The organism is Bacteroides sp. An279 (assembly GCF_002159615.1).
Classification (GTDB): Bacteria; Bacteroidota; Bacteroidia; order Bacteroidales; family Bacteroidaceae; genus Phocaeicola; species Phocaeicola intestinalis.
The window spans coordinates 1-49,517 of the sequence record NZ_NFJA01000018.1 but is presented as its reverse complement, the minus strand read 5'-3'; the positions used below and the strand labels follow the sequence as shown (position 1 = coordinate 49,517).

Sequence of the window (49,517 nt, the reverse complement as noted above, 5' to 3'; positions counted from 1 at the left end):
CTGACGAAGAACAGGAGCGAAAAGAACCAAAAAATCGCCCAAAGCACACACGAAAACGGATACATCAAGCCAAGAAATACTTTTTGGAGAAATTCAAAACAGCTTCTTAATAAGAGCCCGATTTCTGCCCCTACTGCCAAACAAAAAATGCGGAAGCACTCCGACACCCGATTAACGATAATCTTTGTGTCACCGTGCTTCCGCATTCTATTTATTGCGTATAAAGCTGCAGCTTATTTGCAATTACCGGCACAACGTGGTTTGATTTGTTTAAAGAAATCATTTCCCTTGTTATCCACCAGAATAAATGCCGGGAAGTCTTCTACTTCAATCTTCCAAATAGCTTCCATACCCAGTTCTGGATATTCCACACACTCGATGCTCTTGATGTTGTTCTGTGCCAGGATAGCAGCAGGACCACCGATAGAACCCAAATAAAAACCTCCGTGTTTCTTGCAGGCATCGGTTACAGCCTGGCTACGGTTTCCTTTAGCAAGCATAATCATACTACCTCCATGACTCTGGAACAAATCCACATACGGGTCCATACGTCCTGCTGTAGTCGGTCCCATTGAGCCACAAGCCATTCCTTTCGGGGTCTTTGCCGGACCAGCATAATAAATCGGATGGTCTTTGATGTATTGCGGAAGGTCTTCACCTCTATCCAGACGCTCTTTCAACTTGGCATGAGCGATATCACGTCCTACGATAATCGTACCGTTCAATGACAGGCGGGTGGCTACCGGATATTTGTCAAGTTCGGCAAGAATTTCTTTCATCGGACGGTTCAAATCTATTTTAACCGCATTTCCTTCTCCTGCCTGACGCAATTCTTCCGGAATCAGTTCGCCCGGATTCGAATCCAGCTTTTCAATCCAGATACCGTCTTTGTTGATTTTACACTTGATGTTACGGTCGGCCGAACAAGACACTCCCAAGCCTACCGGACAAGAAGCACCATGACGAGGCAAACGGATAATGCGTATATCGTGTGCATAATACTTACCACCGAACTGTGCACCTAATCCAATATTATGAGCTTCTTCCAATACTTTCTTTTCCAACTCCACGTCGCGGAAAGCGCGTCCGTATTCATTGCCCGTAGTAGGCAGGTTGTCGTAATAATGGGTAGAAGCCAATTTCACCGTAAGCAAATTCTTTTCGGCAGAAGTACCGCCAATGACAAAAGCGATATGATAAGGAGGACAAGCCGCAGTACCCAGCGTTTTCATCTTTTCTACCAGGAACGGAACCAACGTAGCAGGATTCAGAATTGCCTTGGTTTCCTGATACAAATAGGTTTTATTGGCAGAACCTCCACCTTTGGTTACGCACAAGAATTCATATTCCATACCTTCGGTAGCCTCAATATCGATTTGCGCCGGAAGATTGCAACGGGTATTCACTTCTTCGTACATGCTGAGTGGCGCATTTTGCGAATAACGCAAGTTGTTTTCGGTATAAGTCTTATACACTCCCAGTGACAATGCTTCTTCGTCGCAATAACCGGTCCATACCTGCTGGCCTTTTTCTCCGTGAATGATTGCCGTACCGGTATCCTGGCAGAAAGGCAATACACCTTTGGCTGCCACTTCGGCATTGCGCAAGAATGTCAGTGCTACATACTTGTCGTTTTCGCTTGCCTCGGGGTCGTGCAAGATTTTTGCCACTTGCTCGTTGTGTGAACGGCGCAACATAAATGAAACATCGTGGAAAGCGGCATTTGCCATAGCTGTCAGACCTTCCTTTTCCACTTTCAGAACAGGTTTTCCCTCAAACTCGCTTACAGAAACATAATCTTTTGTAAGCAGATAGTATTCAGTAGTATCCTTACCTTTTTCGAACATCGGCTGATACTTGAATTCTGGAGTTGTTGCCATAATCGATAAGATATTAATTGTTAGTTATTACGTGTGAGCAAAGTTACAAAGTATTATTGAAATATTTCCTTAAATAAACGAGTTTTTCAAGTTTCTACAAAAAGTTTTTCTCGTCTTGATGTTTCCGTTTTCAAAAGAGTTTCTGAAATTCACTCGCTTGCCCGAAGCAAGTCTTTCATCAGCACATCGGTTCCTGGGAAACCGGTGTATTGGTCTTGCAGCTTGCCATCATAGCTGATTACCAGATAACCCGGTATGGCTTTTATGCCATACGTCTGACACAGGTAATCCCATTGTTCTTTTTTCAGGCGATAATGTACTCCTTTGATATCCGTAATAGCCGTCTTCCACTCAGCTTCAGGTGAAGAAGGTCCGGTCAGATAGATATACACGATATCTTTCGATGCCAGTTTTTTCTTTAAATCGCGAATGGCAAACATGCTCTTCCGGCACGGTCCGCACCATGTTGCCCAAAAGTCTATCAAGACAGCTTGTCCCCGGTAAGAAGAAATGATAGACGGCAGAATATCCGCCCCCGATACATTCTTGTCCAGTTCGGCTATCACAAAACTCTTGTTCGATTGTGCCAAAACAGCTTGCGCTTCAAGAGCCTCAGCCCTTTCCTTGACATATTTCTGAATTTCAGGCTGAGTTATGGTTTTCATCAGCTTCTTGTCATCGGAAGAGAACCTATGTTCTTTCACAAAGTTCTGATATACCTCACGTGCTTTCTTCACGTCTTCCCACAAGTCTACCACCTGTCCTTTATCGCGCTCCATATATTCCAGGTATGTGGTATAGTCGTATCCGTAACGGAAATAGGGCGACTTCACGATACCCGGCATCGCTCCTTTTTTCCCCAGTACTACCAGTTCATTCATTTTCAAGTTCAACAAGACATACTGACGATAAGCTTCTCCCACTTTTTTATCATCCTGTAAATTACGCTCATACCTGTCGTAATGTCCTTTTACGAATTCATTGAACTTGTCTGCCGACTGCTCAGAAGCCATGAACTTAAAATCCGGGTCTTCTTCCATTGATAACGGATAGCCCCACGTAGCCAACTCATCATTCAGGTTCGCCATACTTCCATCGAACCATGCCTTTTGCTGTTGTCCGTACTTTTCCTTCAACAGGTGGGAAGCCGACATGCTCAACCGAGGCAGATGGATATATACCGTAGTTTCTTCGCCCGGCACAAGGAACATATCCAGTTGTGCTTTGTTTATCTGCAATTTGGCTCCCCCTGCCAACAACAAGTCGGTTTCAATATGGAAAGAACCATCCTGACGTATACGCACGGTTTGCCCCCACTCATTATAAAACAACCAGTCGGAATGCCGAAAGACAACTTCCAATTCCATCGAGGGGTTGTAACCCAAGATATAACCGTTGATAACCGCCTTGCCCGATTTCAATTGAGGTTGAGGCAAAGTGCGGCTTTGTTCGAAACGTCGAGTCTGTAAGAAACTGGGTACGTATACATACGGCTCTATTCCCGTCAGCTGTACTCCATAAATGGTCCATCCCTCGTCTTTTTCCACAAAATCTACTGTATGTATACCCTGGGGTATCGGAGCAAACGACAAGATAATATCCATTTTTCCAGAATCCGGAATCCGTTCGGGAACCGTTTTCCCATCGATAGACACATGAGCAGCCTCGCGCAAAGGAAACTCTTGCTTGCCACTCCGCAAACAGGTATTCGATGAAATGACCGCCACTTCACCCGGCCTGCCATACAAAACAGCATCTACCTGTGTCTGTTCATCGGTCTGAATGATTTTCTTGATTTCTATCTTCGACGTGGTAGCAGTCACAAAACAGGGATTGGTAACATCTCTTTTCCGATAATTTTCAGCCTGTGCCGTCAAGGCAATACAGCCCAACAAACACAATATCCAGACATACTTTTTCATAATACACTCCTCCTTATCTTTATTCATACATCACGCTTCATTTTCATTCAACAGTCCCTTGAGCCTGTCAATCAATTCATTGCCCAAGGCTGTCTTAACCTTGATGTGTTCCAGAACCGCCGTTACAAACGGATTGCTTTCGAACACCCCCCTCACTTGTTCAAAGTCGAGCTGTTGTTCCGTCTTGCTTCCATCGGCACCGAAGCCTGTCATCGAAGTCAATGAAAACTCCTTTTGGGCATCTTCGTATACCATCCGGTCCAGCCACACCACAGACTCTTGCCATTGCCGTACGATAGCCACAATATCCCGGGCAGTCACCTTGTCGGCCTCCAGATGATAAAAGTCCAACATTTTCTCGTAAGCCCATGTCCATTCATACGTATAATAACAGGCATGCATTTCGGCAAAACGCTCGTGCATCTGCTTCACCGTGCACAATGTTCCAGTCTCGATTTCACTCATCACCCGTTCTATCTCGCTCTTAGGTGCTATCAGTCCCGAGACGTCCACCCATTCGCCCTTTCCTATGGATGTATCGGGCACAAGACGTTGACGGATTTCCTCGTCGCTCCGGAAACGAATGTTTTCAAGCCGCTTGATGACCGAATTTCCCAAGAACTTATGAATGGCAGTTTCGTAAAACCTGATTCCCTTGTTCAAGGCCGAGTTCTTGATTTTGGCACTTTGGTATGCATAAGTTTCCGATGTTTCGCCCGATACTCTTTCCAGTTCTTTCAGGATTTCACGCCCCTTCATCATTTTCTGAATGGTGTACGGGCTGAGCAAGTTGTAATTAATCTGGTCCAGCTTCATCGGGTCTTTGCGCAAATCACGTTTCGGCCACTTCTGCGCATCGCGAATGGTTCCTACACTCCGTAAGTTAACTCCAGGAACCAGATAAGTCGTATTCTTGTCCTCTATCAGATAAGAGAAAGGAAGATTGGACGTATCCGGATGATTGACATGGCGACCCATTACCAAAGAAAAGGCTCCGATGCGTGCCGGCCACAAGACATACGAATCGGAAGTAGTTTTTGCACCACGCTCCAAAGCACCTTGGTGAATCGGTCCCAGCTTATACATGTGATTGCTCTGGTTAGACCCAGAGCCTGCATTCATAAACGAAAACATTCCTGCTATCAACAGAGTCGACTTATGATGTGTCACCGTAAACGGTCCGGCAAAAATGGCACATGCTTCGCCGTTTTCTTCTTGACAATTGCTGAAGAAAAGTGAGTCGGATGCCGAATAGTTGTGCCCCATCCGGCAGGCTTGCCCCACAAAACAACGGGTTATCATCGTACCGTCTTCGATGTGGGCACCGCTCGACACGATGAAATCATCACATACCACACCATATCCGATATGTACCGGGTCAGCAGCATTGCTATTGATGGAACCATTTTTCAACCGACCGGCCCCTTCTATTTCACAACAATCACCGATACGTACATTCTTAATGTACCCAGCATTGACAATTGTCACATGGTTTCCGATGGTTCCCCGCTCGGAGGCATGTTCTTCGGCGTATCCCTCTATTACCGCTTTCATACGCTCTATCAACAACGGCCGGTGCCGGTACAATGCCATAATATATGCCTGATGTGCGGAAAGATGGTCGTGTATCACCACCTCACGCCCTCCAGTTTCATTCAGTACAGAAACCTCCACGCCATTGCCGAAGCGCGATTTCTTGTCCACCAAAATGATGTCGACATTCTCGATAAACGTCGATTCTCCGATATCATAATTGGCTATATAATTCTTTACGTTCTCTATCAGGCAATTGTCGCCTACCGTTACATTGTGCAATACCACGTACGACAGTCCGGCATGCTTGCGTACCCCTCCAGCCAACTGGAACTCACCCTCGAACACTCCCAGGCGTATCTTCCCCGAGAAACGGGCGTGATGTACATGTGCGGTAGTAAATCTTTCCGCCACCTGCACCTCGTTCCAGTCAGCAGCTGTACAAGCCTGTGCTTCCAGCCTGCCGATTTCTTCTTTTGTCAGCGAACGATAGGTATTCATAAGCTGCTCTCCTCATCGTAAGTCTGGTAAAGAAAATCATTGTACGGATACTTCTGCACATGCAGTTCCCTTACCTTGTTATATAATATTTTCTTCAACTCCTCCAGATTGGTCTTGTTTCTGGCAGAAATGAAAATACAGTTATCATTCAGTTTTGCCATCCAGGTATGCATCAGTTCATCCAGTGTAATATTCTCCTTGGTTTTCGGGGTCAGGTCGTCTTCGGCTTTCTGTACATACGTATAGGCATCTATCTTGTTGAACACAATCATCGTAGGCTTACCGCCTGCCCCCAGTTCGGCTATCGTCTTGTCCACCACCTGTATCTGTTCCTCGAAGTCGGGATGCGAGATATCCACCACATGTACCAGCAAGTCGGCTTCGCGCACTTCATCCAGCGTCGACTTGAACGAATCGACCAAATCGGTAGGCAATTTACGGATAAACCCTACGGTATCCGAAAGCAAGAAAGGCAAATTATCAATAATCACTTTGCGCACAGTCGTGTCCAGCGTTGCAAAAAGTTTGTTTTCGGCAAACACTTCACTCTTGGCAAGCAGGTTCATCAGCGTAGATTTACCCACGTTGGTATATCCTACCAACGCGACCCGAATCAGCCTGCCGCGGTTCTTGCGCTGGGTAGACTTCTGTGTATCAATCTCCGCCAGACGCTGTTTCAGCAGCGACATACGGTTCAAGATGATACGGCGGTCCATTTCCAGCTGCGTTTCACCCGGTCCGCGCAGCCCTACCGAGCCTTTACCTCCTCCTGCACCGGAACCACCCCCCTGGCGTTCCAAGTGTGTCCATAACCGTTGCAGGCGTGGAAGCATATATTTGTATTGTGCCAGTTCCACCTGTGTCTTGGCATTGGCTGTCTGCGCCCGCATAGCAAAGATATCCAGAATCAGCGAAGTGCGGTCCAAGATTTTCACTTTCAATTCATTCTCGATATTCCTTATCTGTTTGGCAGACAACTCGTCATCGAATATGACCATCCCGATTTCGGTCTCTTCGTTTTCGTTCTGTTCTTGCAAATACGCCTGTATTTCCTGTAGTTTTCCTTTTCCAACGTAAGTTACCGAATTGGGCGTGTCTAGCTTCTGCGTGAAACGTTTTACCACTTCCGCACCTGCCGTTTCGGCAAGAAAAGCCAGTTCGTCCAGGTATTCATTGGTTTTTCGCTCGTCTTGCGACTGGGTTATCAACCCCACCAGCACAGCCTTTTCGGTCTGTGCTTCAGATATTACAAATTCTTTCATCCAGCTTCTTATTTCAATCAACGCAAATATAAAGAGATTTTCTATATAAACAAAGTACTGACGGCACCTTATCAAGACAAAATTCTTTTATTTTAGAAACTGTTTTGAATTTCTACAAAAAGTTTTTCTTGGCTTGATGTGTTCGTTTCGTGTGTGCACGATAAATTCAAAACAGTTTATTGCCTGACGAAATTTCGTAAATATTCGAACCAATGCCTACTGACTACCGCCTTTCCGGATAGTATCATTGCAAGATGCAGCCGGTTGCAGAAGCCTGCGGATAGAGGTGCGTCGGCAAACGCATATAGGTTCATCCGCTGTAAGATTATTAATCTTCAGGCTGCAAGATTATTAATCTTACAAGCGGAAGATTATTAATCTTACACCAGACGAAGCTATCTGAGTTGAGAAAAGAAGAAAATAACAACAGCCTTTTAAATCATCTGAATATGATAAAATACAGTTTATACTTTGCGCGGTATAAGTGCCAGCATTACAGTCCTATGCCCGATTATTCCTCTGCAGAAAGCAACAACTGACAATCGACAATATCAAGCCAGCGACCGAACTTAAATCCGACCTCCTGAAAACGTGATACCTGTACGAAACCCAGATGTTCGTGCAGGAGAAGACTGGGATGGTTGTCGGCTGTAATACAAGCTATCAGCGAGTGAATACCGGCTTGTCTGCAGTCGTCAATAAGACGGTTCATCAGGCGTGTGCCGATGCCTTTGCGCTCTTCACCCGGAGCAACATAAACCGTAGTTTCGAGGGTACGGGCATAAGCTGCCCTTTCTTTCCACAAATGGGCATAACAATATCCTGTGACTTGCCCGCCAGACTCTTCGACATAATAGGGATAACGGGAAGAGATGGAGAGAATGCGATTGCGTATTTCTTCCTCGCTTACAGGTTCCAGTTCGAAAGTAGAGGTAGTATGCTCGATATAATAATTATAAATGCCGGCTATGGCACGTGCATCTTGAAGGGTAACTTTTCTCATCTGTAGGTTATTGTTTATTGCTGATTATATACAGAAAGCGATAAATCTTCTCTTTTTCTATGCAAAGGTAGTGCTTTTTATTTATTTTTGTACAGAAAAGAGAATAATGCTTATGAAGACATTCCGGAACCTGATATTAGGGTTTATTTTACTTTCCGTGCTTTCATGCGGGAGACAACAACAACCTGTATTACCCCGACAGGAGATGGCAGAACACCTGTTAATGGAAGCAGACAGCCTGATGCGTGCAGACTCGGCTTTCTGGTTGGCTGCTGTAAATCGTACTCATCCGGCCGTATGCCGATACGACTCAGCAATCAGGAAAAAACTGGACAACGCAATGCTGATGTGTCCGGGACTGAAAAAGGTATATCTGACAAAATATGTCTACCTGATGCGCAGCTGGAAACCAGACGAGATATTATTGCTTTTGCGGAAGATGGCAACCAATGTGCCCGACTCTATAGCTGCGGATATGTGGAGTTTGAAGGCTGTCCTGGAAGACAGGGCAGGCTTCCGCGACACGGCAAAGCATGATTTCCGGAAAGCAGATTCGATTTATGAACTGACATTGCGACATTATGCTAAAGAGCAGCGTGACACTATGCAATATTCGGCAATCCGTGTAATGAAAGCATTGAATCTTTCTTTGCTGTATGATAACTTCCAGCTTTTACAACACGAATTGGAATTATACAGACGGGTGTACGAAACGCCCTTGGATGGTTGGGAAGTTTTATATACGATAGAAAGCAAAGAACAGTACTACCGGTTTGTGTTTGGAAACTGAAAGCCTGTTTATACCATGCACGATATGAAATGGTGCATTCCGCGCAAAGTATACAGAGAATGCCTTGCGCGGAATGATATCTTTATCAGTATCCGAAGATTTCTTCGGTAGTCAGACGTTTGACAGGACCGATTTTCTCAAGTGATTTGATATCCAGTTCTTTTTCGTTCCCCAGAATGATGTAGCGGTAAGGTTTGCCTGCCATCGTTTCCTGTTCGAAACGGACTATGTCATCCATTGTGAGCGAAGGAACGGTATTGTAAATCTTTTCATTGATATCATAGTCGATGCCCTTGTCTGTGGCGTTGAGGTAAGCATTGATGATATTCATCTTGGTGGTACGCGCGGTAGCAAGACGCTTCAGAAGTGCCTGCTTGGCAAGGTCGAATGCCTTACCTGCTTGCGGTATTGTATCGATAATCTGATTGAATGTGCGTATGCAGTCCATCATCTTATCATTTTGCGAAATGATGAATGTCGTGGCATATTCAGGTTTATCCTTATAAGCAGGAGTAACATAGCTGGCTCCTGCGCTATAGGCCAGCCCGCGTGCTTCGCGTAATTCCTGGAATACGATTGTGTTCATGCCACCTCCGAAATATTCATTAAACAACGCGATGACAGGTTGCCGGTCAGCATTCCACGGATGGTTCTCGTTATGATATTGCATCATATAGATGTTTTTCGCATCGTATGGAGCAATGAAAACTTCGTTAGCCGGAGTCGGCTGCAATGTGTAAGGCTTTCCAACGGGAGCATCAGCAAGGATTGCTGCGGTTTTATGATAGCGGTCAACGGATGCAGTCACCTCGTCAAGATTCATCGGACCGTAATAAAGCACAGTATGTTTGTAGTTGCTGAGGTTTCGAATCAAGTCAACCAGTTCTTGCGGGTCGATTTGTTCAAACTCCTGTGCAGAAGGGATGTTACGTACCGGATTGTAGGCACCATATACACTGTATGCCTGAAGTGCACTGAAATTGTTCTGCTGGTCGAGTTTATTGTCGGCACGTCCTTTCATCTCCAGAGCCGCATACTGGGTAAATGCTGCTGTATCCACCTGTGCATGAGCGATGAAGTCTTCCATCAACGCCATGGCTTTTGTCATGTTTTCGGAAAGTCCACGCAAAGCGATGCTGCTTTTTTTAGAACCTATGCTGATATCGAAGTCACATGCCAGTTGATAAAATTTCTGTTTGAGTTGTTCGGCACTTAGCTTGTCGGTCCCCAGATAATCCAGGTAATCGGCAGCATAAGGCAACCATTTGTTCCATTCTTCTCCACAATCGAAATAATAATTAAGTGAAAAACGTCCGTTTTCATTATTCTTCACATAGAGTACAGGCAAGCCATTAGACGTCATTCCTTTGGTCAGGTCTTTGTCGAAGTTGACAAATTTGGGCTGTATCGGTGCTGTTTCCGCATTTACAATCTCAGTCACGAATGCACTTTGCATATCCCGGTTGGTAGGAATGGGCGTGATTTGCGGTTTGTCTATTTTCTTGATAGTAGAATCGTTTCCGATACGTTTGTACACAGTTACATAATTGTCACGGAAATGACGGTTGGCAAAATCGATTATCTGTTGTTTGGTTATTTTCGAGATGCGATCCATTTTACCAGTCACATCACTCCATTTCTGGTGGTTGATAAATGCGTTGACAAACAGGTCAGCACGTCCTTCGTTGCTTTCAAGGGTAGTATAGAAAGAAAGTTTTTTATTGTTCACCACGGCTTGAATCAAGTCTTCATCGAAGTCGCCTTTCTTCAGTTTGCCGATTTCATCAAGGAGTAAAGCTTTTACTTCATCAAGCGATTGTCCTTCCTTGGGAAATCCGGCTACGACAAAGCCTGAATACTCGGCAAGCGGAAGGGTAAAGGCACCTCCTCCCAGCCATTTCATCTGCTGGTCGAGGTTGAGGTCCATCAATCCTGCCTTGCCATTACTGAGCATGTCAGCTATTACATCAAGAGTGTCGTTTTGAAACGAAGCAGCCTTATCAAACTTCCATGCCATATAGACGCGTTCGGCTTCTTGTCCTACAACTGTTGTATCTTTCGGCATAGTGCGGTCGGGTATCGGGGCATACTGGGGTTGAGAAAGGGACGGATTAGGCTGCCAAGTACCGAAATATTTATCAAGAGTAGCGATTACCTGATCGGGGTCGAAGTCTCCCGCCATACAGATAGCTACGTTATTGGGCACATAGTAACGGCGGAAATAGTTCTTGATGTTTGTGATTGAAGGATTTTTCAGATGCTCTTGTGTACCGATAGTGGTTTGCGTCCCATAAGGATGCCCCGGAAAGAGCAGGGCCATCAGTGCATTGAACAATTTATCCGTGTCACTTCCCAAACCTATGTTATACTCTTCGTATACAGCTTCCAGCTCTGTATGAAATCCACGGATAACCATATTCTGGAAACGGTCTGCCTGGATACGCGCCCAGTTTTCCACTTCATTTGCCGGAATGTCTTCTATGTAACAAGTCACATCGTTGCTGGTATAGGCATTAGTCCCCACGGCTCCAATGGCAGACATCAGCTTATCATATTCGTTGGGAATAAAGTACCGGGCTGCAAGTTGTGAGATACTGTCTATCTCGTGGTAATATGCACGGCGCTGGTCCGGGTCTTTCAAGGTTCGGTATACTTCGAAATGTTTTTCTATAGCATCAAGAAGAGGAGCTTCTTTATCTATGTCAGAAGTGCCGAATTGGCGGGTTCCCTTGAACATCAGATGTTCCAGATAATGGGCAAGTCCCGTGGTTTCAGGCGGATCATTCCGGCTTCCTGTACGTACGGCAATGTAGGTTTGAATACGTGGTTTCTCGTCGTTGACCGACAGATAGACTTTCAGCCCGTTGTCCAAAGTATAGATACGGGCATTCATCAGATCGCCTTCCACAGTCTGATACTGGTATTCCTTTGCCATAATAGGCAGCCCGAAGGCAAGCAGGAATACCCCAAGCACTGATTTGAATTTGTTCATACTTAAATAGATTTAATAGTTCTGTTTGCTTTGATTTTAAAAAACTGTTTCGGATTTCTTCAAAATAGTTTCTAAATGTTTCTGCTGTCCACTCCCCACATCATCTTTTCCCGAAGTGTGTTGAAAAATGAATGATGACACCGTTTGACAATGCGTACGAAATAGTCGGCACGACGAATACGCAAACGGGTGCCCTCACGACAAGTTTCACTCCGTCCGTCTACCGAAATAAGGAAGTTATGGTTCCGGCTTTCCACATCGAGTATGATTTCCCACTCGTCACGTATCACAATGGGGCGGATATTCAAACTATGCGGAGCTACGGCTGTAAGACTGATGGTACCGCTTTGTGGAACAAGAATAGGGCCTCCCACGCTGAGAGAATATCCGGTAGAGCCGGTAGGAGTAGCTACGACCAGCCCATCTGCCTGATAGGTACATAACAGTTCATTATTGATATAAGCGTGTATGGTAATCATTGACGAACTGTCTTGTTTAAGTACGGCAATTTCGTTTAAGCCGAAAGGATACCCTTTCAGGACATAATTGTCAGTATGGAGCTGCAATACTCTTCGTGGTTCGGCAAGGTATTTCCCTGCATAGATTTCATCGAAGGCTTCCTCCATCTGGTCGGGTGATACATCGGCAAGAAACCCCAGCCTTCCGGTGTTGATTCCCAAAATAGGGATTTCTTTTTTACCTACCCGGCTTGCCGCACGCAGAAAAGTCCCATCACCTCCGATACTAAGCACCATATCGGCATTGAAATCATTTCCTTGAAATACCTGCAGGCCTTTCAGATTGGCTTTTGTATGTTGCTTGAGAAAATCGAAAAAGTCATTACTGATGCATATTTCGGCTTTTTTGTTCCGTAAAATGTCGAGCAGGTGTGTGACATGTGCCGATTTATGCTCTTGGTATGTATTCCCGAAAAGGGCGAATCTAAGAGTCCGTTGCATATCTTGTAGCTTTTTATCAATCTTTATTCAGTAAAGTAAGCAGGTTGTCCGTATTTTCTGCTAACTTTGCACTTTGTTGACGCAAAGATAGAAAAATAAATTGAAAACAATTAATATTATGGTAACTATGACATTGTTGGCGGCGGCACAAGCCGTTGCAGACACATTGGCGGGAGCGAATCCGGTACTTACCCCAGTTGCATCGGGAGAACCGGAAATGAATTTATGGGATATGGCCTGCAAAGGCGGATGGATAATGATTGTATTGGCAGTGATGTCGGTAATAGCCTTCTATGTATTTTTCGAGCGGGCTTTTGCTATCCGAAAGGCATCAAAAGACGACCCATTGTTTATGGACCGTATCCGGGATTATATCAAAACCGGTGAAATAAAATCTGCAATCAACTATTGCCGGATGGTAAACACACCTTCGGCACGGATGATAGAAAAAGGTATTACGCGCATGGGACGTCCGGTTTCGGATGTACAGGCAGCTATCGAAAATACAGGCAACATCGAAGTAGCCAAACTGGAAAATGGCCTGGCGATTATTGCTACCGTGTCGAGTGGGGCTCCGATGTTAGGCTTTTTAGGAACAGTAACAGGTATGGTACGTGCATTCTGGAATATGGCTAATGCTGGTAATAACATTGATATCACTCTGCTGTCAGGCGGTATCTACGAAGCAATGATTACTACAGTAGGAGGTCTGATTGTGGGTATTGCAGCGATGTTTGCCTACAATCATTTGGTCTATCGGGTAGACAAAGTGGTCAGTCAGATGGAAGCCCGCACGATGGCCTTTATGGATCTATTGAACGAACCCGACGAAAACCGATAGGCTTATGGCACTGAAAAGAAGACAGAAAATATCACCCAGCTTCAGTATGTCATCCATGACCGACCTTATCTTCCTGTTGCTGATATTTTTTATGATTACTTCTACGATGGTATCACCCAATGCTATTAAGGTCTTGTTGCCTCAAGGATCTGAGCAGACTTCGGCAAAACCGATGGTACGGGTGATTATCGACAAGGATCTGAATTATTACGGAGCATTCGGCAATGATGACGAAATGCCTTTATCACTTGATGAGGTACCTTCGTTTTTGCAAGAATGTGCTTCTAAAGAACCGGATATGTATGTGGCTTTGTATGCCGATGAATCAATCCCTTACCGTGAAATTGTACGGGTATTGAACATTGCTAATGAAAATCATTACAAAATGGTGCTCGCTACACGGAGACCAGATAAAGAATGAATTACAGGAAACAAGGCGACAAGGTGACAAGGCAACATGGTGACAAGGTTTGAACGGCTTTACTAAGGTATTTAAGACTTTGCCAACCTGTCAACTTGTTAACTTGTCAACTCGTCAAACTTGTCAACTTAAAACAACAGAATCGTGAAACGAAGCAAGTTAATCGGACTTATAGGAACAGTGGTGTTGCACGTGGCAATCCTTGTATTCTTGCACCTGTACGTGCTGACGCTTCCTCCCAAACAAGAAGAGGGAGGAGTGCCCGTTATGCTGGGCAATACTGAGACAGGAGAAGGAGATGCCGACCCTTATACCCTGACAGAGGTAGACTTGTTGCCGCAGCCCGAAACAGCAGAACAGGAAGCATCTTTACCTGATGGTGGAGATGACTCTCCGTTGATAACCCAAGCCGATGAGCCTTCCTTGCAAGTGAAAAAGGAAGAGCCCCGTCAGGAGCAGAAACAAAAAGAAACATCTAACGTAAAACCCAAAAAAACTACAGAACATCCAAAGCCGAAAGAAAAAACCGAAGCAGAGAAGCGTGCCGAAGCAGAACGCGCTGCGGCACAGGCGGCTTCCAGTAAAGTGGCCGGAGCTTTCGGAAAAGGCTCCAAGATGGGAAGTACCGGCAATGGTAGTGGTGAAGGAATGCAAGGAAGCCCTACAGGGAATGGAAAAGAAGGAAAGACTTCGGGCGTAGGTGCCTCAGGAGTATTCGATTTAAACGGCCGGTCACTGGGGACTGAAGGATTGCCTTTACCGGCTTACAATGTACAGGACGAAGGACGTGTAGTGGTTACAATAGTCGTTAACCCGGCAGGAAAGGTTATCAGTACACAAATCAACAAGCGTACCAATACTGTAAATCCTACTTTACGCCGTGCCGCGGAAGAAGCTGCACGACGGGCACAATTCAACCGGGTAGACGGTGTAAATAATCAGTCAGGAACAATAACTTATTACTTTAAATTGAAATAAGCGTATGAAATCGATTTGTATTTTTTTAGCTGAGGGCTTTGAAGAAGTGGAAGCTCTTTTCCCGCTCGATATTTTGCGTCGTGGCGGTCTGAATGTAAAAACCGTATCTATAATGGGAGAACCGACAGTAAAAGGTGCCCATGGTGTGCCTGTAGTTGCCGATTGCCTGATAGAAGATTTGAAAGAAGAAGATATTGAGATGATTGTATTGCCGGGAGGACTTCCTGGTGCCACTAACCTTGATGCACATGCAGGAATAGACAAACTGGTCCGTAATTTTGCTACAGCCAGCAAACCACTGGCAGCTATTTGTGCAGCTCCGATGGTATACGGAAACCGAGGCTTACTGAAAGGGAAAAAGGCAACTTGTTATCCGGGCTTCGACAAATACCTGGACGGTGCTGAGTATACCGGCAATATGGTAGAAATCGCCGACAACTTCATTTTGGGAAAAGGCCCTGCCGCTGCATCAGCTTTCGGATTTGCCATTCTTGAAAAAATGGCCGGAGCAGCCAAAGTGGCAGAAGTAAAAAATGGAATGCTTTTCGCTGAATGAAAAAATACATAATAATTGTTGCCGGAGGAAAAGGTTTGCGCATGGGAGGAGAAATCCCCAAACAATTTCTTCCTATTAAAGGGAAGCCTGTATTGATGCGTACGCTGGAAACCTTTTCCACTTGCGATGAGACTATCGAACGGATTGTAGTGCTTCCGGTAGACCAACAGGACTACTGGAGGCATTTGTGTAAAATCTATGGATTTACACTTTCTCATCGTATTGCCAATGGCGGAGAAACCCGTTTCCATTCAGTTAAAAACGGGTTGGCACTGGTAGAAGATAATGCATTGGTCGGTGTACACGACGGAGTACGCCCTTTTGTGTCATCCAAGGTCATATCGGAATGTTACCGTATGGCAGAAGTATCAGGAGCAGCAATACCTGTAACCGATGTTGTAGAAACACTGCGTCAGGTTACAGAAAATGGAAATAGCCAGACAGTTCCACGCAACTGCTATAAGCTGGTTCAGACCCCTCAGGTTTTTCTTTCTTCGTTATTGAAACAAGCTTATTCCCAACCTTACACATCGTGTTTCACGGATGATGCTTCGGTGGTAGAAGCTTGGGGACATCGGGTAGAACTGGTGGAAGGAAACCGGGAAAACGTTAAGCTGACAACTCCGTTTGACCTGAAACTGGCAGAAATGATATTAAGTTGACAAGATTTTATACAATGTACGGTCGGATTTTTGCATTTTCATGACACATTGCATAGATCTTTGTCAACGTGCAGACTTGTGACCTAAAAATGAAAGAATATGCTTGATTTGTCTACGCGTGATATCAAGTTCTTGCAAGGGGTGGGTCCCCAGCGGGCAACTTTGTTGAATAAGGAGTTGAATATCTGTTCCTTTAAAGACTTATTGTATTATTTCCCGTACAAATACGTAGACCGCAGCCGTTTGTATTACATTCACGAGATAGACGGAAACATGCCCTATATCCAGTTGCGTGGACAAATCTTGAGTTTCGAAATCTTAGGTGAAGGAAGGCAACGACGTCTGGTCGGACATTTTTCCGACGGTACAGGTGTCGTAGATTTGATATGGTTTCAAGGTCTGAAATATGTTGAAGGCAAATACAAAGCACACGAGCCTTACATCGTGTTTGGCAAACCAACCGTATTCAACGGGCGCGTTAATATCGCTCATCCCGACATCGACCCTGCCGATGAGTTAACTTTATCCACAATGGGACTTCAGCCATATTACAATACGACCGAAAAGATGAAACGGAGCAACCTCAATTCGCATGCGATAGAAAAGTTGATGAAAAACCTGTTTGCCGTACTTCGGCATGAGGAATTTGAAGAAACCTTGAGCTCCCGGCTGATAGAACAACACCGTCTGATGCCGTTGACAGAAGCTTTGCACAACATTCATTTTCCGCAAAATCCAGAATTGCTCCGCCGGGCACAATATCGTTTGAAATTCGAAGAGCTCTTTTATGTACAACTGAATATCTTACGCTATACGCAAGAACGACGAAACAAATTCCGTGGACTGATATTCGGCAAAGTAGGTGATATCTTCAACACCTTTTATGCCCAAAATCTTCCATTTCAACTTACTGGTGCACAAAAGCGGGTCATTAAGGAAATGCGCCGCGACATGAAAAGCGGCAGACAGATGAACCGTCTGCTTCAAGGTGATGTGGGAAGCGGGAAAACCTTAGTGGCACTGATGATAATGTTGATAGCCCTTGATAACGGTTATCAGGCATGCATGATGGCACCTACTGAAATTCTTGCCAACCAACACTATGAAACCATTACCCGTTTTCTGCAAGGAATGTCCGTCCGGGTAGAATTACTCACGGGAAATGTAAAAGGGAAACGCAGGGAAACGATTTTACGCGATTTAGTGACAGGCGACATACAGATACTTATCGGTACACACGCTGTAATAGAAGACACAGTAAACTTTTCTTCATTAGGGCTGATAGTCATTGACGAACAGCATCGCTTCGGAGTAGCACAGCGCGCCAAGTTGTGGCGAAAGAACCTGTGCCCGCCTCATGTACTGGTAATGACCGCCACTCCGATACCCCGTACACTTGCCATGACCCTTTATGGTGACCTTGACGTATCGGTCATCGATGAACTGCCTCCCGGTCGCAAACCCATACAGACTATTCATCAGTTCGATAATCGGCGGGCTTCGATGTATACTTTCATCCGCAAGCAATTGCAGGAAGGCAGACAGGCATATATCGTTTATCCCTTGATTCAGGAAAGTGAAAAAATGGACATCAAGAATTTGGAAGATGGCTACCTCCACGTGTGCGAAGCATTTCCCGAATATAAGGTAAGCAAAGTACACGGTAAAATGAAAGTAGCAGAAAAGGAGGAAGAAATGCAACGTTTTGTAAATCACGAAACGCATATTCTGGTAGCAACGACGGTTATCGAAGTAGGTGTAAACGTTCCGAATGCTTCGGTAATGGTCATCGAGAATGCCGAACGTTTCGGTTTATCCCAATTACATCAGTTAAGAGGACGGGTAGGACGTGGTGCCGACCAATCATATTGCATCCTGGTAACCGGTTATAAACTGACAGAAGATACCCGAAAACGTATCCAGATAATGGTGGATACGAATGATGGTTTCGAGATAGCAGAAGCCGACCTGAAGTTGCGGGGACCAGGCGATTTGGAAGGGACACAGCAAAGTGGAGTAGCATTCGATTTAAAAATAGCCGATATTGCCCGAGACGGCCAGCTCCTTCAGTATGTACGCGAAGTGGCAGGACATCTGCTTGAAGAAGACCCGCAAGGCATACACCCTGAAAACGCTATCGTATGGCAACACCTGAAAGAACTCCGGAGTAAAAATGTAAACTGGTCGGTAATTTCATAATAAAAGTGTCCGGGACCGACAGCTTTTCGGGCCGATTTACCTGTTATTCCCAAATTCTAAAGAAACCCGTAAAAGCCCTGCCACAAAATTATGCTTGTTATGATGAATAATGTGTAAAGCAGGCTGAACAGAAAGCCAGGGAGTCAGGTGACAGTGAAGAGTACATTCAATGTCTGTTTCATCACCTCCGGAAAAGAGAAGACGATTGAACACAATACCGGCAGTCATATCGTTCCGGGCAATGCGGTTCATCACCAGTCCGCCTCCCCAATATCCGTTACAGGGAACGTAACGCCGGGTCATAGCTGCCCCTTGTCCTAACAGGACCAATTGCGATTTGCCCACCATCAGCAAAGGCTGCTCCAGCAAAGCCCAGAAACCAGTTTCCCGCTCGTGCACGCTTCTGTCTTCAGAAGGTGTTTTCCCATATACATACCCTATTGTATAGTTTGCAGCCTGCTCGCCTTTCGAAGGTATTTCGTATGAAATGCTTCCCATGGTAAATATACCATCGCCAGACGGACAAAAACGGAACTGACGGTCGAAATCATCACTCGCCACACCATTATAAACACTCGCTTTCAACGTTAACCGACTGACAGGAAGATACTCCAGATGAACACCCATAGCTCCTAACGGAAATGTAGCAAGCGGATAATTCAATGAAAGAATGGGATAATCGGCATCTGCAGCTCCTGTAAACAAACCGGTAGCAGGTGTAATGAAATAATCGGCATCAACGTTACGTAAACCTATAGAGACAAAAAAGCATTCGCCAAAGGACTGACGCAGAGAGGCCTGCATCAAACGAAAAGGACGGTTCTCATCGGTATAGATATTCGACAAACCTAAGTTATCATCATCTACAGCACCGCCTGTTTGCCAAGTTGCAATTGCCATACCTTCGAATGAGGCACCTTTCCAAAGTCCGACATCCACTCCCACTTCCAAATAATTCACCCATGACGTGTTTCCACTCGTCATATTCCATTCACCTTCAGTCATGGCAGTCAAATTCCAACCGACACGAGAAGAAACCGGTGTTTGAGCCCGGACACCAATCACACACAAGCAGGCTGCCAGCCCACATAAGAATCGATACATAGGTTCTTTTTTAAAGTTGATCAACTATTATCCCCTGTAGAATAACACCAATCGACATATTTTGTTCAATGAATTCCTCATATTTTCAAAAAACAGAGTAATCTTCTTTCCGATATCTGTACTACGCTGTAATAACTCCTTATTGCCAATCAATACGGAATTCATATTTTGTTTTTTCTTGCGGTGCAAAGATAATGAATTTATTCGTATTTTTGCAACATCATGATAGATCAAGCCACCATAGACAAAATAATGGATGCCGCCCAAATAGTAGACGTGGTATCTGAATTCGTCACACTCCGGCGCCGGGGAGTGAACTACATCGGACTGTGTCCTTTCCACAACGAAAAGACACCATCGTTCAGCGTATCGCCCAGCAAAGGAGTATGCAAATGCTTCAGCTGCGGAAAAGGAGGAAATGTGGTGCATTTCATCATGGAACATGAACAACTCTCCTATTACGAAGCATTGAAATGGCTGGCAAAAAAATACAATATCGAAATCAAAGAACGTGAGCTGACTGACGAAGAAAAACAGGCACACAGCCTACGCGAAAGTTTATTTGTAGTCAATCAGTTTGCTTCCGAATACTTTCAAGACATTTTATATAATAACATTGACGGGCAGCGCATCGGCATGACCTACCTGCGAGGACGTGGATTCCGTGATGACATCATCAAAAAATTCCAACTTGGCTATAGCACCGACAACCGGGATGCGCTGGCACGTGCTGCACTGCAAAAAGGATACAAGGAAGACTTCCTGGTAAAAACCGGACTGTGTTACCGCAAGGAAGACGGTACCTTACGCGACCGCTTTTGGGGACGTGTCATTTTCCCTGTACATACGATTTCCGGAAAAATCGTAGCTTTTGGCGGACGCGTACTCAGCGCCGCCACCAAAAATGTACAGATGAAATATGTCAACTCGCCTGAGTCAGAAATCTATCACAAAAGCAAAGAACTGTACGGCATCTTTTTTGCCAAGCAGGCTATCGTGCGCCAAGACCGCTGTTTCCTGGTAGAAGGCTATACCGATGTTATTTCCATGCATCAAAGCGGCATTGAAAATGTGGTAGCCTCATCGGGCACGGCACTTACATCCGACCAAATCCGATTGATTCACCGTTTTACGAACAACATTACTGTCCTTTATGACGGTGACGGAGCCGGCATAAAGGCTAGTATCAGAGGTATTGACATGCTGCTGGAGGAAGGGATGAATATCAAAGTATGTTTGTTGCCGGACGGAGATGACCCTGATAGTTTTGCACGCAAGCACAATGCTACCGACTATCAAGCATACATTAACGACCATGAAGTAGACTTCATCCGTTTCAAGACCAACCTACTGCTGGAAGAAGCCGGAAAAGACCCTATCAAGCGCGCTGCATTGATTTCAAGCATTGTAAAAAGCATTTCGGTCATTCCCGATGCGATTGTACGTTCTGTATATATCCGCGAATGCAGCCAATTGCTGCAGATGGAAGAAAAGATACTTATCGAAACCACTTCAAAACTGATAGAACAGGCACGCGAAACAAAATTCAAGGAACAACAACGTAAAAAGGAGCGCGAACAGCGGATGACTGAAACTCCTGCGGTTCAGCCTTCTGTTCCTGATACACCGACAAACGAACCACAGGCAACAGATACAACTCCTGACCTAAACAACAATACCCCTCTTCCACCCGAACCAACTCCCGCAAATACGTACACTTCGTACATTCCGGCAGAAGGCAACGAGCAAAAAGTATTCTATGCCAAAGAAGAAGACCTGGTACGGATGCTTATCCGCTATGGCGAAAAAACAATGTGCTATATAGAAAACAATGAAGGTGAACAAGTTCCTTATACGGTCATTGAATGCATTGCGACAGGATTGAAGGAAGACGAACTACAATTCCATGACCCCATACACCGGCAGATTTTACAAGAATGTGAAGCACACCAACACGACCCTAACTTCATAGCCGAGCGACATTTTATCGCCCATCCTGACCCGAATGTCAGCAAATTGGCGGCAGACTTGGTGAACGACCGTTATCAATTGAGCAAATACCACTCGAAAGGACAAAAAATCGTAACGGATGAAGAACGTCTCTACGAATTGATACCCCGTTTGTTGCTTGACTTCAAGCTTTCCATTATAGAAGAAGAAATGAAAAATACCCTGCAGGCACTGACCGATCCCATCGTAGCCCAGGATTCGCAACGTTGCATGGAAATCATGAAACACTATAAGGAACTGCAAGAAACTCAAAGCATAATGGCGCAACAGGCAGGCGACCGTGTAGTGCTGAAATTATAAACTTAAAGCAGCATTCATAAAAAAAGATATCCTCATGTGCCAATTTATAAACTCTAATGACGTATTCGCAAATCCGGACAACAAGGATTATATCTGCTACAACGAGGCATTTTGCACAGCATTATCAGGGTACAGGTATTTAGAAGCTGTTTTGAATTTCTCCAAAAAGTTTTTCTTGGCTTGATGTATCCGTTTTCGTGTGTGCTTTGGGCGATTTTTTGGTCTTTTTCGCTCCTGTTCTTCGTCAGATAGCCCGCTATCTTCCTCATCACAGAAGCGAAAATGCCTCAAAAACTCATCCCAAATCATCGCACGATAAATTCAAAACGGCTTCTACAAAGTATAAGATGAATGTCCGCAAACAGCCAATATATACCCCTGAAAAATGAATATATACTGCATACGCAGTTGAATATATACTGCATACGCGGTTGAATATATACTGCATACGCGGTTGAATATATACTGCATACGCCTACGGATATATACTTCATCAGCAAACGCAGTAGTACTGCGTTTGCAACTCAGCCGAATCGGCTAATTGCGGAATTCATAAAGTATAATAAAATAAGGAATGAAGCAGAAAAGGATGCCCCTTCTTGCTTCATTCCCTAATTTATATCCCCTTGCTATAATTCTTCTTTATTTTTCAAAATCCAGCCAATTCCAGCAAGCGGTCTACAGCAGCATTCAGTCCATCGGAATTCTTTCCACCGGCTGTAGCGAAATGCGGCTGGCCACCTCCCCCACCTTGAATAAGCTTGGCAGCCTCGCGCACCAGTTTTCCAGCATTCAAACCTGCTTTTACCTGATCATCACTCAACATCACCGTAAGCATGGGTTTGCCGTCGCGCTCACTTCCGATAGCAACAAAAAGGTTTTCAGGGAATTGACCTTTCAGCTGGAAAGCAATGTTTTTCACCGAATCGGCAGGCAGAGGAAGTACCGCCTTGATGACTTTCACTCCATGGATTTCTTTCGCTCCTTCTATCAGCTTGGCTTTCACCTGAGCTTCTTTTTCTTTTATAAATTCTTCCATCTGCTTTTTCAGACCGGCATTTTCATCAATGTAGCGTGCGATGGCTGTTTTCAAGTCGGGAGCATTGTTGAAGAGGGCTTTCAGGTCATTGAGCGTGTCTTGCACGGTATCAAGCATTTCCTCCACTTTAGCTCCGGTAATAGCCTCGATACGGCGCACACCAGCTGCCACCGAACTTTCGGAAATAATCTTCACCATGCCAATTTTCCCTGTGGCAGACACATGAGTACCGCCACAGAACTCAATAGATGACCCGAACTGGACAACACGTACTTCATCGCCATATTTTTCACCAAAGAGAGCGATAGCCCCCAGTTCGCGTGCCTTCTCGATGGGAAGGTTACGATATTCGGTCAAGGGGATATCGGCACGGATTTTAGCATTAACCAGGTGTTCTACCTCACGTAACTGTTCGGGAGTGACTTTCTGGAAATGAGAGAAGTCAAAACGCAGCGATTCGGGTGTAACAAGCGAACCTTTCTGCTCTACATGAGTACCCAGTACCTGCCGCAAAGCTTCGTCAAGCAGATGTGTACACGAGTGATTAGCAGCACAAGCAGCACGCTTGTCAGTATCAACACATGCCATCATCGGTGCGTCAAGGTGTTCGGGAAGTTGCTTGGCTATATGAATGGGGAGGTTATTCTCCTTCTTGGTATCGATGATATCAATCGTTTCGAACTCACTAACCAACACGCCAGTGTCTCCCACCTGTCCTCCGCTTTCGGCATAGAAAGGAGTTTCATTCAATACAATCTGGTAAAGAGTCTGGTTTTTCTGCTTAATCTGACGATAGCGCAAGATACGGGTTTCATACTCGGTATAATCGTAGCCCACGAAATGTGTCTCACCTTCTTCCAGTACCACCCAGTCACCGGTTTCAACAGCTGCGGCATTGCGTGCACGCTGTTTCTGCTTTTGCATTTCGGTATTGAATTCTTCTTCATTTACCGTCATTCCGTTTTCGCGCAAGATGAGTTCGGTCAGGTCAAGAGGGAATCCGAAGGTATCGTAGAGCGTGAAAGCATCCACACCACTGATTTCGGTCTTTCCTGCTGCTTTTGTATCAGTCATTACTTTATCCAAAAGACGGATACCAGTTTCGAGCGTGCGGAGAAAAGCTTCTTCTTCTTCCTTGATAACCTTCTCAATAAGAGACTGCTGAGCCTTCAGTTCCGGATAGGCCTGTCCCATATTTTCGATGAGCACAGGTACCAGTTTGAACATAAAGGCCTGCTTCTGACCTAAAAAAGTATAGGCGTAACGTACGGCACGGCGCAAGATGCGACGTATGACGTAACCTGCTTTGGCGTTGGAAGGAAGTTGTCCATCGGTGATAGAGAAAGCAATAGTACGTATGTGATCGGCCACCACACGCATAGCAACATCCACTTTCGGGTCGGTACCATAGGTCATTCCAGCCAGGTTACCGATGGCTTTGATAATGGGTTGGAACACATCCGTGTCATAATTCGACTTTTTGCCTTGCAACACCATACAAAGACGCTCGAACCCCATTCCGGTATCAATGACTTTGGCGGGCAAAGCTTCAAGCGATCCGTCTGCCTTGCGGTTGTATTGCATGAATACAAGGTTCCAGATTTCGATAACCAACGGGTTGTCTTGGTTCACCAGCTCACGTCCGGGCACTTTTGCCTTTTCTTCGTCTGGACGCAAGTCAATGTGGATTTCAGAACAAGGTCCACAAGGTCCGGTATCACCCATTTCCCAAAAGTTGTCGTGTTTGTTTCCGTTAATAATGTGATCTTTAGGAAGAAATTGTTCCCAGTATCCGGCAGCTTCGTTGTCGCGTTCAAGTCCTTCTTCCGGACTACCTTCGAACACGGTAGCATAAAGGTCGGCAGGGTTGATTTTCAATACACCCACCAAGTATTCCCATGCCCAACCGATAACTTCTTTCTTGAAGTAATCGCCGAATGACCAGTTGCCAAGCATTTCGAACATAGTGTGATGATAGGTGTCATGTCCTACTTCTTCCAAGTCATTGTGCTTGCCGCTCACGCGCAAACATTTTTGCGAGTCAGTCACACGTTTGTATTTTGCCGGATGGTTTCCCAAGATGATGTCCTTAAACTGGTTCATGCCGGCGTTGGTGAACATCAGCGTGGGGTCATCTTTGATGACCATCGGTGCCGATGGCACAATCTGATGTCCTTTCGACTCAAAGAATTTTACGAATGAGTCGCGGATTTCGTTTGCTGTCAACATATAAGTCTTATTATCTTGTCGTTAATATTCTAAAAATCGATTTGCAAAGATAATCTGTTTTATTATTTTTGTCGCTACGTTTGGAGGAAAATTTTTGGAATTGAAGAGTTATCGTTCGCAAAGCAGGGCCAGTGATGAAGAAATATCCAGGAAGTCTCCCCGCTTTGATATGTAGAAGTATGACCAGCTGCCTGCATGCAGCACGTGATTTTGGAGAAGCAGGCTTTCTCCTTTTCTGCGGGGCAATAGACGAGCAAATATTACCGGTAAAGCGTATCCATGACTTCTTCGACTCCTTTTATAAATAGAAAAATTTATGCGAAAAGTCTATTATATATATAATCCGAAAACACGGACTTACGACCGTATTTATCCTACAGTACGGCAGCGTATGATGAGCTACCTGCGCAATTTGTTTGTAGGTATGGGTCTGGGAGCAGGATGTTTTATCCTGTTATTACTGATTTTCGGTTCGCCTTCCGAAAAAGACCTGCGGGTGGAAAACTCACGTCTGCTGGCACAATATCACATTCTCTCTACACGGTTGGACGAAGCACTGGACGTAATGCAACACCTCCAGCAAAGGGACGATAACTTATATCGGGTAATTCTGCAGGCAGATCCTGTTCCGTCGGCTATACGAAATGCCAACTATGGGAAAACAAACCGCTATGAAGAATTGACAGAGTTGGCGAATGCAAAACTGGTGGTGAATACCACACAAAAGATGGATGTACTGGCAAGGCAGGTGTACATTCAGTCAAGGTCGTTCGATGAGGTGCTCAACTTGTGCAAGCGACATGATGAGATGCTGATGTGTGTACCAGCCATTCAGCCTGTATCAAACAAAAACTTAAAGCAGACCGCTTCCGGATATGGCACACGTATCGACCCCATATACAAGACAGTAAAATTTCATGCCGGAATGGACTTTTCAGCGAACGTAGGCACACCTGTATATGCTACAGGAAACGGAACAGTGAAAACTGCCGGTTGGGAGGGCTTATATGGAAAGTGCATCACCATTGACCACGGATTCGGTTACGTGACACGTTATGCACATCTAAACCAAATCAAGGTACATCCCGGTCAGAAAGTAGTGCGCGGAGAAACCATTGGCGAAGTGGGAACTACGGGAAAGAGCACAGGCCCGCACCTGCATTATGAAGTACACTTAAAAGGACAAATAATGAATCCTGTCAATTATTATTTCATGGACTTGGATGCTGATGATTATGACAAGATGATTCAAATAGCCGCTAACCACGGCAAGGTATTCGATTAACAACCAATGTATAGGAAAAAGAAGCATGGCCCTGAAACAAGATAAGCAATTGAAATTATATTATTCCATCCGTGAGGTGGCTGAGATGTTCGGCGTAAACGAATCATTAATACGATACTGGGAAAAGGAATTTCCGGATATTGCCCCGAAACGCGCTGGAGGAAAAATCCGCCAATACACGAAAGAAGATGTTGAAAGCATCCGTCAGGTTTATTATCTGGTGAAAGAAAAAGGAATGACACTGGCCGGAGCCAAACAACAGATGAAGCAAAACAAAGAGGGAGTTCGCAATACTACCGAACTGGTGAAACGCCTCAAGCAAATCCGTGATGAGTTGGTAAGCATTCGCAAAGAACTGGACTATTTGACATAGTGAACTGATAGTGGATAATTTGCTTAAGCATAACTATCCACTATCTCAGTCATCTACCTTACTCCGCATTGTCGTCAAAATCATCAATACGGGTTATTTTTTTAATATTGTTGATTTTCTTCAAATTGTTGCAGATGGTGTTTACATCATTCACATCGTGTACGTAGAGCTGGATGCGTGCTTCGAAGATGCCGTCTTCCGACTCGATGTACAGTTTATGAATATTGACATTCAGCTGTTGGGATATCACTTCGGTTACTTTATTCAGCACACCGATTTCGTCTATACCTTTTATATATACATTGACAGGGAAAACCAACGCTTTTCCTGTCTGCCATTGCACAGCTATCAGTCTGTTACCGAAACTGGTTTTCAGTTGAGTGGCAATAGGGCATTGGCGTTTATGTATGACAATACGGTTATTGTCGTCAATGTATCCCAATACATCATCTCCCGGTATAGGCTTACAGCAATCAGCCAGGATATAATTTTTCTGGATAGCATCGGGAGTGAGTTTGACAATTTCTTTCTTGTCGATGTTGAGCGGCTTCTTTTCAGATTCTCCTTTATTTTCCTGTTGTTTTTGTTTGTTACCACCAAAAGCAAAGCTGATATATTTTTTCCAGTTTGTAGTATTCGGCTTTTCTTTCAGCTCATTTTTATCAGGCTCACCCAGTGTAAATACACCTTGCCCCACAGCCAATGCCAGTTCTTCGTAAGTCTTTACCTGATGCTTATCACATAACTTACGGATGTTTTCGTCAGTATTGGGCAGACCTTCCTGTTGGAAAAATTGAACTATCAGGTCTTCTCCCCGTTGTTGCTGCTCGCGTCTTTCACGTTTTAAGATAGCCTGTATCTTAGCTTTTGCTTTGGCTGTAGTAGCAAAATTAATCCATGAAGGTTGCACTTTTTGCGATTTGGAAGTGAGGATTTCCACCTGATCTCCACTTTGCAACTTGTGACTAAGTGGAACCAGTTTATGATTGACTTTTGCACCGATACAATGGCTACCCAAGAAAGTATGGATAGAGAAGGCGAAATCGAGTGCGGTACAGTTTTGTGGCATCGTCTTGATTTCTCCTTTCGGAGTAAATACGAATATTTCGGACGCAAAGAGATTCAGTTTAATAGTGTCAAGAAAGTCAAGAGCATCAGGTTGCGGGTCATCTAGGATTTCTTTGATAGTCTTAAGCCATTTGCTCAGTTCTCCTTCGTCTTCGCTTCCTCCGCCCTCTTTGTATTTCCAATGTGCGGCGAACCCCTGTTCAGCTACATCGTTCATCCGTTCACTACGTATCTGCACTTCAATCCATTGTCCTTTGTTGCTCATCAAAGTAACATGAAGAGCCTGGTAGCCGTTAGCTTTCGGATGACTTACCCAATCGCGCAAACGGTCGGGATGCGGTTTGTAGATACGCGAGATGGCCACATAAATATCGAAGCAGTCGTTCAATTCTTCCTCCTGATTACGAGGCGTAAAAATAATCCGTACAGCAAGAATGTCGTATATTTCCTCGAACGTGATGTGTTTAGCCTGCATCTTATTCCAGATAGAGTAAGGCGACTTCACACGCGCAATAATGCGATAGGGAATCCCCATCTTGTCAAGTTGTTCGCGAATAGGTGCTGTAAATTCGGCAAATAATGTGTCACGTTCCGCCTGAGTGGCTTGCAACTTGTTTTGAATTTCTTGATAAGTCTCAGGATGCTCGTACTTGAAACTCAAATCTTCCAACTCTGTCTTAATACGGTTCAGCCCCAGACGGTTGGCCAGCGGAGCATAAATGTACAAAGTCTCACCCGCAATTTTATATTGCTTGCTCGGAAGCATTGAGCCCAGTGTACGCATATTATGCAGGCGGTCGGCTATCTTAATCAGGATGACACGTATGTCATCGTTCATTGTAAGAAGTAACTTTTTAAAGTTTTCTGCTTGCGCCGATGCACGGTCGCCAAAAATACCTCCCGATATTTTAGTAAGCCCATCAACTATTTGCGCGATTTTAGGCCCGAATAAATTCTCAATGTCTTCTACGGTATAATCGGTATCTTCTACTACATCGTGCAATAGAGCGGCACAGATGGAAGTAGAACCCAAGCCAATTTCCACGCAGGCGATGCGTGCAACGGCGATGGGGTGTAGAATATATGGTTCACCCGACCGGCGTCTTACTCCTTTATGCGCTTGTCGGGCGAAGTTGAAAGCCTTTGTAATTATTTCTACTTTTTTGCGGTGTCTGCTTTCTAAATATCGGTCCAACAATTCCTGGAAAGCATCGTCTATCAGCTTCCCGTCAGCTTGTTCCTGAGTCAATTTTTCGTCCGTCATGGTAGTCCATCTTAAATCAATAGTGCAAAATTAGGAAAAATCAGTAATTTTGCAAGAAATATGGACATTTTTTCTTCACCTATCGGATACGGATAGATTTTCCTGCACGGATATTGCTTCCTCGGATACCATTCAAGCGCCGTATCTGCGATACGCTGACACCATATTTACGTGCAATTCCTCCCAATGTTTCCCCATTACGGATACGGTGATACACGGCTTTGGGTTCAGGAATATCCACGGTGGAACGCCGGGTAAGATAAGTTTCCGGTTTATAATTATAAATGCTATCTTCATGATCGATGAAATAACTCATCGTCTTGCTTGGAAGCCGTAAAGCATAAGGCTGTTCGTTGCCTGGTACCACATCTTTCTTAAACTCCGGATTCAAGGCACGCAACTCGTCAATATTGATGTTGCACACCTCTGCCACTTGTTGCAAATGGAGCGGACGTGAAATATGAATGGTGTCCGTCCCTTCAGGCAACTTCATTTCCATCGGACTAATATTGTGCTCGCAATAGTAAGTCATAATGTAATTGGCTGCGATGAAGGCCGGTACATATCCGCGAGTTTCTTTAGGCAAGTAATTATACAGTTGCCAGAAATCTTTTTCCCCGTCGGCACGGCGAATAGCCTTATTTATAGTACCGGGTCCACAATTGTATGCAGCAAGTACCAAGTTCCAGTCATGATAAATGTCGTACAAATCTTTCAAGTAACGGGCGGCGGCACGAGTCGACTTGATAGGGTCACGACGTTCGTCTACAAAGCTGGTCACCTTCAGTCCATAGACTTTTCCGGTGTTCAGCATGAACTGCCATAAGCCTACAGCTCCTTGACGAGATGCAGCCATCGGGTTCAACGCCGATTCGATGACGGGCAGGTACTTCAGTTCCAGCGGCAGGTTATAGAGATCGAGTGCTTCTTCGAAGATGGGCATGTAGAAGTTATTTGCGCTCAACATGAATGCCACTTTCTGACGCAAGCGAGTCGCATACATGTCGATAAATTTACGCACAACTTCGTTATACGGCATTTCGATGATAGCAGGAATGCGTTGCAGCCGATCGATATAGACGGAGTCGCTCACATCCGGATTCCCGGCATTCATCTCACAGTTTTCACCGATGTTGATGTAGTTTTTCGATATCCAGTCGAGATACAAGCTATCAGTTTCCGACAACATGCCTTCGGGTAATCCGATAACTTCTTCCGTCCCCGACTCCGAGCGGACGGTTATACTGTTTTCGTCCGTCTGTTGCGCATAAAGGGTCGATGCCCCTAACATACTTAGTATACCAATACACAGTTTTTTCATCATATCTTAAAAATTAATACTGCATCGCAAGCCTATGCCTTGTGGTAGCCCACGGTGCGGGTCATTAAATATAGCAGGTTGCCATGTCATGCTCAAGTCGTTGGAGATGTCGAAGTTTGACAATTCAGCATCCACGTATGCATCGACCACCGATAGCAGGTACACGCCGATAAAGGCGAAAATACTAAGGTCTCGCTGGCGCCGGTATACGTCTTTCCGTCGCTGGAACAGGTCTTGAAAATAGCTTAACTGATTGAAGACATCTTCTTGGGTGTATCCCAGCGGTAAGAAATCCATATAGCTATCATTGGCAGGATTGTCACTCATGATGTCCTGATATGCCTGAGAGTAATCTTTATACATTTGTCCATTCCACGTCAAGGCATAGATACATCCTACGAAACCGCCGTAGATGATGGGCAGTTTCCAATATTTATGGTTATAAATTTGTCCTGCTCCCGGTATGGCAAGCGAAAGCCAAATGGCACTATTGGCATTGGGAGTCCATTTTTTCTTCTGGATTTCCATCTTCGGCATCTGCTGCTGGATAGAGTCGTTCTTACGGGCAAGCAAGGCAGTATCTACCGGTGCTTCCAGTGCCTCAATGCGTTGCCTTTGCCAAGCCAGCGTGTCAAGCAAAGCAAGGCTGTCTGCCCGGTTCTGAGCACGTATAGAGTCTGCTTTTAATATTCCTTCACGATGCTTGCGGGCACGCTGGGCATATACATCCGTACTTTCTCCAAATAAGAAGCAAAACAAAAATACAAAGGTTGTCAGGTATGTCAATGGTTGCTTTTCCAAAACAGTCTGCTTTTATTCTTTAGGTTGTAACGAATCCAATATCTCCATAATCCGTTCCAGGTCGGCTTCACTATTGAAGGGAATACTGATTTTTCCTTTTCCTTTGTTGCTGCACGAAAGTTGCACCTTGGTTCCAAAGAAAGAACACAAGTGATTTTGCAAGAGGGTATATTCTTCAGATAGTTTGGCTCCTTTAGGGGTTATTTTCTTTCCGCCCGACTCTACACTTTCGCCCACGGAGAGTGCCTTGACGATTTCTTCTACTTTCCGCACCGAATAACCTTGCGAAATGATTTCATTGAAGATGCGTATCTGAGTCTTGGGATCGTCTAATGCCAGCAAGGCACGGGCATGTCCCATATCTATTTCCTTGTTCTTCAATGCCACCTGGATAGGGGCAGGCAATTTGAGCAGACGCAGGTAATTGGCAATGGTAGCGCGTTTCTTTCCCACGCGGTCGCTCAGTCTTTCCTGGGTCAGTCCGTATTGCTCGATGAGGTGCTGGTAGGCAAGGGCGATTTCCAGCGAGTTAAGGTCCTCGCGCTGGATGTTCTCTATCAGTGCCATTTCCATCACATTTTCATCATCAGCCGTCCGGATGTAGGCAGGTATGGTTTTCAGTCCAGCCTGTATAGCAGCCCGGTAACGCCGTTCGCCTGCTATAATCTGGTAAGAGTCTTCATTCAGTTGGCGCAAGGTAATGGGCTGGATGATGCCTATCTCTGCAATCGAGTCGGCAAGTTCTTGCAAAGCTATCGGGTCGAACTCGCGCCTAGGCTGGTTCGGATTGACCGATATCTTATCCAACTCTATTTCATTGATGGACGAAGAGCCCGAGGTCTTGATTTCCTCGTTGGTAGAAATCAAGGCGTCAAGTCCTCTGCCCAATGCATATTTCTTTTGTACCGCCATGTCTTGTTGCGTAATTATTACGGGTCGTTATTGTTTTGTGTTCTTGTTGATTATCTCATTGGCAAGCGCCAGATAGTTCTTGGCTCCTGTCGAATCGGCATCATACAGGATGGCAGGGATTCCATGGCTGGGTGCCTCGCTCAGTTTTACATTACGCTGGATGATGGTCTTGAATACCAGTTCCTGAAAATGGCGTTTCACCTCGTCATAAATCTGATTTGCCAGACGCAAGCGCGAGTCGAACATGGTCAGCAAGAATCCTTCTATTTCAAGCGAAGGATTCAGCTTCGTCTTGATAATCCGTATGGTATTCAGCAGTTTGCTGATTCCTTCCAGTGCGAAATACTCGCATTGCACCGGAATAATGACCGAATCGGCCGCGGTCAAGGCATTGATGGTAATCAGCCCCAACGAAGGCGAACAGTCTATCAAAATGTAGTCGTACTCGCTTGCCATCGGAGACAACGCCTTCTTCATGATTTTCTCGCGGTTATCCAAGTTCAGCATTTCTATTTCCGCCCCTACCAGGTCAATGTGTGAAGGGACGATGTCCAATCCGTCAATATCGGTCGTGTAAATGGCTTCCCGTATGTCGTTCTGGTTAATCAGACATTCGTAAATGGAACAATCGATGTCTTTCAGGTCGACTCCCAGTCCCGACGAAGCATTTGCCTGTGGGTCAGCGTCTATTACCAATACTTTCTTTTCGAGTGTAGCCAATGATGCAGCCAAGTTTATGGTAGTGGTAGTTTTCCCTACCCCACCTTTCTGGTTGGCCAAAGCAATTATTTTTCCCATATTAATCAGTTTATCTGATTGCGAAGTAACAAATAATTGGCGAAATAGCGTATCTCATTCTTGCAACATTTTGCAAAACTGTTGATAACTTATGCCGGTTGTTAATAACTTCGCGGGGCAAATATAACGATTTCTGTGCAATAATCAGCCTTGCTTTGTGAAGATTAATCAAGCCTTGTGTAAAATTAACTGATATCATGCTTTTGCACACAGGTGGAAAGAGCCATGCACTTATATGCGGGAAAGCTTTCATACAAGTGCCAGCCCGCACGAAGCTATCTGCATTAAATGCATTGAGGAGTTTCGTCATTTTGGCACATTGGCAAATTTATTGTACCTTTGCGTCTGCAAGAACAGATATATAAATCAAGGAATATATGACAAAGAAAAGACCTCTGCTGCTGTTGTCGAATGATGACGGCATAAATGCCAAAGGGATACATGAACTGATCCGTGCCTTACGCCCGGTAGGAGATTTGATTGTAGTAGCCCCCGACGGTCCCCGTTCGGGAGCTTCGGGTGCCATCACATCTGCTTCTCCCATACAATATGCCTTGCTTCAGCAGGAAGCAGGGCTGGCTTTGTACAAATGTTCGGGCACTCCAGTCGATTGCGTAAAACTGGCATTGCATGCCATTGTGCCTGCCGTGCCCGATTTGGTGATTGGCGGAATCAACCACGGAGACAACTCTTCGGTAAATGTGCATTATTCGGGCACAATGGGAGTGGTTATTGAAGGTTGTCTGAAAGGGATTCCTTCCATAGGCTTTTCGTTGTGCAACCACAGTGCCGATGCTGATTTTTCTGCTACATTGCCCTACGTACGCCGTATCGTGGAAGAAACCCTGGCAAAAGGACTGCCCGAGGGGATATGCCTGAACGTGAATTTCCCCGACACCTCAGATTTAGAAGGAGTACTGATATGCCGGCAGACACACGGTGTATGGACGAACGAGTTTGTAAAAGCCGACCATCCGAGGGGCGGAAACTATTTCTGGTTAACAGGCGAATACAAGAATCTGGAGCCTGATGCCGAAGACACCGACCATTGGGCATTGGCACACAATTATGTGGCGATAACTCCGACCCAAATCGACGTAACCGCCTATGCTATGGTACGTGAACTGAAAACGTGGAACTTTGACGTATGAAATATTATCTGATAGTAGGAGAAGCATCGGGCGACCTGCATGCATCCAATCTGATGCGTGCATTGCTCCAGGAAGACCCCAAGGCAGAATTCCGGTTCTTCGGAGGTGACTTGATGAAAGAAGTGGGCGGCACGTGTGTCCGGCATTACAAATCACTGGCATACATGGGATTCATCCCTGTACTATTACACCTGCGGACGATTCTCCGCAACATGGAATTCTGCAAGAACGATGTGGAAGCCTGGAATCCTGATGTGCTGATACTGGTGGATTATCCGGGTTTCAACCTGAAAATAGCCCAGTACATCAAGCTGCACACCGAAATCCCCATCTTTTACTACATTTCCCCTAAGATATGGGCATGGAAAGAATACCGCATCAAAAACATCCAGCACGATGTAGACGCAATGTTTTCCATCTTGCCGTTCGAGGTGGAGTTTTATCAGAGATACCATTTCCCGGTACATTATGTGGGCAATCCGTGCGTGGATGCCGTCGATGCTTTCCGGAAAAACTTCAACGAAACATTCGAAACTTTCGTCTCTGCACATAACTGGGAGCAGAAACCGATTATCGCTTTACTTGCAGGGAGCAGAAAACAAGAGATAAAAGACAACCTGCGTAGGATGATAAAGGCCTCACGATATTTTCCAGACTATCAGTTTGTAGTAGCCGGTGCTCCGGGCATTGAGGCAGACTTTTACCGCCGGTACATGGATGCAGATACAAAGATAGTCTTTGGCGAAACTTATCGTTTGCTTTCCCATGCTACAGCGGCACTGGTCACTTCGGGTACAGCCACGCTTGAGACTGCACTTTTCCGTACGCCTCAGGTAGTATGCTATTACACCGCTGCAGGAAAACTGGTCTCGCTATTGAGACGTATGATTCTAAAAGTACCCTTTGTATCATTGGTCAACTTGATAGCCGGCAAGGAAGTCGTGACCGAACTGGTAGCAGGTGATATGCAGGTAAAAGCAATCAAACAAGAATTGTCATACATCTTGCCAGGCAGCGAGCGACGTAAACGGATGCTGGAAAATTACGATTGCCTGATACAGATTCTAGGAAAGGCTGGAGCATCCGGACGGGCTGCCCGCCAGATGCTGCAAGCCTTGTCGGCATATAAGAAACGGTTATATCAATGAAAGAATATATAAGTAAACCACAGCTGCAGGTACCGCCATCAGTGTACTATCGAAACGGTCGAGCATACCTCCGTGTCCAGGCAGGATGTTTCCCGAATCCTTGATGCCCAATGTCCGTTTGAAAAGTGACTCGGTCAGGTCTCCCCATGTGCCGAACACCACGATGGTCAATCCTAAGCCAATCCACTCACCCATTGTGAGAAAGGTAAAATAATGAGAGAGCACAACAGCTGCAATGATGCAAAACACAGCCCCGCCAATTGAGCCTTCCCATGACTTTTTAGGAGATATACGTTCAAACAAACGGTGCTTTCCGAACAGCATACCCGTACAATAAGCTCCGGTATCGTTTATCCATGTAAAGATAAAAATAGACAAAGGTAATACCGGATTATACTGCGAAACGCTAGTCGCTGCACTGTTGTGATAAGCCAGCAGGTTCAGCAAGGCAAACGAAAGACCGATGTAGAGCTGGCTCATCATAGAATATGCCCAATTGTTGATAGGGTCTTTTTGCTGCTTATACAATTCACTGATAAACAAATACAAGATAAGAAACAGGTAAGGTATGAATATTTCGTTACTTCCCGGAACGACTCCAATGTATCCGAAGCAAAGAAACAAGAACACTCCTGCCAGGATAGTGATAGATTTGTTCATCTGTACCTGACCGGTTGCGTTCACCAGTGTGCCAAATTCGTTGATGGTCAGTGCACTGATGACGCAAAACAGAATGGTGAACGAGATAGGACCTCCTAGAATACATCCTACCAATACGGCGACAAAAATGACACCTGTAATAGTCCGTTGTAGAAAATTATTTTTCATGGTACTTATGTTTATCCATCAACCGAGGCTGTCTCAAAATAAAAAACGACAATCAAAAAGTAAGGTCATTCTGAGTGCCTATTTCCTGCGGAAAATGGGCACTCAGAATGACAAAATGAAAGCCCATTTCTATTTTGATACACCCTCGATTGACTTATTTACTTGTTTTCACCAGTTTGCTCCGAAGTCTTTGGGGACTCCTCTTCCTGTCCTTCGTTTTCTTCCCGGGCAGCATTTTCAGGCAATGCTTTAGACTGTCCGGCTTCTATTTGGGCCGTTTCAGACTTATGCTCCTCTGCCATGATTTCTTCCGAGCGGGAAGTCCAAGGCCGTTTGCCGAATATTTTTTCCACGTCTTCGGCAAAAATCACTTCACGCTCTATCAACATCTGCGCCAGTTGTGCATGTCCTTCACGGTGTTGTTGCAACAGCTCTTTAGCACGAGCGTACTGCTCATTGATCATTTTCTGCACTTCCTGATCAATGATTTCAGCAGTATGTTCACTGTAAGGTTTATTAAATGCGTACTCATCATTGTTATAATAGCACAGGTTGGGCAATTTGTCGCTCATGCCGGCAAAAGCTATCATGGCGTAAGCCTGTTTGGTGACACGCTCCAAGTCATTCATGGCACCCGTGGAGATTTGTCCGACACAAATCTCTTCTGCCGCACGTCCTCCCAGGGTAGCACACATTTCATCCAACATTTGTTCCTTGGTAGTAAGTTGGCGTTCTTCCGGCAAATACCAGGCAGCCCCCAATGCCCTTCCACGGGGGACAATGGTTACTTTGATCAGCGGGTTGGCATGCTCCAACAGCCAAGACACAGTGGCATGTCCTGCCTCATGCAGGGCTATGGCACGTTTTTCAGCAGCGGTCATTACTTTTGTCTTCTTTTCCAGACCTCCCACTATGCGGTCGATAGCAGCCAAGAAATCATCCTTTCCCACCGATTCCTTCGAGTGACGTGCCGCTATCAAGGCAGCTTCATTACACACATTGGCAATGTCAGCACCGCTGAATCCCGGTGTCTGGCGTGCCAGCAAGTCTACATCAACGGTATTATCCAGCTTCAACGGACGCAAATGTACACCGAATACTTCTTTCCGTTCGTTCAAGTCGGGCAAGTCTACATAAATCTGCCGGTCGAAACGTCCTGCACGTAATAATGCCTTATCCAAAATATCTACACGGTTAGTCGCAGCCAAAATGATGACTCCACTATTCGAGCCGAATCCATCCATCTCAGTCAGCAACTGGTTCAAGGTATTTTCACGCTCGTCATTACCTCCCATGTTCGGGTTTTTTCCACGGGCACGTCCTACGGCATCTATTTCATCAATAAAAATAATACAGGGAGATTTTTCTTTGGCTTGGCGAAACAGATCCCGCACACGCGATGCCCCTACGCCCACAAACATCTCTACGAAATCGGAACCCGAAATCGAAAAGAACGGCACATCGGCTTCACCTGCCACTGCTTTGGCAAGCAAAGTCTTTCCTGTCCCCGGAGGACCTACCAGCAAAGCTCCTTTAGGAATTTTTCCTCCCAGCTTCGTATATTTTTCCGGGTCTTTCAGGAAGTCCACGATTTCCTGCACTTCTTGTTTAGCGGCAGCCTGACCAGCCACATCTTTGAATGTCACACGGTTGGCACCTTTTTCGAACAATTGTGCTTTGCTTTTTCCTACATTGAATACACCTCCAGTTCCCCCTGGCCCTGCACCTCCGCTCATGCGCCGCATGGCATAAATCCAGATGGCTATCAGCAGCAAAAACGGAAATATGTTCCAGAAAATCATTCCAAAATAGTTATTCCGCTTTTCATAACTGACAGACCCCGTAAAGTGTCCATTAGCCTGTTCTTCATCAAGAAATTTATCCAATGTATCTATAGAACCGACTTGAATAGTCACAGCAGGACTTTTTCCGACTTTGCTGGCATCTTGTTTGAATACATCCACGATGTGTTCAGGTTTGATAAACATCTCCACCGTGTTATCGTCATAAGCGATGATTTTGCTGGCATATCCTTTTTTTACCATTTCCTTAAATTCGGTATAGGATATTTCTTTGTTTGCACTGCCTTCATCACTTGACAAGTAAAGAAAGCCGAATACAAGCGCTATTACCACGTAAAGCCACGTCAGGTTAGGACGAGGCACATTGATTTTAGGCTTATTGTTCGGAGTATTATTGATATTGTTGTTTTGATTTTCGCTCATGATGTATATGAAAATGAATGGTTAGTCCAAATCAGGGATTGTTGTTAGTTTTGCATCTGCCCAAAGATTCTCCAAATTATAGAAAGAACGGACTTCGGGCAAGAATACATGCACCAGAATATCGCCATAATCCATGGCTATCCATTGTGCATTGCGCACTCCGTCCATACCGTATACTCTTTCTCCGGTCGTTTTTTTTACATACTCTTTTACCGAATCTGCAATAGCCAAAACTTGACTGGAGGAATTTCCTTGGCAAATGATGAAATACTTACAGATGGTATCTCCTATATTGGTTAAGTCTGCGATTACGATGTTTTTGCCTTTTTTCTCTTGAATGCCTTCTGTTATTTTTTGCACTAAAAGTTTTGTTTCGTTCATTACGTTCTGTCCTTTGTTTTGTTTTAAAAATTTGTTTTTAATGGTTTCTTCTCTATTAATATAAAGAGAACATGCGGCAAATATACTTGGTTTTCTGTACATCACGAAAGATTGACACTTAATTCTCTCTTTCTTTTGTATTTTTTTGAAAAAAAACTTCAAAATCCTTGCTATGTTAGAGAAAAGTTGTACCTTTGCAGCGTCAAAATCGTAACATCGGTTAATGACATGATTTTGGGCTATGGTGTAATGGTAACACAACAGATTCTGGTCCTGTTTTTCTTGGTTCGAATCCGAGTAGCCCAACTTCAATAAGTGATTGTCTCCAGGGAGGAGATAATTATATTATGTGTTTGGGCTATGGTGTAATGGTAACACAACAGATTCTGGTCCTGTTTTTCTTGGTTCGAATCCGAGTAGCCCAACATAAAAAAGACCGTTTCAAACTTGATTTGAGACGGTCTTTTCATTTAAAAACTGTTTTGAATTTCTACAAAAAGTTTGTCAAGCCGGATTTTGCGCCCGTACACATTATGTCCATCGGATTCTTTTCCAAGCCAAACCAGAACATTATATTTTGCGCGGTATGAAATTGTGCATTTTCTCACCACAGAGGACACAAAGTACCACAGAGGAAAAATTAAAAAAACACTGTGCACCTCTGTGTCTGTGGTAAGAAACATGACTGCCTTGCTTGTAAGATTATTAATCTTCACGCCGAAAGATTATTAATCTTCACGCTGTAAGATTGATAATCTTACAAACGATACAGTAAAGACAACACACCGTTCAAAGCATAGAATCGCTCATGCAACCTAATCCATTTCTATTCCATATATTCTGTGTAAAACCTGTGTAACAAGTCTGCAAATTCCTCCGGCAATCTTTTCAAGACTTCTTCCCGAATAGTTTCGGGAACACCTCCATAATAGGCCTCGGCAATGCTTCCGGCAATGGCACCCATCGTATCAGTATCGCCACCTAACGAGACAGCCAGTCGGACAGCACTTTCGTAATCAGCACTTTCCAAAAATGCGATAATAGATTCGGGAACAGAGCCTTGACACCGGGAATCGAAACGATAAGCGGGGCGTATCTCATCGCATGTACGGTCCAGATTGTAATGGAAAGTTTCCTCGATGTATGCCTTAATAGCTTCTTTCGGATGATTCTTGCGTGCCAGGAAAATGCAGGCAGCAGTAGCTTGTGCACCTTTGATACCTTCAGGATGATTATGAGTAACCGATGCACTTTCCCGAGCCGCATCTAAGGTTTCCTCAAGTGTACCGAATACCCATCCCACAGGGCTGACCCGCATGGCAGCTCCGTTTCCAAAACTATTATAAGGCTGAGGATACTCCTCTTTCAACCATTTCTTAAACATACCTCCGTACCCGGCATGGGGATACCTGCGTCCAAGGTCCTGCATAATGTCCGTCAGGCTTCCTTTCTCCAGCAACCAGCGAACATTAGCTACGGTCATTACGGTATCGTCGGTAAATTTCGAATCTTTGCCAAACAAAGGAAAGTCTGGGGTTTTACATCCACGCCATTCATAAACCGAACCGATGATATCGCCTGCCGCAGCTCCTGCCAGAAAGTTTTTCGAAGAAGAACGAAGCAAGCGGAGCGTAAGCGCGTCCTGTTCTCCACCGAAATGCTTGCACAACACACGCCGAAACAGGTCGTCTGTAGCTACTTGGTTGAACAGAGTCATACACGAGCGTACTTTCATTGCGTCCAGCGTACCAAATACGCTTTCAGCACTTTTATCCGTATTCAGGAAAACAAGGGTGATTTCGCGCAAGCGATTTCCCAATACAGGATGCTTCAGGTAATCCTGTGCTTCTTTCAAGTCTGCAATACCATAATAATCAGAAGTTTCACTTATACCCAACCCTCTCAGTTGTGGGAATATCCACCAAATCCAATGATTAGTTTTCCGTCCAGCCTTTACCTCGGCAAGAGCTTCTGCATACGTGTTTTGTTGTGCGGTCAAGAATCGGTCTATTTGCATAGTAATAGAATATTAATGTGATACAATCTCCAGTAATACGTTATTCAAACTCCAAGACAAACGTGGTGTTCCATCCGTTAGTGCCGGCACGCAACAAGCTGATGCTCCCTCCCGAAAGTTTCATAATCTGGCGGGAAAGTGAAAGACCGATGCCACTTCCATTGATACGAGTGGTAAAGAAAGGAACAAAAATCTGTTCGGCTTCCTCTTCCGGAATTACCGGACCGTCGTTACTGATATAAATAAAAACATGCTCATCAGCTGCACTGTAGGCACGTATGTGGATGCGCCCTTTGTTCCCACCGATAGACTGTACCGCATTTTTCAAAATGTTTATCAATACTTGCCGAATCAGGTTCGGGTCGGCATACAGCATCAGCTCTACCGGTTCTATCTGCAAAGTAAGTGCCACTGTCTCGGGCACAAGACTCAGCCCTTGTATCTGCTTCAAAAGGTCCATCAGGTAGAAAGGTTCGGGAGAAGGTTTCTGTAAGGCTGAAAATTTGCGGTAACTGTCTACAAACGAAATCAACCCTGTCGATGTCTCGTGAATGGCACGGATACCGTCGTACAATGGACCGTTTACGACATCTTTCCGCTTCAGGAATGTTTCGCTCAGCGAAGAAATGGGAGCGATGGAGTTCATAATTTCGTGGGTCAGTACACGAGTCAGCTTAATCCACGAATCCAATTCCTTTGCGTCCAGTTCATTGCGGATATCGTTCAAAGTAAGGATACGCACATTCTTCCCGCCCAGCTGCATCTCGGTTGCCCGCACCGACAATTGCACATCACCTTTTCCTGTTGTGTACTGAAGATTGCACCGTTCTCCGGCTTTCAGTGTACGCAACAAGTATGGAACTTCGGTACCGAAACGTTCCAGCTGACGTAGCGTGCTAAGTATCGGTATTCCCAACAGCCGCGCAGCTGCCGGATTGGTTTGTACGACAACGTGATTTTCATCCAGTACGATTACCCCTGAACTTACACTCGACAATATTTGTTCGTAGAACCGTTCCCGCTGTTCCATCAGTTGCTTCTGTTCACCCATCAGGCTACCGAACTGGTTCAATGTTTCCTGCAACACACGTTCTCCACCCGAAAAGCCATAAAGAGGCAAGCGGAACGAATAGTCACGGTTACGGATGGCTTCCAGCATCAGCCAGCTTTTCTCACGCAATTGTTGTTGCATCTGATAGGATATCCATGCGACTATAACGCATAATCCTCCTCCTGCAATGCCTGCCCACCAAACCTTTTCCAAGATACCGGCCGTAAGCAATGCTATTCCACCCATCAAAGCTACCAGACGGACAAACGTTGCATAAAACCACTTATAAGCCATACCGTTTCATCTTATTATAAAGCGTTTGCCGGGTTACTCCCAACTTGGCGGCTGCTTGTGACAAGTTGCCGTCACACTGTCCGATAGCTTGCTGAATCATCGTACGCTCCATTTCATCCAAGGTGTGAAATGCCATTTCTGTTTTTTCTTCAGTCCCCGATGCGTTTTCTCTTTCTGCCATATCAGCCAACTGCAACGATTCGGCACGCAACTCACCGTCATCCGCCAAAATCACAGCTTTCTCAATCGTATGCTGCAATTCACGGATATTCCCGTACCACGGATATGCCAATAGCCGGGCTGCCGCATCGGGAGCAAATGTACCGTTGGTCCGTCCGTATTGCTTGGCATAACGTTCCAAAAACATCCGTGCCAGCGGCAAGATGTCTTCTTTGCGTTCACGCAACGAAGGGATATGCAGGTGAATGGTATTGATGCGGTAAAGCAAGTCTTCGCGGAATTCGCCTTTGCGCACCATTTCGTCCAAATCACGGTTGGTGGCACATATCAGGCGGATATTGGTAGGTTGCGGCAGGTTGCTTCCTACCTTGATGAAACTCCGCTTCTGAATGGCGGTCAGCAGTTTTGCCTGCAGGTAATAAGGCAGATTGGCTATCTCGTCCAAAAACAAGGTTCCGCCATCGGCAGCCTCAAAGCGTCCGATACGGTCGGCATGGGCATCGGTGAACGAACCTTTTACATGACCGAACAATTCACTTTCGAACAGCGATTCGGTAATGGCACCCATATCCACCACGACCATCGGTCCGTCTTTCCGGTTCGAAAGGCGGTGTATCTCACGTGCCAGCATATCCTTGCCCGTACCGTTCTCGCCGGTAATCAGAATATTGGCATCCGTAGTGCTGACTTTTTCCACCAATGTACGTAAAGGGCGGATAGCTGCCGAATTGCCCCAATACATTGTCGTATCATTCCCTTCCGAGACCAACATTGCACGTTTTTTCTCCTTTCGTCCGTTGCATACTTTACGATATACATCCAGTAAAGTCTGAATCAACTTGTCATTGTTCCACGGCTTCACGATAAAGTCGGCAGCACCGTCCTTAATCCCTCTTACCGCAAGGTCGATATCGGCGTATGCCGTAAACAGCACCACTGCCGCCTGCGGACGCAATCGACGGATTTCCTTCAGCCAGTAAAGTCCCTCGTTCCCGTTGTTGATGCCCGAAGAAAAGTTCATATCCAGCAATACTATATCTACACCGTTTTGAGCCAGTACAGTCGGTATCGTTACGGGAGAGTCAAGTGTCAGAATCTGCCCGAAATAATCTACCAGCAAATATTGCAAAGAAGTCAAGATGTTGCGGTTATCATCCACCACCAATAAAGTTCCTTGTTTTGCCATTGTTGTTTCTGATTTTTTCAACGCAGATTAACGCGGATTAACGCTGATTTTTATTAATCCGCGAAAATCTACGTTAATCTGCGTTTCATCTTTCTGTCTGCAAAGATACACAAAGAAACAATACGCCCTTTCATAGGAAGTGTCTAATTTTTTGACACCAAGTGTCTAATTTTTTGACACTCCGTCAAATGAGCTTTTTTATAACAAGCAGAAAAACAATCATTTAATTTTCTGGCACGATATTTGTTATTGATTTGACAGAAACAAAGACAAAATATGAAAAAGAATATGAACATACGAAAATCAATGGGCATGCTGCTCTGCCTGTGCAGCCTGTCGGCAACCGCCCAAGAAGCATGGGACATCGACCGCTGCATGGCATACGCTGTAGAACACAACCGTACCGTGAAGCAGCGGAAACTGGAAGCCGACAACTACCGGCTGGACAAGATAGAGGCTATCGGGCAATTCCTGCCCGGAGTAAGCGGAAGCGTGAGTGCACAGTACAGTTACGGACGTTCGGTAGACCCCGGAACCAACACCTACATCTCACAATCTACGTTCAACAACGGCTATGCCATGGAAGGCTCGATGCCTATCTTTCAGGGAGGAAGCCTTATCAACCAAGTGCGGCGGGCAAGAGCGAACGAACTGTTAGGCAAAGCCGCCCTGCAGGAAGCGAAAGACAATACCGCACTCGAAACCTTCCAGGCATACATCGACGCTCTTTATTACTACGGAACAACCCGTCTGGCAGAACAGAAGCTGGTAGAAAGCGACTCATTAGTTTACAAGACCCGCCGACAAGAAGCGTTGGGGCTGAAAGGCATGGCGGACGTGGCACAAATGGAAGCCCAGCAAGCCACCGATGCCTACAACCTGACCCATCAGCGCAACCTCTATGAGACGGCAATGCTCACCCTGAAGCAGACGATGAACTATCCCGTAGCGGATACCCTCGTGCTCGACACCCGGCTGATAGACACACCCGTCATCGAACAGGTGCGGCTCTCGGCAGACAACGCCGACGATGTGTTCCGCATCGCCCTCAACTGCAACCCCACCCTGCGCCAGTCGGAGATGAACAAGCAAGTGGCGCGGATGAACCGCAAAATATCGTGGGGCTCGCTCTTCCCCACCATCAGCATCTTCGGCGGTATCTCCTCCTCTTATTATAAAGAGTTACACCAAAGCGGCTACGACAACTTCGCCGACCAGATGAAGAACAACTTCGGTTCCTACTTCGGCATCTCGATGAGCATCCCCATCTTCAACCGCATGTCCGGTTCCATTGGTGTGAAGCAGGCAAAAAACAACTACCTCATCGCCACCCAGCAATACGAGGCACAGAAAGAAGCCTTGCAGAAACTGGTGCTGCAAGCCGTGCAAGACCGCGAAGGATTCCTCAAGGAAAGCCTGCAGATGGAAAAGAAAGTCACCTCCGACTCCATCGCCTACCGCGTCACACGCCGCAAGTTCGAAGAAGGACTGATGACCTCGCTCGATGTGCAGAACAACGCATCCACCCTCCTCGAAAGCCAGACCGGACTGCTGCAAAGCAAACTCACCTACGTAATGAAGTGCCGCCTGGTAGATTATTATAAAGGAGAGGAAATCATTCGGAATGAAGAGAGAAATGCTACTAAAGAAACGCAGATTATCGCAGATTAACACAGATTGGGCTTAATCATTAAAAATTATAATCTGTGAAAATCTGCGTGAATCTGCGTTTCAAAAAAGAATAAGGAATGAAGAATCGTAAATAGTAAACAGTAAATCGCAAAATCGTAAATTTTAAAATTATGGATATTCAACTCGAAAAGAAAAAAGGCATTCAGAAGAAACACATCCCCTACATCGCAGGCGGCGCGGTCATCCTCGCCCTGCTGGTATGGATTATCTTCGGCAACCACGCATCCACCTTGCGCATCGACGGCGACGCACTCAACATCGCCAACGTCACCTACGGAGAGTTCAACGACTACATCCGCCTCAACGGACAAGTGCAACCCATTTCTATCGTGCAGCTCAGCCCCGAAGAAGGCGGCATCGTGCAGGAAAAAGTAGTCGAGGAAGGCGCGCACGTGAAGAAAGGCGACGTCATCCTCCGCCTGAGCAACTCGAACCTCGACCTGCAGATATTGAACGCCGAATCGGAACTCGCCGAAAAACAAAACCTTTTGCGTAACACGCAAGTGACCATGCAGCAAGACAAGCTGAACAATGAGACCGAAAAAGTACAGCTCGATGTAGACACACGCCGCAAGCTCCGCACCTTCCAACAATACGAACGGCTCTACAACGAACGGCTCATCAGCCGCGAAGAATATTTGCAAGCGCAGGAAGACTACCAGGTGGCGCAGAAACAGCACCAGCTCATCACCGAACGCCTTGTGCAAGACTCCATTTACCGCACCATCCAAATGGACCAGATGGAAGACAACCTGCACAACATGCGGCAAAACGTCCTCCTCATCCGCGAGCGCAAGGACAAGCTGGAAGTGCGTGCCCCGATAGACGGAGAACTGGGACTGCTGGATGTGGAACTGGGACAGAACATCACTGCCGGACAGATGGTAGGCCAAATCAACGACCTTTCCGACTTCAAGATTGAAGCGATGATAGACGAGCACTACATCGACCGCGTCACCAACGGGCTGCCAGCCACCTTCGAACGGCAGGGAGCAACGTTCAGCCTCAAGGTGCGCAAAGTCTACCCCGAAGTGCGCGAAGGACGTTTCCGCACCGACCTTGTCTTCGAAGGCAACCGCCCCGAAAATATCCGCAGCGGACAGACGTATTACATCGATTTGCAATTGGGCGAACCGACCCAAAGCGTCCTCATCCCGAAAGGCACATTCTTCCAAGTAACGGGCGGCAACTGGATTTTCGTCCTCGACAAGGACGGCAAGAAAGCATACCGCCGCCAGATACGCATCGGACGCCAGAACCCCCAATACTACGAGGTGCTGGAAGGCCTAGAGCAAGGCGAACGGGTCATCGTCTCGGGCTACGAAAGCTACAAGGACAACGAAGTGCTCATCCTGAAATGACGGATTTTTCACCACAGATTACACAGATTTATTAAATGAAGAATAATAATTTGATAAATCTGTGTAATCTGTGGTGAAAAAAGCCCGATTCGACCCCTCGAACGATACAACAACCATTAAAAACATGAAATTTATGAAACAGATTATCCTTTCACTCATCGTACTTCTCGGCGCAAGCCTCAACGCCTGCATGGCAAAAGACAACCAGACCAGCGAAACGCGCGACATCAGCGGCTACACTTCCATCCGTATCGACGGCGTGGCAACCGTCCGCTTCACCCAAGGCGACACGTGGGCGTGCCGTATAGAAGGCAAAGCCGAAGAATTGGACCGACTCACCACCACAGTAAAAAACGGCACACTAATCATCGACCAACGGAAAGAGGGCAAACGGGAGCAGAACATTCAAGGTACAACCCTCTATCTCTCCGCCCCCACGCTCGATGAAGTGGAAATAGATGGCGTAGGCACCTTCAAATGCGAAGAACCACTAAAAGCCGAAGACATCCGTTTCGAAATAGACGGCGTCGGCACTATAAAAATCGCCGACCTGCATTGTCAGACAGTACAGATAGATATCGACGGTGTGGGCAAAGGCAATGTCAACGTGTATTGCGATAAGCTGAAAGCTCGTGCCGATGGAGTCAGTTCGCTCAAGCTGAGCGGCAAGGCGCGTTCGGCAGACATCAAAGACGGCTTCTTAAGCAAAATCAATGACCGCCGGCTGAAAGTCGAGGAATAAGTTCACCACAGATTACACAGATTAATAAATTTAAAATGCAGAGCCACAGGGCACGCAGAAAATCAATTGATGAATCTGTGTAATCTGTGGTGAAAAGAAATCGTAAATAGTAAATCGCAAAATCGTAAATAACCACATGAACACCTTAGCACGCAATTTCTCGCATACCTTCCGGCGCTTCTTCACGGCAAGCGTCCTGAACATCATCGGGCTGGCAATCGCCTTCGCCTCCTTCTTCGTCATCATGACGCAGGTGGACTATGATTTGAATTTCAATAAAGGGTATAAGAATTATGAAAAGATATTCCGGCTGGAAATCAAACCCAACGAGGAATGGGGCTGGCAGCTTTGGACTCCGCGCCCCATTGCTGAACTGATTGGCACAGCTTCGCCGCATGTGCAGGCATACGCCATGACCGGATGGGTAAACGACAACGATTATGAAGTGAACGGAAACTTGTTCAACGAAACTACCGCCTTCGGTTTCGGCGACTTTATGAAAGTGTTCCAGCCCGAAATGATAGCGGGTTCTACTGATGCGTTGGAAAAGAAAGACAACGTGCTGATTCCCGCCTCGATGGCTATGCGTATGTTCGGAAGCACGGATGCCGTAGGCAAAATGCTGTTCCAAGGCAAACAATCGGACAACAAACCCGTGACCGTAGGCGGTGTCTACAAAGATTTTCCCGAAAACTCGCAGATAGGCAATCATATTTTTATGCCGTTTGACCCTGACCAAGACAAAAACGACTGGGGAAACTGGAACTACACTTGCTATTACCGGCTGGACAATCCGGCAAATGTTTCCGAAGTGGAAAAGCTGGCTTTCCAGCAGCTTCTTAAAGTTGCGCCAGGCGACTTGAGGGAAGGTCTCAAGCAAGAAAAAGACAATTCCAACTTCTTCAACCTTGCTCCCCTATCGGAAGTGCATTTCTCGAAAATCGGCAACAAGAGCGCCAGCAGCCGCACCACGGTCTACCTGCTCATCTGCGTATCGTTCCTGATTATCATCGTAGCTGCCATTAACTTCATGAACTTCACCCTTGCCGAAACGCCGATGCGCATCAAGAGCATCAACACGCAAAAGGTATTGGGAGCCACTACCGGTTCGTTGCGCAGAGGGCTATTGGCGGAATCCGTACTCATCAGCCTCATAGCCTTTGCGGCATCCATCGTATTGCTGCTCATCTTGCGCGATTCAGGCGTGCAAGACCTCGTGACGGCAAACCTCAGCCTGAGCAAACATCTTCCTTTAATAGCCGCCACGTTCGGCATCAGTATTTTGATTGGCGTGCTGGCGGGATTATATCCTTCTTTCTACGTCACCTCGTTCCCTCCTGCCCTCGTGCTGAAAGGTTCGTTCGGGCTCTCGCCTAAAGGGAGGAAGCTGCGCACGATATTAGTCTGCTTCCAGTTCTTCGTGGCGTTTATGCTCATCATCGCTATCGGAATCATGTACACCCAAAGCCGATACATCCGCACCTCGGAATATGGCTATGACAAGGATGCTATCATCGTGGGCGAAATGACTCAAGAAGCACGGAAGCAAAAAGACGCTGTAGTAGAAGAACTTTCCCGGATATCGGGCGTAGAAGGCGTAGCGTTTTCGCAATTCGTGCTCAATTCGGGAGATACCTATATGAGTTGGGGACGAGGCGAAGGAGACAAGAGCATTAATTTCGCCTGTTTCCCGGTAGACTACCGTTACTTAGACGTAATGGGCATCCGCATTACCGATGGACGTAATTTCAAGCCCAGCGATAATGGCGTGTACATCTTCAATGAAGCCGCACGGAAGAAATATCCATGGATGGCAGTAGATATGCCCTCTACTCCGGGCGACTGGAACGTAGTGGGTTTCTGCGAGAATATCAAGTTCAGCACATTCCGAAACAATGACAGCACCGAACCAATGGCTTTCATTTACGTCAGCAAAGCCAAACTTTGGAGTTACGAAAACACCGTCAACGTCCGCATCTCCGCCGGAACGGACAAGGTAGCCGTTATCCGCTCCCTGCAAAAGGCAATGGAAAAGTTCACGCCGGGGCATGACTTCAACTTCCGGTTCATGGACCAGGTGCTCGACAATGCCTACCGCAACGAACTGCGCTTCACCCGCCAGATATTGCTATTCTCCCTGCTCGCCATCGTCATCAGCATGATAGGCGTGTTCGGGCTCACCATGTTCGAGAGCGAGTACCGCCGCAAGGAGATAGGCATCCGTAAGATATTCGGAAGCACCACGGGCGAAATCCTCC

The 49,517-nt window shown here is 45.8% G+C and carries 37 protein-coding genes and 2 tRNA genes; 18 read left to right on the top strand and 21 right to left on the bottom strand.

Going from position 1 to position 49,517, the window contains the following annotated elements; genetic code table 11:
- Positions 1-233: 233 nt before the first annotated feature.
- The 5 genes from B5F78_RS05205 to B5F78_RS05185 all read right to left on the bottom strand — a co-directional run bounded on the left by B5F78_RS05205 (position 234) and on the right by B5F78_RS05185 (position 8,101).
- A complete protein-coding gene (locus B5F78_RS05205; protein WP_087406203.1) occupies positions 234-1,880 on the bottom strand; it encodes a fumarate hydratase in 1,647 nt (548 codons plus the stop codon).
- A 149-nt stretch (positions 1,881-2,029) separates the two neighbouring features.
- Positions 2,030-3,802, bottom strand: coding sequence for a TlpA family protein disulfide reductase (locus B5F78_RS05200; protein WP_087207259.1), 1,773 nt, complete (start codon positions 3,800-3,802; stop codon positions 2,030-2,032).
- A 30-nt stretch (positions 3,803-3,832) separates the two neighbouring features.
- Positions 3,833-5,836 (bottom strand): DUF4954 family protein, encoded by a 2,004-nt coding sequence (locus B5F78_RS05195; RefSeq protein ID WP_022041318.1) that lies wholly within the window; start codon positions 5,834-5,836, stop codon positions 3,833-3,835.
- Positions 5,833-7,098, bottom strand: coding sequence for a GTPase HflX (hflX, locus tag B5F78_RS05190; protein ID WP_022041317.1), 1,266 nt, complete (start codon positions 7,096-7,098; stop codon positions 5,833-5,835). The genes B5F78_RS05195 and hflX overlap by 4 nt, the downstream gene beginning before the upstream one ends.
- 511 nt (positions 7,099-7,609) lie before the next feature.
- A complete protein-coding gene (locus B5F78_RS05185; RefSeq protein WP_022041316.1) occupies positions 7,610-8,101 on the bottom strand; it encodes a GNAT family N-acetyltransferase in 492 nt (163 codons plus the stop codon).
- Between the two features lie 112 nt (positions 8,102-8,213).
- On the opposite strand from B5F78_RS05185, the gene B5F78_RS05180 reads away from it, so the two are divergent.
- Positions 8,214-8,891 carry a hypothetical protein gene (locus B5F78_RS05180; RefSeq protein WP_140400039.1) on the top strand — a complete coding sequence of 226 codons (678 nt, stop codon included), beginning with the start codon at positions 8,214-8,216 and terminating at the stop codon, positions 8,889-8,891.
- A gap of 85 nt (positions 8,892-8,976) precedes the next feature.
- Here B5F78_RS05180 and B5F78_RS05175 read toward each other — a convergent pair whose 3' ends face one another.
- Positions 8,977-11,883 carry a M16 family metallopeptidase gene (locus B5F78_RS05175; protein WP_087406201.1) on the bottom strand — a complete coding sequence of 969 codons (2,907 nt, stop codon included), beginning with the start codon at positions 11,881-11,883 and terminating at the stop codon, positions 8,977-8,979.
- 71 nt (positions 11,884-11,954) lie between these two features.
- Positions 11,955-12,842: an NAD kinase gene (locus B5F78_RS05170; protein WP_022041313.1), complete on the bottom strand. Its 888-nt coding sequence runs from the start codon at positions 12,840-12,842 to the stop codon at positions 11,955-11,957.
- A gap of 118 nt (positions 12,843-12,960) precedes the next feature.
- On the opposite strand from B5F78_RS05170, the gene B5F78_RS05165 reads away from it, so the two are divergent.
- From B5F78_RS05165 to recG, 6 genes are all read left to right on the top strand, one after another.
- Positions 12,961-13,683: a MotA/TolQ/ExbB proton channel family protein gene (locus B5F78_RS05165; protein WP_022041312.1), complete on the top strand. Its 723-nt coding sequence runs from the start codon at positions 12,961-12,963 to the stop codon at positions 13,681-13,683.
- Positions 13,684-13,687: 4 nt separating this feature from the next.
- Positions 13,688-14,104, top strand: a complete 417-nt coding sequence (locus tag B5F78_RS05160; RefSeq protein WP_022041311.1) for an ExbD/TolR family protein — start codon at positions 13,688-13,690, stop codon at positions 14,102-14,104.
- A 144-nt stretch (positions 14,105-14,248) separates the two neighbouring features.
- On the top strand, positions 14,249-15,082 hold the full coding sequence (locus B5F78_RS05155; protein ID WP_087406200.1) for a TonB family protein: 834 nt from the start codon (positions 14,249-14,251) through the stop codon (positions 15,080-15,082).
- A 4-nt stretch (positions 15,083-15,086) separates the two neighbouring features.
- The gene (locus tag B5F78_RS05150; protein ID WP_087207245.1) at positions 15,087-15,638 is read left to right on the top strand and encodes a DJ-1 family glyoxalase III; all 552 of its coding nucleotides are present in this window, start codon (positions 15,087-15,089) and stop codon (positions 15,636-15,638) included.
- A complete protein-coding gene (locus tag B5F78_RS05145) occupies positions 15,635-16,300 on the top strand; it encodes a 2-C-methyl-D-erythritol 4-phosphate cytidylyltransferase (protein ID WP_022041308.1) in 666 nt (221 codons plus the stop codon). Before B5F78_RS05150 ends, B5F78_RS05145 begins: the two co-directional genes overlap by 4 nt.
- Positions 16,301-16,399: 99 nt before the next feature.
- Positions 16,400-18,499, top strand: coding sequence for an ATP-dependent DNA helicase RecG (gene recG, locus B5F78_RS05140; RefSeq protein ID WP_087207243.1), 2,100 nt, complete (start codon positions 16,400-16,402; stop codon positions 18,497-18,499).
- A gap of 36 nt (positions 18,500-18,535) precedes the next feature.
- On the opposite strand, the gene B5F78_RS05135 is transcribed toward recG, so the two are convergent.
- On the bottom strand, positions 18,536-19,603 hold the full coding sequence (locus B5F78_RS05135; protein WP_022041306.1) for a carbohydrate porin: 1,068 nt from the start codon (positions 19,601-19,603) through the stop codon (positions 18,536-18,538).
- 222 nt (positions 19,604-19,825) lie between these two features.
- On the opposite strand from B5F78_RS05135, the gene dnaG reads away from it, so the two are divergent.
- Positions 19,826-21,913 (top strand): DNA primase, encoded by a 2,088-nt coding sequence (gene dnaG / locus B5F78_RS05130; RefSeq protein WP_087406199.1) that lies wholly within the window; start codon positions 19,826-19,828, stop codon positions 21,911-21,913.
- Between the two features lie 96 nt (positions 21,914-22,009).
- On the opposite strand, the gene B5F78_RS05125 is transcribed toward dnaG, so the two are convergent.
- Positions 22,010-22,222: a hypothetical protein gene (locus tag B5F78_RS05125; RefSeq protein WP_158098019.1), complete on the bottom strand. Its 213-nt coding sequence runs from the start codon at positions 22,220-22,222 to the stop codon at positions 22,010-22,012.
- Between the two features lie 340 nt (positions 22,223-22,562).
- Positions 22,563-25,181, bottom strand: a complete 2,619-nt coding sequence (gene alaS / locus B5F78_RS05120) for an alanine--tRNA ligase (protein WP_087207237.1) — start codon at positions 25,179-25,181, stop codon at positions 22,563-22,565.
- Between the two features lie 316 nt (positions 25,182-25,497).
- On the opposite strand from alaS, the gene B5F78_RS05115 reads away from it, so the two are divergent.
- Positions 25,498-26,466 (top strand): M23 family metallopeptidase, encoded by a 969-nt coding sequence (locus B5F78_RS05115; RefSeq protein ID WP_087406198.1) that lies wholly within the window; start codon positions 25,498-25,500, stop codon positions 26,464-26,466.
- A 25-nt stretch (positions 26,467-26,491) separates the two neighbouring features.
- Complete coding sequence (locus B5F78_RS05110; RefSeq protein WP_022041301.1) at positions 26,492-26,839, top strand: MerR family transcriptional regulator; 348 nt, start codon at positions 26,492-26,494, stop codon at positions 26,837-26,839.
- A 58-nt stretch (positions 26,840-26,897) separates the two neighbouring features.
- Here B5F78_RS05110 and B5F78_RS05105 read toward each other — a convergent pair whose 3' ends face one another.
- The 5 genes from B5F78_RS05105 to B5F78_RS05085 all read right to left on the bottom strand — a co-directional run bounded on the left by B5F78_RS05105 (position 26,898) and on the right by B5F78_RS05085 (position 33,003).
- Complete coding sequence (locus B5F78_RS05105; protein ID WP_087406197.1) at positions 26,898-29,171, bottom strand: RelA/SpoT family protein; 2,274 nt, start codon at positions 29,169-29,171, stop codon at positions 26,898-26,900.
- A gap of 79 nt (positions 29,172-29,250) precedes the next feature.
- Positions 29,251-30,462: a transglycosylase SLT domain-containing protein gene (locus B5F78_RS05100; RefSeq protein WP_430746806.1), complete on the bottom strand. Its 1,212-nt coding sequence runs from the start codon at positions 30,460-30,462 to the stop codon at positions 29,251-29,253.
- Positions 30,463-30,498: 36 nt separating this feature from the next.
- Positions 30,499-31,293 carry a DUF5683 domain-containing protein gene (locus B5F78_RS05095; RefSeq protein WP_239473441.1) on the bottom strand — a complete coding sequence of 265 codons (795 nt, stop codon included), beginning with the start codon at positions 31,291-31,293 and terminating at the stop codon, positions 30,499-30,501.
- A gap of 12 nt (positions 31,294-31,305) precedes the next feature.
- Positions 31,306-32,205 carry a ParB/RepB/Spo0J family partition protein gene (locus B5F78_RS05090; protein WP_087250261.1) on the bottom strand — a complete coding sequence of 300 codons (900 nt, stop codon included), beginning with the start codon at positions 32,203-32,205 and terminating at the stop codon, positions 31,306-31,308.
- Between the two features lie 27 nt (positions 32,206-32,232).
- The gene (locus tag B5F78_RS05085; RefSeq protein ID WP_022041296.1) at positions 32,233-33,003 is read right to left on the bottom strand and encodes a ParA family protein; all 771 of its coding nucleotides are present in this window, start codon (positions 33,001-33,003) and stop codon (positions 32,233-32,235) included.
- 377 nt (positions 33,004-33,380) lie between these two features.
- Between B5F78_RS05085 and surE the strand changes: the two genes are divergently transcribed.
- Positions 33,381-34,154 (top strand): 5'/3'-nucleotidase SurE, encoded by a 774-nt coding sequence (gene surE / locus B5F78_RS05080; RefSeq protein ID WP_022041295.1) that lies wholly within the window; start codon positions 33,381-33,383, stop codon positions 34,152-34,154.
- Positions 34,151-35,302, top strand: a complete 1,152-nt coding sequence (gene lpxB, locus B5F78_RS05075) for a lipid-A-disaccharide synthase (protein WP_022041294.1) — start codon at positions 34,151-34,153, stop codon at positions 35,300-35,302. Before surE ends, lpxB begins: the two co-directional genes overlap by 4 nt.
- Here lpxB and B5F78_RS05070 read toward each other — a convergent pair.
- The 3 genes from B5F78_RS05070 to rsfS form a co-directional block, all read right to left on the bottom strand.
- On the bottom strand, positions 35,291-36,130 hold the full coding sequence (locus tag B5F78_RS05070; RefSeq protein WP_022041293.1) for a phosphatidate cytidylyltransferase: 840 nt from the start codon (positions 36,128-36,130) through the stop codon (positions 35,291-35,293). The genes lpxB and B5F78_RS05070 overlap by 12 nt on opposite strands.
- 158 nt (positions 36,131-36,288) lie before the next feature.
- Positions 36,289-38,355, bottom strand: coding sequence for an ATP-dependent zinc metalloprotease FtsH (ftsH, locus tag B5F78_RS05065; RefSeq protein ID WP_087406196.1), 2,067 nt, complete (start codon positions 38,353-38,355; stop codon positions 36,289-36,291).
- A gap of 21 nt (positions 38,356-38,376) precedes the next feature.
- On the bottom strand, positions 38,377-38,736 hold the full coding sequence (rsfS, locus tag B5F78_RS05060; protein WP_087207267.1) for a ribosome silencing factor: 360 nt from the start codon (positions 38,734-38,736) through the stop codon (positions 38,377-38,379).
- Between the two features lie 235 nt (positions 38,737-38,971).
- Here rsfS and B5F78_RS05055 point away from each other — a divergent pair.
- Together B5F78_RS05055 and B5F78_RS05050 are read left to right on the top strand one after the other, a co-directional pair.
- Positions 38,972-39,042: transfer RNA gene (locus tag B5F78_RS05055), tRNA-Gln, on the top strand.
- 48 nt (positions 39,043-39,090) lie between these two features.
- A tRNA-Gln gene (locus B5F78_RS05050) sits at positions 39,091-39,161 on the top strand.
- Positions 39,162-39,562: 401 nt separating this feature from the next.
- Here the strand turns inward: B5F78_RS05050 and B5F78_RS05045 are convergent.
- From B5F78_RS05045 to B5F78_RS05035, 3 genes are read right to left on the bottom strand one after another with little or no spacing between them, the layout of a single operon-like run.
- The gene (locus B5F78_RS05045; RefSeq protein WP_087406195.1) at positions 39,563-40,753 is read right to left on the bottom strand and encodes a DUF1810 family protein; all 1,191 of its coding nucleotides are present in this window, start codon (positions 40,751-40,753) and stop codon (positions 39,563-39,565) included.
- A 40-nt stretch (positions 40,754-40,793) separates the two neighbouring features.
- Positions 40,794-42,098 (bottom strand): sensor histidine kinase, encoded by a 1,305-nt coding sequence (locus B5F78_RS05040; protein ID WP_022041288.1) that lies wholly within the window; start codon positions 42,096-42,098, stop codon positions 40,794-40,796.
- Entirely contained in the window at positions 42,088-43,464 is a 1,377-nt protein-coding gene (locus B5F78_RS05035) for a sigma-54-dependent transcriptional regulator (RefSeq protein WP_087406194.1), read from the bottom strand. Before B5F78_RS05035 ends, B5F78_RS05040 begins: the two co-directional genes overlap by 11 nt.
- 276 nt (positions 43,465-43,740) lie before the next feature.
- Here B5F78_RS05035 and B5F78_RS05030 point away from each other — a divergent pair, with 276 nt between their 5' ends.
- The 4 genes from B5F78_RS05030 to B5F78_RS05015 all read left to right on the top strand — a co-directional run.
- Complete coding sequence (locus B5F78_RS05030) at positions 43,741-45,135, top strand: TolC family protein (protein WP_225226476.1); 1,395 nt, start codon at positions 43,741-43,743, stop codon at positions 45,133-45,135.
- Between the two features lie 131 nt (positions 45,136-45,266).
- Positions 45,267-46,517 carry an efflux RND transporter periplasmic adaptor subunit gene (locus tag B5F78_RS05025; RefSeq protein ID WP_087406193.1) on the top strand — a complete coding sequence of 417 codons (1,251 nt, stop codon included), beginning with the start codon at positions 45,267-45,269 and terminating at the stop codon, positions 46,515-46,517.
- 133 nt (positions 46,518-46,650) lie between these two features.
- A complete protein-coding gene (locus B5F78_RS05020) occupies positions 46,651-47,259 on the top strand; it encodes a GIN domain-containing protein (protein WP_162608491.1) in 609 nt (202 codons plus the stop codon).
- A gap of 136 nt (positions 47,260-47,395) precedes the next feature.
- Positions 47,396-49,517 (top strand): ABC transporter permease (locus tag B5F78_RS05015; protein ID WP_087406191.1); only part of this gene is annotated, 2,122 nt, incomplete at its 3' end.

Excerpts from the sequence above, each read along its gene's own strand:
- B5F78_RS05145 (WP_022041308.1), top strand. The coding sequence starts at position 15,635 with ATGAAAAAATACATAATAATTGTTGCCGGAGGAAAAGGTTTGCGCATG.
- alaS (WP_087207237.1), bottom strand. The coding sequence starts at position 25,181 with ATGTTGACAGCAAACGAAATCCGCGACTCATTCGTAAAATTCTTTGAG.
- B5F78_RS05125 (WP_158098019.1), bottom strand. The coding sequence starts at position 22,222 with ATGATTTGGGATGAGTTTTTGAGGCATTTTCGCTTCTGTGATGAGGAA.
- lpxB (WP_022041294.1), top strand. The coding sequence starts at position 34,151 with ATGAAATATTATCTGATAGTAGGAGAAGCATCGGGCGACCTGCATGCA.
- B5F78_RS05025 (WP_087406193.1), top strand. The coding sequence starts at position 45,267 with ATGGATATTCAACTCGAAAAGAAAAAAGGCATTCAGAAGAAACACATC.
- B5F78_RS05090 (WP_087250261.1), bottom strand. The coding sequence starts at position 32,205 with ATGGCGGTACAAAAGAAATATGCATTGGGCAGAGGACTTGACGCCTTG.
- B5F78_RS05035 (WP_087406194.1), bottom strand. The coding sequence starts at position 43,464 with ATGGCAAAACAAGGAACTTTATTGGTGGTGGATGATAACCGCAACATC.
- B5F78_RS05205 (WP_087406203.1), bottom strand. The coding sequence starts at position 1,880 with ATGGCAACAACTCCAGAATTCAAGTATCAGCCGATGTTCGAAAAAGGT.
- B5F78_RS05040 (WP_022041288.1), bottom strand. The coding sequence starts at position 42,098 with ATGGCTTATAAGTGGTTTTATGCAACGTTTGTCCGTCTGGTAGCTTTG.
- B5F78_RS05185 (WP_022041316.1), bottom strand. The coding sequence starts at position 8,101 with ATGAGAAAAGTTACCCTTCAAGATGCACGTGCCATAGCCGGCATTTAT.
- B5F78_RS05085 (WP_022041296.1), bottom strand. The coding sequence starts at position 33,003 with ATGGGAAAAATAATTGCTTTGGCCAACCAGAAAGGTGGGGTAGGGAAA.
- B5F78_RS05070 (WP_022041293.1), bottom strand. The coding sequence starts at position 36,130 with ATGAAAAATAATTTTCTACAACGGACTATTACAGGTGTCATTTTTGTC.
- B5F78_RS05020 (WP_162608491.1), top strand. The coding sequence starts at position 46,651 with ATGAAACAGATTATCCTTTCACTCATCGTACTTCTCGGCGCAAGCCTC.
- B5F78_RS05100 (WP_430746806.1), bottom strand. The coding sequence starts at position 30,462 with ATGTTAGGGGCATCGACCCTTTATGCGCAACAGACGGACGAAAACAGT.
- B5F78_RS05030 (WP_225226476.1), top strand. The coding sequence starts at position 43,741 with ATGAAAAAGAATATGAACATACGAAAATCAATGGGCATGCTGCTCTGC.
- B5F78_RS05110 (WP_022041301.1), top strand. The coding sequence starts at position 26,492 with ATGGCCCTGAAACAAGATAAGCAATTGAAATTATATTATTCCATCCGT.
- hflX (WP_022041317.1), bottom strand. The coding sequence starts at position 7,098 with ATGAAAGAATTTGTAATATCTGAAGCACAGACCGAAAAGGCTGTGCTG.
- B5F78_RS05175 (WP_087406201.1), bottom strand. The coding sequence starts at position 11,883 with ATGAACAAATTCAAATCAGTGCTTGGGGTATTCCTGCTTGCCTTCGGG.
- B5F78_RS05160 (WP_022041311.1), top strand. The coding sequence starts at position 13,688 with ATGGCACTGAAAAGAAGACAGAAAATATCACCCAGCTTCAGTATGTCA.
- surE (WP_022041295.1), top strand. The coding sequence starts at position 33,381 with ATGACAAAGAAAAGACCTCTGCTGCTGTTGTCGAATGATGACGGCATA.
- rsfS (WP_087207267.1), bottom strand. The coding sequence starts at position 38,736 with ATGAACGAAACAAAACTTTTAGTGCAAAAAATAACAGAAGGCATTCAA.
- recG (WP_087207243.1), top strand. The coding sequence starts at position 16,400 with ATGCTTGATTTGTCTACGCGTGATATCAAGTTCTTGCAAGGGGTGGGT.
- B5F78_RS05195 (WP_022041318.1), bottom strand. The coding sequence starts at position 5,836 with ATGAATACCTATCGTTCGCTGACAAAAGAAGAAATCGGCAGGCTGGAA.
- B5F78_RS05165 (WP_022041312.1), top strand. The coding sequence starts at position 12,961 with ATGGTAACTATGACATTGTTGGCGGCGGCACAAGCCGTTGCAGACACA.
- B5F78_RS05180 (WP_140400039.1), top strand. The coding sequence starts at position 8,214 with ATGAAGACATTCCGGAACCTGATATTAGGGTTTATTTTACTTTCCGTG.
- ftsH (WP_087406196.1), bottom strand. The coding sequence starts at position 38,355 with ATGAGCGAAAATCAAAACAACAATATCAATAATACTCCGAACAATAAG.
- dnaG (WP_087406199.1), top strand. The coding sequence starts at position 19,826 with ATGATAGATCAAGCCACCATAGACAAAATAATGGATGCCGCCCAAATA.
- B5F78_RS05150 (WP_087207245.1), top strand. The coding sequence starts at position 15,087 with ATGAAATCGATTTGTATTTTTTTAGCTGAGGGCTTTGAAGAAGTGGAA.
- B5F78_RS05135 (WP_022041306.1), bottom strand. The coding sequence starts at position 19,603 with ATGTATCGATTCTTATGTGGGCTGGCAGCCTGCTTGTGTGTGATTGGT.
- B5F78_RS05045 (WP_087406195.1), bottom strand. The coding sequence starts at position 40,753 with ATGCAAATAGACCGATTCTTGACCGCACAACAAAACACGTATGCAGAA.
- B5F78_RS05170 (WP_022041313.1), bottom strand. The coding sequence starts at position 12,842 with ATGCAACGGACTCTTAGATTCGCCCTTTTCGGGAATACATACCAAGAG.
- B5F78_RS05105 (WP_087406197.1), bottom strand. The coding sequence starts at position 29,171 with ATGACGGACGAAAAATTGACTCAGGAACAAGCTGACGGGAAGCTGATA.
- B5F78_RS05115 (WP_087406198.1), top strand. The coding sequence starts at position 25,498 with ATGCGAAAAGTCTATTATATATATAATCCGAAAACACGGACTTACGAC.
- B5F78_RS05200 (WP_087207259.1), bottom strand. The coding sequence starts at position 3,802 with ATGAAAAAGTATGTCTGGATATTGTGTTTGTTGGGCTGTATTGCCTTG.